Genomic DNA, 56146 nt, shown 5'->3' on the forward strand with positions numbered 1-56146 from the left:
CTCCGCTGGACTCCAGAACTCATCGGCACCTACCGGCTCCCGGCTATGACGGGTGCTCGGTGGGGTCGGAGAAACGCGGCGTGTAGTCGACCCCGGGATGACTCATCACGGGTTGCTGGTCGATCGTCACCACGATGTTGGTGCCGGCCGCCCGCAACAGCTCGACCAGCTTGTCGTTGACCACCGCCGGTTGACGGATGCCGAGCTCGTCCTGCTTCTGCTCCAGGCGGTCGATGGCCTCGTCGGGGGTCAGCCCACCGCAGAGTGCGGCCAGCTCCAGCAAGAAGCGGGAATACTCCGCGGTCGCCTGGGCACCAATACGCTCCGTCAAACTGGCGTTGAGGGGGATCTCGGTGGGTTCGGCCGACTGGTCCTGCGGATCCCGTGAACCAGCCGGATTCTTCTGCCCTTCAAGCGGATTCGCCATAGTCACACGTCTCCTTCCGTCATCCTCAGAGGTGAGGTGCGGCGCGTCGCCCTCGACATACCCGGGGTCCGCGGTGGCCAAACCACCGTTCGTGACGTCAGGACTCGTGGGCACCGACAACTGCCCGGCCACTCGTGGTGAAAGCGGTAGTAGCATCCCCCTTCGTCAGGTCACAGATCTGCCGACGGCAGCTCCGGCGCATGCCGATCCATTCCACCGCTGCCCGGGTGGGAGCAGTGCCCAACCGACGCGAGGAGACGATGTTGTCCGAGTTGTCCGAGATCAGCGACGAGGACTTCCAGCCAATCCTGGCGCAGGTGCGGCAGTGGATCCGGACCCGGGTTGTGCCGCGGGAGAACGAGATTGCCGATGCCGACGCCATCCCGGACGACCTGCGTGCGCAGGCCAAGGAGATGGGCTTGTTCGGATATGCCATCCCCCAGCAGTGGGGTGGCCTCGGGCTGGACCTGACCCAGGACGTCGAGTTCGCACTCGAGTTCGGCTACACCAGCCTCGCCCTGCGCTCGATGTTCGGCACAAACAACGGCATCGCCGGGCAGGTGCTCGTCGGCTTCGGCACCGACGAGCAGAAGCAGGAATGGCTGGAGCGGCTCGCCTCCGGAGAGGTGGTCGCGTCGTTCGCGCTCACCGAGCCTGGTGCTGGGTCCAACCCAGCCGGATTGCGCACCAAGGCAATTCGGGACGGTGACGACTGGGTCATCGACGGCGAGAAGTGCTTCATCACCAACGCTCCCTTGGCCGATCTGTTCGTCACCTTCGCGCGCACCCGGCCCGCCGACGAGTCCGGACCGGGCATCGCGGTCTTCCTCGTCCCGGCCGGCACACCGGGTGTCGAGGTCGCGCCGAAGGACAAGAAGATGGGCCAGGAGGGCGCCTGGACGGCGAACGTGCGCTTCGACGGCGTCCGGGTGCCCGCGGCGGCACTGGTCGGCGAGGACGTCGATGCCGGCTACCGAGCCGCGATGGCATCGCTCGCGCGGGGCCGGGTGCACATCGCGGCGCTGGCGGTGGGTACGGCGCAGCGCGCGCTCGACGAGTCGCTCGCGCACGCCGCGGTCGCGACGCAGGGCGGCACGCCGATCGGCGACTTCCAGCTCGTCCAGGCGATGCTCGCCGATCAGCAGACCGGGGTCCTTGCCGGTCGGGCGCTCGTGCGCGACACCGCGGCCAAGTACGTCTCCGGCGAGGACCGCCGCATCGGCCCCTCGGTCGCGAAACTTTTCTGCACCGAAATGGCAGGAAAGACAGCCGATCTCGCGGTGCAGATCCACGGCGGCTCCGGCTACATGCGCGACCTCGCCGTCGAGCGGATCTACCGCGACGTGCGCCTGTTGCGCCTCTACGAGGGCACCAGTGAGATCCAGCGGCTGATCATCGGCGGCGGCCTGGTCCGTCAGGCGAAGGCGCGCTGACGGATGCCCTTCCCGGACGGGGAGTTCGCGCGGCGGGTGATCGTCGCGCCATACAACGTCGGCTGGGCGGCCGAAGGGACCGATCTCGCCGCCCGACTGCGCGGACCCGCTGCTGGTGCTCATCGAGGACGGCAAGCCGGTCGACCGGCAGGTCGGCGCTGTCCCCGAGTCGCAGCTCGTGGCGTGGATCAAACCCCGGCTCGGTGCCGAAGCGGCGGCCGACTGACCGCGCAACCGCAACCCTGACGGCGGGATTCACGTTTGACGGTCGAATTCGACCGTCAAACGTGAATTGGACCGTCAGGGTTGGCGCGAACGGGACCGGCATACTCGCCCGAAGCGGACCGAGCGCGCCGATTTGCCGCACCGCGCGCCCGCGTGCGAGCCTCGGAGCAGGCCGCCCTCATGGGCCGGCCCCGGACGAGCGGCGTCGTACCCGGACAGCGACAAGACGACTCCTTGGAGGAGTGCTGTCATGTCCTGGATCGTTGTCGTCGCCGCCGGAGCCCTCGAAGCCGTCTGGGCCACGGCCCTCGGCAGGTCGGAGGGCTTCACCCGCCTCTGGCCGTCGGCCGTCTTCGTCGTCGCGGTCGTGCTCAGCATGGGCGGTCTCGCCTACGCCATGCGCGACCTGCCGACCGGCACGGCATACGCGGTCTGGACCGGCATCGGCGCCTCGCTCACCGTCATCTACGCGATGGCGACCGGCGAGGAACCCGCGACGCTGGTGCGCATCCTGCTGATCGGGGGCATCGTCGCGTGCGTCGCGGGACTGAAATTCCTGCACTGAGGCGGCGCCTCAGGGCGCCCGGCTCGCCAGCCGCATGACGCCCGCCGACCCTGCTCGCGCCAGCTGCGTCGCAGGCAGGCGACGCGCCTCCCACCGCCGCAGGTCGTGGCCGAGATTGAGCGTGGCGGCCAGGGTGCCCGCGTCGACGATCGCCGTGCACGCGCCACGCCCCAGGTTGGGCAGCATCGCGTGCGCGGCATCCCCGATCACCAGATGACGATCGCGCACGTAGCGATGCATCGGTGGCGTCACCCAGAGCCGCGTGGCGAGCGTCTCCGGGCCGGCTTCCTCCAGCAAACGCCGTATGACGGGAGCCGCGTCCGCGAAGCGCTCCCGCGTCTCGTCCACTGCGTCGGCCGCGAGCAGCGGCTCGGTCAACTCGCTGCGGTGCGCGGTGAACCAGTATGTCCGCTCCCCCCGGATCGCGGCGACTCCGGCGAGCAGGCCTCGCCCCCAATATTCGCCAATGTCAGTGGTTTTCGGTGCGCCAGGTGCAATCCCTCGCAGCGTCAGGTAGCCGGTGTCGATCCGCCCCGCGGCCGACGCTTGCACCAGGCCACGCACCCGGCTGCGCACGCCATCGGCGCCGACCACCAGGTCCCCGTCCAGCGCGGTCGGGTCGGTGACTTCCTCGGTGATGCGCCGCACGCTCGCCGGCACCGCCGCATCAAGAGCGGCGAGCAGCGCCGGCCGGTCCACCAGCGCCGGTCCGGCCGCCCGCAGCCGCGCCCGGCGCCGCCCGTCGACGGCGAAGAGACTCCCCTGGGTCGCGCGATCCACCGGCGACGGCAACGCGCCGATCCGGCGCAACACCCGCCGGGCGCCCGACCACAGCCCGAGTGCGCTGCCGACGCCGGCCCGGGACGGCTCGGCCTCGTGCACCACGACCTCGAACCGCCGCGGATCGAGCGCGGCCGCGAGCGTCAGCCCGGCGATGCCGCCGCCGACGATCGCGATCCGTGTGGTCACTGTCGTCACCCTAGTGCTTTGCCCATTCCGCACCTGTTCTATTTCTGACTCAAGGCACTAGTGCGGGCCGGAACCGTAGACTGGCCACGCCTTGAGTAGTCACCGAGATCCCAACCTCACCAGCGCGATTCGCAATCGACGGTCGCTGCTGCGACGCTTCCTGGACCAGCACTTCGGCGACGTCCGGCCGCTGCAGGCCGACTATCGCCGCCGCGCCAGCACCCTGCTCGTCCCCGGTGGCTCGGCCGACCCGGCGGCCATCGGCGCCGCCTTCGACTTCGGGGTGCGCTTCGCGCTCGACGCCGACTACGTCCCGGAGATCGCCTACTACGGGTTTGCCGGGCTGCCACCCTGTCTCGACGCGATCGCGCGGGTGGTCGAGGTCGCGCAGCAGGCACCGCCCGCATCGGCCGAATTCGCCTCTGCCTGTTGGGCGCTCGCCCTCACCACCAGCGTCTACCGCGAAGGCGGGGTGCCGCCGGACTCACCGCTGGTGCCCCTGCTGCGCACCCAACGCTTCACCGCCGACACCCTGCTCCGGCTCGCCTCACCCGACGCGCGACGCCAGCTGCAGAAGCTGGCCGCGATCGCCGGCGAGCGACTGCTGCCTGAGCTGCTCCCGCCATACGACCTTGGGACCACGTTCGCGACGTCGCGCCTCATGCCGGCCGACGCCGACCTCATCGCGGGCGGTCTCCTGCTCGACCTGAAAACCCGTCTGGGACGGCGTGATCCGCGCACGCACGCCCGCACCGACAGCCTGCCGCGCACCGACATCTACCAGCTCGTGGCCTATGCGCTGTTCGACCGCACCGACGACCACCACATCGACGCCATCGGCATCTACTCGGCCCGCTATGGGTCGCTGGTCCGCTGGCCGCTCGCCGACGCACTCGCCACGCTCGCCGGCGAGCCGGTCGACCTACCCGCGGCGCGGGACGCCGTCTGGCGGCTGCTCAGCACCTAGCCGAGCTCACGCACCCGCGCGATCACCTCGTCGAGCATCTGCTCGGTCAGCTTGCCGGTGAAGGTGTTCTGCTGACTGACGTGATAGCTGCCGACCAGCTGCACCGCCCGCCCGTCGGCGGTGGTGAGCGTCGCCGTCGCGGCGTGCCCGAACTTCGGTTTCGGGCGCGGCACCTGCCACCCGGCGGCACGGGCCGCAGCCAGCGCCGCGTCCCAACCGAACGACCCGAGCGCCAGTATGACGCGCAGCCGCTCCTGCGACAGGTGCAGCTCGCGCACCAGCCACTGCCCGCAGGTGTCGCGCTCGGTCGTCGTCGGCTTGTTCGCCGGTGGCGCACAGTGCACGGCCGCCGCGATGCGAATCCCCTTCAGTGCCAGTCCATCTCCCGCAGCCTCCGAGGTCGACTGGGTGGCGAAACCGCCGCGATGGAGCGCGGCGTAGATCCAGTCACCGGACCGGTCGCCGGTGAACATCCGGCCGGTCCGGTTGGCGCCGTTGGCAGCCGGTGCGAGACCGACGATCAGCCGCGTCGCGTCGGGGTCGCCGAAGTCGGGAGTGGGCCGGCCCCAGTAGGGCTGGCCGGCGAACGACCTGCGCCGCCCGGTCGTGGCCACCTCCTCCCGCCACGCGACGAGACGCGGGCAGGCCCGGCATACCGAGATGAGCGTGCCGAGCTCCGGCACCGAGTCGGCCGTGCGGGCAAGCCGGGCGACATCTCGGGCGTTCCGGGCGACCGGCGTGTCGGCGTCGGCGGTGTCGCCGGGCCAGCCGGTGCCGGGAGGCACCGGGGACGCGAACGGTTGCCCGGTGAGGGGATGCGGGTCCGGCATACCTCGGCCTCCTCGGTGTCGGTCGTCGCTGTCAGGATGTGCGGGTGTCGACCATTGTGTTCTTCCACGCCCACCCGGACGACGAAGCATCCCAGACCGCCGGCGCGATGGCGAAGGCCAGCGACGAGGGCCACCGCGTGGTCGTCGTCTACGCCACCGGCGGGGAGTATGGCGAGGTGCCCGACGACCTCGCGCCCGGCGAGACCCTCCGCGACCGACGTCGCGCCGAGGCGGAGCAGTCCGCGCGGGCCACCGGCACCGCGCGGGTCGCCTGGCTCGGCTACCACGACTCCGGAATGACCGGTTGGGAGCAGAACGACGCGCCCGAGTCCTTCCACAGCGCACCCGTCGACGAGGCCGCGACCCGTCTCGCCGCGATCCTCGACGAGGAGCACGCCGACGTGCTCGTCGGCTACGACTGGCACGGCAACTACGGCCACCCCGACCACGTGAAGGTGCACGCGGTGACCTACCGCGCCGCGGAGCTCGCCGCGCGGTCACCGCGCGTGCTGGAGGAGACCGCCAACCGCGATGCGCTGCGTGCCGGTGTGCAGGCCGCCAAGGCGGCCGGGATCGACCTTCCCTTCGACCCGGACGGCCCGATGGACGACGGCAACCCGATGGGCACTCCGGAAGCCGAAATACATTGGGCTGTCGACGTTTCCGACTACCTCGATCGCATCCGCGCGTCGATGGAGGCGCACCGCAGCCAGGTCTCCGACATCGGCGGCTTCATGCGTATGCCGCAGGAGGTCTTCGACGGCAGCTTCGGCACCGAATACTTCGTCGAGCGCGGTCGTCCGGCCGGCATGGTGCACGGCTGGTTCCTGGACGACGCTAACGCGTGAGGTCCCACGTCGCGACGTGGTAGCGCACCCCGAACGGCGCGTCGCTGTAGAGCAGGTCCGCCGTCACCCGGGCTCCGTCGACCGCGCCCGCGAGCACCTGCCACGGCGCGCGACCACCGGCGTGCACGCCGGCGCACTCGGTCGCGTCCAGCGCGCAGAGTGGTGCGGTGTCTCCGCCGGCAAGGGCGCGCCGCACCGCGGTGTCGACCGGATGGTCGGAGTGGTCGGTGCCGTCGCCCGGCTCCCACGTGAAGCTGCCGCTGCCGAGCACCAGCAGCGTGTCGGTGTCCGCGGCGAGTTGCTTGCCGAGCACGGCGCACTCCTCCGCCGACGCGTCGGGGCCGACGAGTTGCACCGTCATACCCGGCAGGCGGGCGGTCTCGCGCAGCCACGCGGCGACCAACAGGGTCGGCTCCGGGTTGTCCTCGTGCGCGCTCGGCGCCTCCGACAGACCGAGCTCCCCCTCCCGTCCGTATGCCGTGAGCCGCGCACCGGTGCCGGCGTCGATCAGCCGGGTGCGCTCCCCCGGGCCAACCGCGGTCCAGCGGCCGCCGGGGTCTCCGGGATCGCCGACCGCACGGATCATCGCGTCGCGCACCGCCTGCAGCGTGGGTGAACCGGCGCCACCCAGGGCAGGCACGAGCGCCGGGGCGTCGGGGACGATGACGGCACGGCGCAGCACGTCAGCAAGGGTAAGCGGTGCCGGTGATTACGCTGCGCACATGCCGATCAGCTTCCGCGGGCGCCCGACCCGGACCGACCGCGCCCTGATCATGGCGATCGTGAACCGCACGCCCGACTCGTTCTACGACCAGGGGGCGACCTTCGCCGACGACGCTGCTCTGCGGGCCGCGGAGGCCGCAGTGCGCGACGGCGCGGACATCCTCGACATCGGTGGGGTCAAGGCCGGCGTCGGCGACGACGTCGATGTCGCCGAGGAGACGCAGCGGGTGGTGCCGTTCGTGGCGTCGCTGCGCGAGCGCTTCCCCGACGTCGTGATCAGCGTCGACACCTGGCGGCACGAGGTCGGGGCCGCGGCATGCGCGGCGGGCGCCGATCTGCTCAACGACACCTGGGCCGGCCACGACCCCGAACTCGCAGACGTGGCAATCGAATTCGGAGCCGGTTACGTCTGCTCGCACACCGGCGGAGCGACGCCGCGGTCGCGTCCTTACCGGGTCCGGTATGACGACGTCGTGGCCGACGTCATCGCCGACACCACGGCCCGCGCCGAGGCGCTCGTCGCGCGCGGGCTGCCGAGGGACGGCATCCTGCTCGACCCGACGCACGACTTCGGCAAGAACACCTGGCACTCGCTGACCCTCACCCGGCGGCTCGACGAACTCGTCGCGACCGGTTGGCCGGTGCTGGTGGCGCTGTCCAACAAGGACTTCGTCGGTGAGGCGCTCGGCGGTCTGCCGCCCGGTGAGCGGCTGGTCGGCACCCTCGCCGCGACCGCGCTGTCGGCCTGGCACGGCGCCTCGGTCTTCCGGGCGCACAACGTCGCCGAGACCCGGCAGGCGCTCGAGATGGTCGCGGCGATCCAGGGGCGGCGCACTCCCCCTCAGGTCACCCGCGGCCTGGCGTGATCTCCGCGCCCGCAGACCACCCCGCCGACTGACTGCGGGCCGCCCCATCGAGTGACGGCCATCCACCGCCCCGAGTGACGGCTCCCTCGGCGAGTGACGGCGCGATGCGGGCGTCAGTCGCCGAGGGAGCCGTCAGTCGCGGATGTCCCGGGCGGGCTTGTGGGCGCGCACGAGCAGGCGTGTCGAGTGTGCGACGAACCGGCCGTCCCGCCGGATCAGCGCGTCCAGCTCGCGCAGAGTCGCGTCATACCGGGTGGAGGTGAAGTCGGGCACCCACCAGACGAGCTTGCGCAGCGTCCACACGACGGCGCCGATGTCGAAGAACTCCATCCGGCACGAAGCGCTGCGGATCTCGTCGACCACGAGCCCCGCAGCAGTGGCGCCCGCTCGGTCTCCGTCCGGGCTGCGGCCGTTGCGGACGTGCTCGGGCAGCGGGCCGAGGAAGCGCTCGATGAGATCGAAGCCGGATGCCGGCCCGACGTGCTGACCGAGGTAGCGGCCGCCAGGCACGAGCACTCGGCTGATCTCCGCCCAGTTGGACCACACCGGATGGCGCGCGCTCACCATCGCAAAGCTCGCGTCCGCGAAGGGCAGCGGCGCGTCCTGGTCGGCGTCCACCACCTCGACACCGCGCGGTCCCAGCAGGTTTCGCGCCTGCTCGACATTGGGCGGCCACCCCTCGGTGACGGCCATCCGGCGCGGCAGCTCGGGCGCTTCGCCGACGACCTCTCCGCCACCGGTCTGCAGATCCAGCGCCGACTCGACGCCCGCCAGCGCGTCGGCCAGCAAGCCCGCGTAGCCCCACGGCGGTCGCTCCTCGGTCGCCCGGCCGTCGAGCCAGTCGAAGCTCCAGCCGCTGACGTCGGCGGCATCGGCCTCGGCGACGAGCTGCTCAAAACTGCGCATCAGTCCATCGTGCGCATCGCGTCAACCGGATTTCACCACTGCGGTGGCTCGGCAACCGACAGGTGCGGGTCGTCCGCGGCGAACGTGCGCACCCTGCCGGGCCCGGTGCGCGGACCTTCGAAGCGCACCGTCACCCGGCGCAGACCGCTGCCCCACACCCAGCCGGCGCCGTGCTCGGTGTGGGCGACGTCCTGGCCCGGCCACCAGGAGGGCGGGCCGCCGCCGACGTAGGCAGCCGGGCCCGGTGTGCGCCGCACGTCCCCCGCGGGCGTGGCCGGCACCTCGGCGTCGTCGTCGATGCCGAGCGGAAGGGGCGCGGCGACCTCCTGCTGGTCGTCGAAGCGCAACCGTTCCTGCGAGTGTGTGCTCAACCCGGAGACGCCAACTCCCAGCAACCGCAGGCCGTTCGAGACGTCGACGCCGTCGAGGAGTCGGCGTGCGACGTCGAGGATCACGCCGGCGTCGCCGGTCGGGTGCAGCAGCGTCTCCGACCTGGTCTGGGTGGAGAAGTCGTGCTGGCGCGCCTTGATGGTGATCGTCCGGGCGAAGGCGGCCGACTGGGCGAGGCGCGCTGCGGTGCGACGCGCGAGGCTGGTCAGCTCGGCATCGAGCACCGACCGGTCCACCACGTCGGTCTGGAAGGTCTCCTCGGCCGAGACGCTCTTGGCCTCGCGCTCGACGACCACCTCGCGGTCGTCCTGGGCGCGGGCGAGCTCGTGCAGGCTGCCGCCGTGTGCGGACCCGAAGATGCTCACCAGGTCGGTGCGCTCCATGCGCTGCAGGTCGGCGACCGTCTCGACGCCGAACGTGCGCAGCCGGGCCGCCGTCATGGGGCCGATGCCGGCGATCACCCGCACCGACAGCGGGGCGAGCATCTCCAGCTCACGCCCCGGGGGTATGACGACCAGGCCCTGCGGCTTCTCGAGGTCGGAGCCGATCTTGGCCAGCATCTTGGAGGAGGCGATGCCTGCGGAAGCGGTCAATCCGCCTGTCGCACCGCGGATTTCGTCGATCAATTGCTGTGCGGCCGCGCGCACACCGTCCGGTGACAGATCGGTGAGGTCACCGGCGGCGAGATCGACATACGCCTCGTCCACGCTGACCTGTTCCACGACCGGGGACAGCTCGTGCAGCAGCTCCATGACGATCCGGCTCGACTTGCGGTAGGCGTCACCGCGTGGATGCAGGAAGGCCGTGCCCGCCGGGCAACGCCGTCGCGCCTCGGCGGTGGGCATCGCCGAGCGCGCACCGAAGACCCGCGCCTCGTAGGACGCGGTCGCGACCACTCCGCGCGGGCCGATGCCGCCCACACAGACCGGCTTGCCCCGCAGCGACGGCTTGTCCCGCTGCTCGACGGCGGCGAAGAATGCGTCGAGATCCAGATGCAGGATGCTCGCCGCAGAACGCACCGCACCATTGTCACCGACGGCACTGACAGTGCTGACGCGGCAGATAGTGCTGACGTGGCTGACGGCACCGACCGCAGTGCGCCGCCGTCCCTCAGGCGAGCGTGATCACGACCTTCACGTCGCCGGGCTGCTTGGTGAACGCCTCGGCATACTGCTCCAGCGGCACCCGGCGGGTGATGAGGCTCTCGAGCCAACCGCGGTCGGCCTCGGTCAGCGCCTTGGCGGCCTGCTCGTAGTGCCGCAGGTTGGCGTTGACCGAGCCCACCACGGCAGCGTTACCGAGCACCGCGTCCCTGTTGATCGCGCCCAGGTCGAGGTCGACCGTGTCGCCCGGGTTGGAGATGCCGGTGAGCACCGTGACGACATACGGCTTGGCGGCGGCCAGCACGGCGCCGATGATCGAGGTGACGCCGGTGCCCTCGATGACCACGTCCGGTTGGACCGCTTGCAGCACCTGGTCGATGGGCTCGGTGTGGTAGGTCGCGCCGAGTTCGGCGACCAGCTTCGGCTTCGGGCCCGTGGTGTTGTGGTCGAGCACGTGCACGTCCAGGCCCCGCTGGACACCGATCATCGCGGCGAGCAGGCCGATGGGGCCGGCGCCGGTGATCAGCACCGACTTCGGGTCGAACCACGCGCGCCCACCGACCCGGTCGACCTGCTCCCACGCCTTGGCGACGATCGTGGTCGGTTCCATCAGCACGCCGACCGACTCCAGCGACGCGTCGAGCTTGACTGCGTGCTCGCTCCTGACCCGCCATTGCTGCGCGGCGAAGCCGGCGAGCTCCTTGATGCCGTGCTCGGTGTATTCGCCGTTGCGGCACATGTCCCACTCGCCGTGTGCGCAGGCTCCACAGGGCACGGGGTCGGGCATCCGGACGACGCCCACGATCAGGTCGCCGGGCGCGAAGCCGCTGCCCTCAGGAGCCTCCCGCACCCGGCCGAGTGACTCGTGTCCGATGATCAGTCGCTCGGAGCCGGGCGGTGCCCAGCCGTAGAGACCGTCGGCGAGTTCGTGGTCGGTGCCGCAAACACCGACCTGGAGGCCGTCGACGAGGACGTCGCCGAGAGCTTCGTCGGGGTCGGGCATGTCCTGCACCGACAGCGAGTTCTTCTGTTGCGGGATGACCGTGAGAGCGCGCATGCGCCGACGGTATCGACTCGGGACGCCCGCTCGGGCTGGAGGAGGGCGAAATCAGCCGACGGTCCGGTGGAGCAGGAGGGGCAGGACCGCGCGTGCGCCGGCCTCGCGCAGTGTCGCGGCGGCAACGGTGACCGCCCAGCCGGAGGACGATTCATCGACGACCAGGAGCACAGCCTTGCCGGCGACGTCGGGAGCAGCGTTCTCCCCCAACGTCTTTCGCCAGAAGGCCGCCTCGTCCGGCGAGGTGAGGTCGTCCGGCACGCGTGCCTCGACCGCCCAGCCGGCAGTCGGCAGACGACCGACGGTGCCGAGGTGTTCGACCACGCCGGCGACCAGCTGCGGGTGGCCGGTGGCGGCCAGCCCGACGATTACGTCGGGTCGGGTGCTCCACTGGTTGCGCCAGCGACTGAGCGTCTGCACCGCCGCGTCGAGCAGGTCCTGCGGTGGCGCCGCGTCGGCTCGCAGGGCACCGGTGAGCAGGTCACCCCACTCGGCGGCGTCGGCGTGCACGATCACCCGGCCCTCGTCGGCGGCCAGCGCGGCGGGGATCTTGCCCCGCGCGCCGAAGGATCCGCCGGGCCACATCTTGCGCGGCTCCAGCAGGTGTTCCTCGCCGCGCAGCACCTCGCGCACCGCGGCGACCGTCTGCGGGTCGGGCGCGGCTCCGAGCGGGGCGGGGAGTGCGCCGAGACACACCGAGCACCGACCGCACGGCTCGGCCTCCGGGTCGTCCAGCGACTGTTGCAGCAGCTGCATGAGGCACTGCTCGCCACGCAGGTAGCTGCGCATGATGTCGGCCTCGCGGCGGCGCACGGCGAGCACGCTGTCGTAGTGCGCCTGGTCGAACTCCCAGGTCGTGCCGGTGACCCGCCAGCCGTCGGGGAGCCGCTCGGTCACCCCGTCCACCGCGAGTTGCTTGAGCAGCAGCTCCACCTTGCTGCGTCGCAGACCGGTCTCGGCCTCCAGTGCCGGCACCGACATCGGCGCCTCCGCCGCGCTGAGCACCTCGAGCAGCCGGCGCACCTGCGGCTCCTTCGGGATCGTCGCGGTGGCGAAGTAGTCCCACACGGCGTCGTCCCCGGCGGACGGCAGCAGCGCGACCAGTGCGTGGTCGATGGCCCGCCCGGCACGACCCACCTGCTGGTAGTAGGAGACCGGTGACGGCGGTGCGCCGACGTGCACCACGAAGCCGAGATCCGGCTTGTCGTAGCCCATGCCGAGTGCGGAGGTCGCGACCAGCGCCTTGACGCGGTTGGCGCGCAGGTCCTCCTCGAGGCGTTCGCGTTGCGCACTGTCGAGGCCGCCGGTGTATGCCGCCACCGTCATACCCGGCGTGTCGGCGTAGCGCCGCTGCAACGCCTCGGTGAGGCGCTCGGCGTCGGCGACCGTGAGCGTGTAGACGATGCCCGACCCGGGCAGCTCGGGCAGGTGATCGACCACCCACGCGTAGCGCTGCAGCGGATCCATCAGCGGCAGCACGGCGAGTTGCAGGCTCGACCTGGCGAGCGGCCCGCGCAGCACGACCGTGTCGTCGCCGAACTGCTCGGCGACGTCGGCGACCACCCGGGAGTTGGCGGTCGCGGTCGTGGCGAGCACCGGAGTCTGCGGGTTGAGCCGCCGCAGCACGTCGGTCACCCGCCGGTAGTCGGGCCGGAAGTCGTGGCCCCAGTCGGACACCGAGTGCGCCTCGTCGATCACCACGAGTCCGAGGGAGCCGGCGAGCGACTCCAGCACCCGGGCTCCGAAACCGGGGTTGGCGAGCCGCTCCGGCGAGACCAGCAGGACGTCGATCTCGCCGGCCGCGAGGTCATCCTCGATCTGTTGCCAGGCATCGAAATTGGAGCTGTTGAGGGTCGCAGCGCGCAGGCCGGCCCGCTCGGCAGCAGCCACCTGGTCACGCATCAGTGAGAGCAGCGGCGACACCACCAGGGTCGGACCGCCGCCGGCGCGGCGGATCCACGAGGTGGCGATCCAGTAGACCGCCGACTTGCCCCACCCGGTCGCCTGCACGACCAGCACCCGCGCTCCGGGCCGGCGCAGCGCGTGGAGCGCCTCCATCTGCCCGGGCCGCAACTGCGCGTCCGGGCCGGCGAGCACGCCGAGCACGTCGGCGGCGGTGTCCTCGATCGTCGGTGCATCCACGATGGCCATGCTCGCAGTCTGCGCGCCGCCACCGACAAGGCCCGTCAGCCGGCGGCCTTCTTGGCCGCTTTCCGCTCCGCCTCGACCCGCTCGAGCTCGGCCGCCTGCTCCGGCGTCGGCGCCGTGCCGCCGAGCCGCGCGGGCAGATACTTCAGATCGTCGCCGGTGAGCGGCTCGTAGGAGTCCTGTGCCTCGTGCAGCATGCCCTCCATCACCGTCCGCAGCCGCGCGGTCTCGGTGTCCACGTCCGCGTCCGCCGGGATGTCGATCGGCGCACCGGTGGTGATCGTCACCGGCACCTTCGGCCGGAGCAGGGTCTTGTCGTGGTCCTTGGTCCAGACCCGCTGGGACCCCCAGATGATCATCGGTATGACGGGCACCCCCGCTTCCTGCGCCATCCGCACCGCACCGCTCTTGAAGTCGCGCAGCTCGAACGACCGGGAGATGGTGGTCTCGGGGAACACCCCGATGAGTTCGCCGCGCCGCAACGCCGCCACCGCTTCCTGGTAGGCGCCGGCACCGGCCGCCCGGTCCACCGGGATGTGCTTCATCCCCCGCATCAGCGGACCCATCACCCGGTGGTCGAAGACCTCCTTCTTGGCCATGAAGCGCACGATGCGTCCGACGTCGTGGGCCGGGTAGCCGCCGTAGGCGAAGTCGAAGTAGCCCACGTGGTTCATCGCGATGACCGCGCCGCCGGTGCGTGGGATGTTCTCCGAGCCGGTGCGCTCGAACTTCAGTCCCTGCGCGGCGAAGACGCCCAGCGCGAAGTTGATTACTCCCGAGTAGAGGGGTTCCATGCCGCGCACTGTAGTGCGTCGCGCCGGAAATGGAGCAGCTCCGGAGCCGGGATGGAGAAGGTACTCAGCAAGTACGGAGCGGGTGCGCATCGGGTGTGGAGCAGGTGCGGAATGCCGCGGCGCCCCGCGTGTTGCACCTGAGGTGACTGACGCGCTCCACCTCCCCCTGTCCGTGCTCGACCTGTCCCCGATCTCGGCGGGCCGCACCGCCTCCGACGCGCTGCACGAGTCGATCGAGTTGGCTCGGCATACCGAATCCCTTGGCTACGAACGCTATTGGGTCGCCGAGCACCACAACATCCCGAGTGTCGCGAGCACGTCCCCGACGGTGATGATCGCGTCGATCGCGGCCGCCACCGAGACGATCCGGGTCGGCGCCGGCGGCATCATGCTGCCCAACCACGCGCCGCTGCAGGTCGCCGAGACGTTCCGCGTGCTGGAAGCCCTGCACCCGGGCCGGATCGACCTCGGCATCGGGCGCGCGCCCGGCACCGACCAGCTCACCGCGTTTGCCCTGCGCCGCAGCCGGGAGGCGCTGACCGCCGACGACTTCCCGCAGCAGTTCGCCGAATTGCGCGCATACGTCGACGGATTCCCAGACGATCACCCGTTCGCACCGATCAGCGCGCAGCCGGCGGACGTGCCGCTGCCGCCGATCTGGATCCTCGGCTCGAGTCTGTATGGCGCGCAGGCGGCCGGCCTGCTGGGCACCCCGTTCGCCTTCGCGGGTCACTTCGGCGACGCCGACCCGGGAGAGGCGTTCGACATGTACCGGCAGTCGTTCCGGCCGAACGGCAGCGACGGGGGTCTCACCGAGCCGCACAGCATGCTCGCCGTCGCCGCGATCGCAGCCGAATCCACTGAGCGCGCAGCCGAACTCGAGCGCGCCGCCGCTCTGTCGACCGTGCGACTGCGGCAGAACCGGCCCGGCCCGCTGCCGACCCCGGAGGAGGCCGCGGCCCACGAATGGACACCGCAGGAGGAGGCGATCGTCGGCAAACTCGGCCGCTTCGTGACCAGCGGCACCGGGCCCGAGGTCGCCGCCGGCATCCTGCGGCGTGCGCAGGCGTGCGGCGCCGACGAACTCATGGTCACCACCAACGTGCACGACCCGGAGGAGCGCCGGGCGTCATACACGCTGTTGATGGAGGCGATGCGCGAGCGTGTGTCCGGTGAGTAGCGTGGGCTCCATGGATCTCGAACGCCCCGAAGCACCCGACCCCTACACCCTTCTGCCGCAGGTGCCGTCGCTCGCGGTGACCAGTGAGTCGTTCGCCGACGGCGACACGCTGCCTGACGAACAGGTCTACAACGACTGGGGATTCAGCGGCGAGAACAAATCCCCGCAGCTGTCCTGGAGCGGCGCGCCGGAAGGCACCACCGGCTACGTCGTGACCTGTTTCGACCCGGACGCACCGACGCCGTCCGGCTTCTGGCACTGGCTGCTGCTCGGCATCCCGGCCGACGTCACGTCGCTCGACGCGGGCGCGGGCAGCGGCGAGAACCTGCCGGAGGGCGCGTTCCACGTGCGCAACGACTTCGGCACCAAGGACTACGGCGGTGCCGCGCCGCCGGCGGACGTGCGGCCGCACCGATACATGTTCGCGGTGCACGCCGTCGGTGGCGATCTCGGCCTGGACGAGAACGCGACTCCGGCGGTCGCCGCGTTCACCACGGGCGGCAACCTGCTGGCCCGCGGCGTGATCACCGCGACCTACAACGCGAAGTAGCACGGGCAATCGAGGAAGGGCCCTGCGGCGATGCCGCAGGGCCCTTCTTCTCGTTGCTGCCGGTCAGCGACCGTCGTTGCGGCGGTCCTGCAGATCGTCGCGGACGCCCTTGAGCCGGTCGACCAGGCCCGGGCGGCGCTTGCCGTCGCCCTGCTGTGCGTCGTCCCCGCCGTCCTCGGGCGCGGCGTAGCCGTTGTCGGCCAGGTCGCGCTCGGACGTCACGTGCCGGTCACCACGCAGGCCGTCGGCCTGCGAGCGCACGCCGCCGTCCTCGGCGGCGGAGGTGTCGCCGCGGTCGCTCCAGCCGCTGCCAGCGGCGTCGCCGGTCGTCGTGTGCTGCCCGGAGGTCTGGTCGTAGACCGGTGTACCGGCCGTGCCCGATGCCGGCTGCCCGGGCGCCTGCGCCTGCTGGTCGTAGGTCGAACCGCCCTGTGCCTGCTGGTCATACACGCCCTGGTCACCCGAGCGGGTCTGGTCGTATGACGAACCCTGGTCGTGGGAGGTGTAACCCTGCTGACCGGTGGCCGAGCCCTGGTCGTACGTCGAACCCTGGTCGTACGTCGAACCCTGGTCGTATGACGAGCTCTGGTCGTGCGAGGTGTAACCCTGCGGGCCGGTGGCTGCAGTCTGGTCGTACGTCGAGCCCTGGTCGTATGACGAGCTCTGGTCGTGGGAGGTGTAACCCTGCTGACCGGTGGCCGAGCCCTGGTCGTACGTCGAACCCTGGTCATACGTCGAGCCCTGGGCAGTGGTCGAACCCTGCTCGTAGGCCGACCCGGTGGTCGACTGCGCGTCGTACGGCTGGTCGTCCGCACGCCGGTTGTGCGTGTCCCGGCCGGCGTCGGTCGCCGCGTAACCGGCCCCGCTCGTCTCGTAGCCGGTCCCGGCGGACTCGCGGTTGTATTCCGCGCCGGTGCTCTCGCGGTCGTAACCACTGCCGGTCGCCTCCCGGTCGTAACCGCTGCCGGTCGCCTCCCGCTCGTAACCGCTCTGCGCGGACGTGCTGCGGTAGTCGGTGCCGGACCGGCCGGACTCGTCGGCCCGCGCACCCTCGGCATAGGTGTCGTCGGCGGTCGACCGCTGCCCGGTCACACCGCGCTCGTCGGCGATCTCGTCCCGGGCCGGGTCGTTGGCCCCGGCTGCCGTCGCTCCGCCGGCCGTCGCCGCGGCCGCCGGCGCCGCCTCGTCGCGGTAGCGCTCCTGCTTGGCGTCGTCACGGGTGCCCTCGACCCGGTTGCCGTGCCGGTCGGTGGGGGTGTCCGGGTCGAGTTCGTCGGCGCGACGCAGGGTGTCGGCGTGGTCACGGCGGACGGCGGCGGCGGTGTCCTGCTCGTACTTCGCCTCCTGCTCCAGCTGCTGCGCCTGCTCCTCCTTGGCGTCGGCCTCCGCGCGAGCCTGGTCGGCCCGTTCCGTCGCGGTCTCGGCGCGCTGCTGCGCCTCCACCACCGTGGGCTCGCCCTTGCGCGCCTCCTGCCGTAGCTGTTGTGCCTCCTCGCGGTGTGCGGCAGCGCGCCGCTTGTTCATCATCATCGCGATGAGCACCAGGATCGCGATGACGACCACGATGCCGATGATGATCCACCAGGTTGTTGCGTCCATGATCGTGCGCCTTTCGACGTGTGGACAGTCGTTCTACAGAACCTACTGCGATCGGCGTGCTCCTGGCTCACCCCGATGGGTGGCCGGGCGTGTCGCCCACGCCACCACCGCGCTCGCGGCGGCGACGTTGAGCGAGTCGACGTCACCGGCCATCGGGATGCGCACCACCCGGTCGCTCATCTCCAACGTATGACGGGACAACCCGTCGCCCTCGGCCCCCAGCACCAGTGCGAGCCGATCCGGCAGGTCGGCAATCAACTCGTCGAGCGTCACCGCATCGTCCGAGAGCGCGAGCGCCGCGACCGAAAACCCTTGCTCTTGCAGAGTTTTCGCCCCTTCGGGCCAGGGCTCGATGCGCGTCCAGGGCACCTGGAAGACGGTGCCCATCGAGACGCGCACGCTGCGCCGGTAGAGCGGGTCGGCGCACCGCGGGGTGATGAGCACCGCGTCGACGCCGAGCGCGGCCGCGGAGCGGAAGATCGCGCCGACGTTGGTGTGGTCGACGATGTCCTCCAGCACCAGGACCCGTTGCGCGGCGGCGACCAGGTCGGCATACGGCTGCAGGACGGGACGGTGCATCGAGGCGAGCGCGCCACGATGCAGGTGGAAGCCGGTCATCGTCTCGATGACGTCGGCATCGCCGACATACACCGGCACCCCGTCGTGGTCGGCCTGCTCGACCAGGTCCGCCAGGTCGGTCAGCCAGCGCCGCCCCATCAGATAGGACCGCGGGCGGTGTCCCGCAGCCAGCGCCCGCCGGATCACCTTCTCGCTCTCGGCGAGATAGAGACCGTTCTCCGGCTCGAGGCGCCGCCGCAGCGCGACGTCGGTGAGTCCGAAGTAGTCCTTGACCCGTTCGTCGGCGGGATCGGTGATTTCGATGACCGGCACGTCGGCCAACCCTAGATGTCGGCCAACCCCAGGTCGCGCTACAACCTCGCGAAGAACGCCCGGTCGACCCGCTGCACGACGACCCGCAGCTCGGGCGCGAGTCCGAGGTCGTGCTGCAGCATCAGCTCGATGAGCCGCGGGCCGTCGATGACGCTGATGCCGGCGCCGAGTTGCGCGACTGCCGACTGCGCCTCGGCGGTCAGCACGGCCGTGGAGATCAGCAGCCCGTGCTCCTGGCCGGCCATCCGCGCCGCGTCGACGAAGCCCTGCAGGTGCGACCGGTCGATCACCCAGCGCGGCGGCAGTTGCACGGCGCGCAGCCACAGCCGGTCGATGCCGAGCGGGTCCCGGGAGATCAGCCCCTCCGATGCGGAGCCGCTGCCCGAGGTGGTCGTGGTCAGCGCGGTGAGCACCGTGAAACCGGTGCGGCGCAACAACTCGGCGACGAGGGCGCCGAATGCCGCACCGGGCAGGGTGCCGACCACGTCGGCGAGGTTGTTGCCGAGGGCGACCCGATGCTGGCGCAGGCTGTGCCGCACCCGCTCGAGCTCCTCACTGTCCGCCGGCGGCGGCACCGACGCGCGCACCGCCTCCGCGGTCACGGTGGTGACGGTCGCCGGCTGCGCGCGCAGGGGTGGCGGGGCCGGTGCGGGCGCAGCGCGCACCGCCTCGACCGTCGCCGGTTGCGCGCGCACCTGAGGGGCTGCAGCGGGCTGCCGCGCAGCGTGCGACATGGCCAGGCCCGCGCGCGGCACGGTGGAGATCCCGTGCGCGCGCATCAACTCATCGAAAATCATCGGACATCACCGCAAGATCACCCCGACCGGCGTTGGTTGAGCACGACGGGAGAATATCCGAACAGCTGACAAGTTTGCGGGATCCCGCGTCACCCGGCGAGCAGTTGCCAGATCGCGACCAGCCCGACCACCACGATGAAGGCGCGCAGCGCCCAAGGCGGCAACCGCCGTCCGACGCCGGCGCCGGTCAGCCCGCCGATCAGCGAGCCCAGCGCGATCAGCCCGGCGACATCCCAGTGCACCTTGTCGAACGCCACGACCAGGAACGTCAGGGCGGCGACCGCGTTGACGACCGTGCCGAGGACGTTCTTGATGCCGTTGATGCGCTGCAACGGGTCGGTCATGAGCGCGCTCATCAGCCCCATCAGCAGCACGCCCTGCGCGGCGCCGAAGTAGCCGCCGTAGACGCCGGCGCCGAACACTCCCAACGAGAGCAGCAGCCTGCCCCGGCCGGCGTGTTCACCGGGCTCGTCGTGATGGGCGGCGGCGGCCCGGCGTTGCAGCCACGGGCCGATCAGCACCAGCACGATGCCGACCAGGATGAGCACCGGCACGATCGCCTTGAACGCCGATGCCGGCAGCCAAATCAGCAGCAGGGCGCCGGCGACCGCCCCGAGGAAGGACATCGGCGCCAGCTGCCGGAGGCGCTGTCTGGCGTCGGAGACCTCCGAGCGGTAGCCCCACGACCCCGACACTCCCCCGGCCACCAGTCCGAGGGAGTTGGAGATGTTGGCGCCCACCGGCGGGTAGCCGAACGTCAGGAGCGTCGGGAAGGTGACCAGCGTGCCCGAACCGACGATCGTGTTGATCGTGCCGGCGGCGACCCCGGCGAGCATGATCAGCAGCGCCTGCGTCAGCGACAACGCTGCCGCCCTAGTGCGCCGCGTGCCGGGCGGTCGGAGCGGCGACGGCGCGGGCGGTCCACCGGTCGTCGTGCCGGTCGAGGGTCAGCGGCATACCGAACGTCGCCGAGAGGTTGTCCGCGGTCAAGGTCGCCTCGATCGGCCCCTGCGCCACGACCTTGCCGTCGCGGAGCATGAGCACGTCGGTGAAGCCGGCCGGGATCTCCTCCACGTGATGCGTCACCAGCACCAGGGCGGGAGCCTCCACGTCCTGCGCGATCTCGCCCAGGCGCGCGACCAGGTCCTCCCGGCCACCGAGGTCGAGCCCCGCGGCGGGCTCGTCGAGGAGCATGAGCTCCGGGTCGGTCATGAGCGCGCGGGCGATCTGGACGCGCTTGCGTTCGCCCTCGCTGAGCGTGCCGAAGCGGCGGTCGATCAGCGGGCCCGCCCCGAGCGCGTCGAGGAGTTCGGCGGCGCGACCGTGGTCGAAGTCGTCATACTTCTCGCGCCAGCGCCCGACCATGCCGTATGCCGCCGTCACGACCACGTCGCCCACGCGTTCGGCGTTCGGGATGCGTTCGGCGATGCTGGCCGACGCCAGCCCGATGCGCGGGCGGAGTTCGAAGACGTCGACCGCGCCGAGCACTTCTTCCAGGATGCCGACGACGCCGGACGTCGGGTGCAGGCGCCCAGCGGCCAGCTGCAGCAAGGTGGTCTTGCCGGCGCCGTTGGGGCCGAGCACCACCCAGCGCTCGCCCTCCTCGACCTCCCAGTCGACACCGTCGAGCAGGCGCTTGCCGCCGCGCACGACGCTGACATCGGCGAGAGCCAGCACATCGCTCATGGCTCGAACCCTATTGCCTGCGCGGCACTGCCCGTGCGACAGGGGCGGGCCCGCGCGTCGGCCCGGCACTACCTCTTTACAGTGACGGGGATGTCGACGCTGCCTGCCTCCGTGCGCCTCAGCCTCTGGGTGACCGCTGCCTGGGCGGGCCACGTCGACCTGGAGGAAGCCGTGCGCCGCGCGCTGCCCGACATCGACCATCTCACCGGCGACACCGAATACCTGCGCACCTGGCAGGACTTCGGCGAGCGGGTGCTCGCGTGCGCACTCCCCCGCTCCGGCGACCTGACCGGTATGCCGAGGGGCAACCCCGACCTGATGGCCGCGGCGACCGAGGCCGGCGAATGCGTGTTCGTGCCCGCGCTCGGCGGCGCGCTGGTGCCGACGGTGGAGATCTTCGGCCCGGAGGGCGACGAGGGCACCGCGGTGCGGCTCACCGCCTTCGACTGCGCGCCGACCCCGGCACATCAGCTCGAGGCGTTGCACGAGTCGCAGATCGAGCGCGAGCTGCGTGGCCGGCTGGCGCGCTCGACCGAGGCGCTCGAGCAGCTGGACGTGCAGCCCTTCGTCGGTTCGCCGCTTCGCGCGACCGCCGACGATGTCGTGGCGCTGCGCGAGTGGGGGCTGCCGCCGGGACTACCCGGACGGGCGATCAGGGTCCTGCAGACCGCCGGAACCGTCGGCGCCGCAGTCGATTTCGCGCTGACGCACTCACATGCCGTCGACGCCGCTTCCGACGCGGGCCGCCAGCGGGCCCTGCTCGATCTGCAAGCCGCCGCCGACACCGCCATGGCACAGGCGACCACCGCCGCGGCGCTCAACCTGGCCGGCATGCGGGCCGGCGACTGATCTCGATATGCCCTCCCCCGCTCCGCTCCTCCGGGCTACTCGATCAGCACAAAGCTCCCGCTCCGGGGCAAAACCGCTGGTCGAGTAGCCGAGCCGCCAGGCGAGGCGTATCGAGACCACCCGTCGGATCGGCCGGCGACTGATCTCGATATGCCCTCCCCCGCTTCGCTCCTCCGGGCTACTCGATCAGCACAAAGCTCCCGCTCCGGGGCAAAACCGCTGGTCGAGTAGCCGAGCCGCCAGGTGAGGAACCCCCGCTGGTCGAGTAGCCGAGCCGCTAGGCGAGGAACCCCCGCTGGTCGAGTAGCCGAGCCGCTAGGCGAGGCGTATCGAGACCAGCACCCGTCAGGCGCGCAGCACCGCGTCATACACCTCCTGGGTGCGCGAAGCGACTGTGTCCCAACCGAATTCGCGGACCGCGCGCTCCCGGCCGGCCTCGCCCCGCCGCCGCGCCTCAGCAGGGTCGCTCACCGCGGTCGTCAGCGTGTCGGCGAGATCTCGCACGAAGCGGTCTGGGTCCTTCGGGGTGCCCGTGCCGTCGCTGACCTGGTCGATCGGCACCAGCCAGCCGGTCTCACCGTCGGCGACCACCTCCGGGATGCCGCCGGTCGCCGTGCCGACCACCGGAGCGCCGCACGCCATGGCCTCGAGGTTGACGATGCCGAGCGGTTCGTAGACCGACGGGCAGACGAAAACCGTTGCGGCCGAAAGCAATGCGATCACCTCGGCACGCGGCAGCATGTCCGGGATCCAGACGACGCCGGTGCGGTGCTTGCGCAGACCGTCGACGAGGCCTTCGACCTCGGCGAGAATCTCCGGCGTGTCCGGTGCGCCGGCGCACAGCACGAGTTGCACGTCCGGCGGCAGCTCGGCGGCCGCGCGCAGGAGATAGGGCAACCCCTTCTGCCGGGTGATCCGGCCGACGAAGATCACGCTCGGCCGCTCCGGATCGACGCCGTGCCGGCGCACGATCTCGGTCGCCTCCGGCGAGGTATTGCGTTGCCACAGCTGCGCATCGATCCCGTTGTGCACCACGTGCACCTTGGCCGGGTCGAGATCGGGATAGCTGGCCAGCACGTCGGCCCGCATCCCGTGGCTGACCGCGATCACCGCCGCGGCCGCCTCGTAGGCGGACTTCTCGACATACGACGAGAGCCGGTAGCCGCCGCCGAGCTGCTCGGCCTTCCAGGGCCGCAGCGGCTCGAGGCTGTGCGCGGTCACCACGTGCGGCACGCCGTGCAGCATCGAGGCCAGCTGACCGGCGAAATTGGCATACCAGGTGTGCGAATGCACCAGATCGGCACCGGCGCAGTCCTGGGCGATCTGCAGGTCGACACCCATGGTGCGCAAGGCGGCATTGGCCTCGGCGAGCTCGGGCAGATCGGCATAGCCGGTCGTGTCCGGTTCGTCCACCGGCTCGCCGAACGCCCGGACCTGCACGGTGTCGCCGCGCTCGCGCAGCGCCCGCACCAACTCCGCGACGTGCACCCCCGCGCCGCCATAGATGTTGGGCGGATATTCCTTGGTCAGCAGATCGACTCGCACAACACCAGACGCTAGCGCTCCGTGGGTCCTAAGTTATCCGTATGGCGCGACGTGGTGAACCTTCCGTTCTAGCGATCGTCCTCGCCGGCGGCGAGGGCAAACGACTGATGCCGCTCACGGCCGACCGGGCGAAACCGGCGGTGCCGTTCGGCGGCATCTACCGGCTGATCGACTTCGCGCTGTCCAACCTGGCCAACAGCGGCTTCCTGAAGATGGTCGTGCTGACGCAGTACAAATCGCACAGTCTCGACCGGCACGTGACCAAGACCTGGCGGATGTCGACGATGCTCGGCAACTATGTCGCGCCGGTGCCCGCGCAGCAGCGGATGGGCAAGCAGTGGTTCGCCGGGTCCGCGGACGCGATCTACCAGAGTCTCAACCTGATTCACGACGAGCGGCCGGACTACGTGGTGGTGGTCGGCGCCGACCACGTCTACCGGATGGACTTCGCCCAGATGCTCGACCAGCACATCGAGAGCGGCGCTCGGGCGAGCGTCGCCGCCATCCGGCAACCGATCGAGCTGGCCGACCAGTTCGGTGTCATCGAGCTGGGCGCCGGCGGTGACCGCAAGATCGCCGCCTTCCGCGAAAAGCCTTCCGACCCGGTGGGTTTGGCCGACGCCCCGCACGAAGTGCTCGCGTCGATGGGCAATTACGTCTTCGACACCGACGCGCTCGTCGAGGCGGTCACCGCAGACGCCGAGCACGACGGCAGCAAGCACGACATGGGCGGTGACATCATCCCCGCGTTCGTGCAGAGCGGGGACGCATACGCCTACGACTTCCGCGACAACGACATCCCCGGAGTCACCGAGCGCGACTTCGGCTACTGGCGCGACGTCGGCACCATCGACTCCTTCTACGACGCCCACATGGACCTGGTGTCGATCCACCCGATCTTCAACCTCTACAACTACGACTGGCCGATCCTGACCGACGCCAGCTCCTACCCGCCGGCGAAATTCGTGCACGGCGCCTCCGCCCGGCAGGGCATGGCGACCGGCTCGATGATCTCCTCCGGCACGATCGTCAGCGGGTCGGTGATCGCAGGCTCGGTCCTCGGGCCCAACGTGCGGGTGCACTCCTTCGCCCAGGTCGACGACTCGGTGCTGATGGACAACGTCGACATCGGCCGGCACTGCCGCATCCGCCGGGCGATCATCGACAAGGATGTGCACGTCCCGGCCGGTGCGAGCATCGGCCTGGACCCCGAGGAGGACCGGGCTCGCGGCTTCACCGTGACCGACTCCGGCATCACCGTCATCGGCAAGGGAACGGTCATCGAGGCGTGAATCACCCCGCACCACAGGCAATTTCACACAACGACACACTGCTGGTCACCCTGACCGGCGAGGACCGTCCGGGGGTCGCCGGCGCACTCCTCGCCGCCGCGGCGCAGACCGGCGCCGTCGTGCTGGACCTGGAGCAGGCGGTGGTCCGCGGGCGGCTGCTGCTCACCGCGCTGTTGCAGCCGTCCGCCGGCGCCGCCGACCGGCTGGCGGCCGACCTCGACGCGGTGGCGGAGGCTCACGGGCTGACGATCAGCCGGGATGCCGGCCAGGGTGACAACCCGGCCCGGCGCACCGGCCGCGCGTCGGTCGTCGTGATCGGCGCTCCGTTGCCGGCCACCGGCCTGGCGGCGCTCACCGCGGCGATCGGCGACCAGGGCGCCAACATCGACCGGGTACGACGACTCTCGCGCGACCCGGTCACCACCTTGGAGCTCGACCTGTCCGGGGCCGATGTGACGTCCCTGCGCCGGGAGCTGGCCCTGGTCGCGGCTGCCCACAATCTGGACGTCGCGGTCGCGCCCGGCGGCCTCGCCCGCCGCGGACGGCGGCTGCTCGTCATGGACGTCGACAGCACGCTGATCCAGGACGAGGTCATCGAGCTCCTGGCGGCGCACGCCGGACGCGAGGCCGAGGTGGCCGCGGTGACCGAACGGGCGATGCGTGGCGAGCTGGACTTCACCGAGAGCCTGCACGAACGCGTGCGGGCGCTCGCCGGCCTGGACGAGTCGGTCTTCGAGCACGTGCGCTCCGCCATACGCCTCACGCCGGGAGCACGCACCCTGGTGCGCACGGTCAAGCGGCTGGGCTTCACCGTCGCCGTGGTCTCCGGCGGCTTCCTCGAGATCGTCGGCCCGCTGGCCGCCGAACTCGGCATCGACCACGCCCACGCCAACCAGCTCGAGGTGCGGGACGGCAAGCTCACCGGGCGCGTCTCCGGCACCGTGGTCGATCGCGCCGAAAAGGCCCGCGCACTGCGCAAATTCGCCGAAGCCGAAGCGCTTCCGCTGTCCCGCACGGTGGCCGTGGGCGACGGCGCGAACGACCTCGACATGCTCGCCGCGGCCGGGCTCGGCGTGGCGTTCAACGCCAAGCCGGTCGTGCGCCAGCAGGCGGACGCCACCGTCAACGTGCCCTACCTCGACGCGGTGCTCTTCATGCTCGGCATCTCCCGCGACGAGGTCGAGGACGCCGACGATGCCGACGATGCGGCGGGCGCGCGGGACGGCTCACTAGACTCCTCCCATGTCTGAGGCGTCGCACCGGTCCCTGCTCGTCATCGGTGGGGCCGAGGACAAGGTCGGCCGGGTCACCATCCTGCGCCGCTTCGTCCGGCTCGCGGGCGGCCGCAAGGCGCGCATCGTCGTGATCCCGACCGCGTCGTCGGTCCCGGACGAGGTAGTGGACGTCTACTCCACGGTCTTCTCCCGGCTCGGCGCGCCGCAGATCGACGCGGTCAACCCGCGCACCCGGGTCGCGAGCAGCGATCAGGAGCTGCGGGACCTGGTCGACAACGCGACGGGCATCTTCCTCTCCGGCGGCAACCAGCTGAAGCTCAGTCAGCTGATCGTCGGCACGCCGCTCGGCGAGTCGATCCTCAAGGCCTACGAACGCGGCGCGGTGGTGGCCGGCACCTCGGCCGGCGCGTCGATCATGAGCCAGTTCATGATCTCGATGGGCGACGAGGGCGTGACGCCCCGACAGCGTTCGAGCCAGCTCACCGCCGGACTAGGTCTGCTGCCCGGCGTCATCGTCGATCAGCACTTCGACCAGCGGGCCCGCTACGGGCGGCTGCTGTCGCTGGTCGCGACCTCGCCGAGCCTGCTCGGGATGGGCATCGACGAGGACACCGCCGCCGAGATCACCGACGGCACCGAGCTGACCGTCGTCGGCTCCGGAGCGGTGTTCGTGGTGGACGCGCGCAACGCGGTCACCGACGCGCACGAAGCCCGCCGGGACGCGCCGCTGCTCGTGACCGGCGCCGTCGTACACACCCTGCCGTTCGGGGCGACCTTCGACCTGCCCACGGCGACCCTCACCGACTTCTCCGAGAAGTATGCCGATCTGGCCGTCTCGACCAGTCGGGACCGGCACGACGCGGCCACCGCCGCCGCGGCGTTGCGCCGTTGAGCCGGCGGCACCAGACTCGGGGGCTCCACCCACATTCCCTCTCCGCGAAGGACTGACGACCATTTCGACCAACTCCCCCACGCCGCCGGCTGACGCGCACCTGAAGGTGCTCCAGACCCGGGTCTACCGCGGCCCCAACGTGTGGTCCTACGACCAGGCCGTGCACCTGGTCGTCGACCTCGGTGCGCTCGAGGCGTTCCCGACCGACACGCTGCCCGGTTTCACCGACCGGCTGATCGAGTTGCTGCCGCGCATCGAGGAGCACACCTGCTCGCGCGGACACCGCGGCGGCTTCGTCGAGCGCATGCGGGAGGGAACCTGGCTGGGACACGTCGCCGAGCACGTGGCGCTGGAGCTGCAGCAGGAGGCCGGTCACGACCTGCGCCGCGGCAAGACCCGCGAGGACAAGAACCGGCCCGGCGTCTACAACGTCATCTTCGGCTTCTACGACGAGCGCGTCGGTCTCGCTGCAGGTGAGCTGGCAGTCCGCCTGGTCAACGAATTGGTCCACCCCACAGCCGATTTCGACTTCGACGCCGAGCGTGAGCGCTTCCTGCGACTGGCGGCGCGCACCGCGTTCGGGCCGTCGACCGCGGCGATCATCGAGGAGGCGGTGAGCCGCGACATACCCTGGACACGACTCAACCAGCACTCGCTAGTGCAGCTCGGGCAGGGCGTCCACGCACAGCGGATCCGGGCGACGATGACGTCCAACACCTCGGCCCTCGCGGTCGACATCGCCGGCGACAAGCACCTCACCGGCAACCTGCTCGGCTCGGCCGGGCTCCCGGTGCCGAAGGCCGAGACCGTGCGCACCGCGGACGACGCGGTCGCGGCTGCCCGGCGCATCGGCTACCCGGTCGTCGTCAAGCCGCTGGACGGCAATCACGGCCGAGGCGTGATCCTCGACCTGAAGTCGGATGACGAGGTGCGCGAGGCCTTCCCGCTGGCCGAGGAGCAGAGCCGCCGTGGGGTCGTGCAGGTCGAGTCCTTCATCACCGGCAAGGACTACCGGTGCCTCATCATCGGTGGGCGCATGGCGGCCATCGCCGAGCGGGTGCCGGCGCACGTGGTCGGCGACGGCGAGCACACCGTCGCCGAGCTGGTCGAGATCACCAACGCAGACCCCCGGCGCGGGGTCGGGCACGAGAAGGTGCTCACCCGCATCACCGTCGACGACGCCGCGATCGAGCTGGTCCGCGAGCAGGGTTATGCGATGGACGACGTGCCCGCCACGGGCGACATGGTGAAGCTGGCACTCACCGGCAACATGTCGACCGGCGGCATCTCGGTCGACCGCACCTTCGACGCACACCCGGACAACGTCGAAATCGCCGAAGAGGCAGCACAACTCATCGGTCTCGACATCGCCGGCATCGACTTCATCTGCCCCGACATCACCGCACCGGTCCGCGAGACCGGCGGCGCGATCTGCGAGGTCAACGCCGCACCCGGTTTCCGCATGCACACCCACCCGACGGTGGGCGAGCCGCAGTTCATCGCCAAGCCGGTGGTGGACCTGCTCTTTCCGCCCGGTTCGCCGTCGCGCGTGCCGATCGTCGCGGTGACCGGCACCAACGGCAAGACCACGACGTCGCGGATGCTCGCGCACATCATGAAGGGCCTCGGCCGCAAGGTCGGTATGACGTCCACCGACGGCATCGTCATCGACGAGCGCCTGGTGATCCGCGCCGACGCCTCGGGGCCGCGCTCGGCACGGATGGTTCTGCAGAACCCGCGGGTCGACTTCGCGGTGATGGAGGTCGCCCGCGGTGGCATCCTGCGCGAGGGCCTCGGCTACGACCGCAACGACATCGCCGTCGTCACCAACATCCAGACCGACCACCTCGGAATGCGCGGCATCGACACGCTCGAACAGCTGGCGGACGTCAAATCCGTTGTCGTCGAAGCGGTTCCGCGTGACGGCTTCGCAGTGCTCAACGCCGACGACCGGCTGGTGCGAGCCATGCGGCGCCGCTGCCGCGGCACGATCGTGTGGTTCTCCATGGAACCGCCGGGCAGCCCGGTGCGCGACTTCATCGAGGAGCGATGCCGTCGAGGAGCGCGTGCCGTCGTACTCGAACCGTCCGATCGCGGCGAGATGATCGTGCTCAAGCAGGGTCGGCGGTCGATGCCGCTCGCGTGGACCCACCTGCTGCCGTCGACGTTCGGCGGTGCCGCCCGGATGAACGTCGCCAACGCGCTGGCCGCCGCGGGCGCGGCGTTTGCGGCGGGTGCGCCGCTGCACGACATCCGGCAGGGTTTGCGCACCTTCGACACCACCTACTACCTGTCCCCCGGCCGGCTCAACCGGGTCGAGGTCAACCACGCCGAGGTGTTCGTCGACTACTGCCACAACCCGCCCGGCATGCGGATGCTCGGCGACTTCGTCGAGTCCTACGTCAAGGCCCGGCAGGGCGCGGCCGAGCACCGCATCTCCCGCATCGGCATGGTCGGCGCCGCGGGCGACCGGCGCGACGACGACATCCGCGAACTCGGAGCGATCGCGGCGCACCACTTCGACGTGCTCGTGCTGCGCGAGGACGCCAATCTGCGGCGCCGTGCCCCGGGCGAGTCGGCGAAGCTGCTCGAGGAGGGCGTGCGGGCGGCCATGGCCGACGGAGCGCGCTGCCGGCAGGTCGTCACCGTGCTCGACGAACTCGACGCGACACGGCACTCGGTGCGCATCGCCAACCCCGGCGACCTGGTGATGCTCTGCGTCGACCAGCACGCGGCGGTGCTCGCCGAGCTGGAGAGCTTCACGCATCAGGCCGCTGCCGGCGCGCGCACCGACGAGGACTGTCCGGGTGACCCCGACCTCGACCCGCAGCAGCTCACCTCCGAGGCCGCCGAGTCGTCGGCCGCCGAGGACGGCGAGTTGCGCGAGGTGCTCGACAGTCAGGAGGGCTGACCCGCGTGCGCGCCCCGCGACCGTTGCGACTTGTGCGCGCCCCGGCCGTCTTTCGCGTGCACAACCCGCGACTGTTGCGACTTCTGCACGCCCAGCCGCCCGCGCCCGCCCGCGCGACTCAGTCGATCGCGGCGGTGAAGCGAGTCAGCGAGTTGTGATAGCGCTGCACGTCGGCGTCGGTGCTGGTGGCCGCCAGATGCGTGGCGGCTGCGCGCAGTGCGTCGACGTCCCGCCCGAGGTCGTGCAGGGTGAGAGCACGGAAGAGCACGATCGCGGCGTTATCGGGATAGTCACTCACGAGCTCGTCGAGTATGGCGAGGGATTCGTCCAGCCGGCCCAGGTGCCTCAGGGTCGAGGCCTTCTGGATCAGCGCCCGGTGCCGGAACGGCTCGCGCAACCCCGCGGCCAGCGCCTCGTCATACCAGTCGAGCGCCGCGTCCTCCTCGCCCGCCGAGTCGTAGGTGCCGGCGAGTTCGTAGAGCACCCGGCCGTCGCCCGGGAAGCGCTCGTGCAACGCCTGTGCGGTGCGGATCCGCCGCTGCGCGTCGTCGTCCTGCCAGAGCTCGGTGAGCTCCTGCTCCGCCTCGTGCTCGCCACGCGCCCCGACCACCTTGCGCCGGATCGTCGCGGCGTCGTCGGCGGTCGCGCCGTGCTCGATCAGCCAGTCGTGCAGCATCGCCCGGTCGGAGTGCGTCATCAGCGCGACGACGTCGCCGTCGTGCGCGGTCTGCAACAGCTCCCGCAACCCGCTCGACTCGTCCGGCCACGACCCGAGCGGGGTCACGCCGACTCTCGAAAGGCCTTCTCGCAGAAACGATTCGAGGTTTTCCATCGTGCGCCCGCGCAGGTAGTGCTCCTTGTGCACGACGTGCACCCGGTCGGCCGCCAGCCCCGCCTGCTCCCCCATCGCGACGAGGATCTCGTCGGTGCGGTCGCCGCCGGTGCCGAGTCCGAGCAGCAGGGACGACCCTGGCTGACACAGCCCGCGCGCAACCCGCAGCAGAGCGTCGAGGCCGGCCTCGTTGTGCGCCATGTCCAGCACGACGGTGACCGACCCACCGGGGACCGGCACAGTGTAGATGTTCATCCGGCCGGGGTTGTGCCGGTGGTCGGGTGCGAAGGTGCGCAGGCCCTCGATCACCGACTCACGGGACAGCCCGGCACCGAGTCCGGCCGCCGCGCCGGCCAGCGCGTTGGCGATGTTGTGCTCCGAGAGCCCAGCGAGCGTCATCGGCACGTCGAGCAGGCTGACCAGCCGGTCCGGGGACTCCCCCGGACGCAGCACGGTGATGTCGCCGTCCAGCACGGTGATGCCGCGGCCGTGCGCGTCCAGCGACTCGCGCAGCGCCGGCGCATCGGCGAAAAGGCTGAAACACCAAGGCTTGGCGCTGGCCGACGTGCGCATGGCCCAGACCCGGGGGTCGTCGCCGTTGAGCACGGTCCAGCCACCCGGCTTGGTGACCTTGGTGATGATCGCCTTCACCTCGGCGAGCTGGTCGACGGTGTCGATGCCGTTCATCCCGAGGTGGTCGGCGCTGACGTTGGTCACCACGCTGACGTCGTTGACCGCGACGCCCAGGCCGCGCAGCAGCATGCCGCCGCGGGCGGTCTCGAGCACCCCGAACTCCACGCCGTCGGCGTCGAGGACGGTGCGCGCGCCGGCCGGTCCGGAGTAGTCGCCGCGCTCGATCAGATCGCCCTGCACCAGCACCCCGTCGGTCGAGCTCCAGCCGGTGCGCCGCCCGGCGGTCATCGCCAGGTGCGCGATGAGCCGCGTGGTCGTCGTCTTGCCGTTGGTGCCGGTCACCGCCACCACCGGGATGCGTGGCCGCACGGGTCGCAGCGCCTCGCCGGCCGGCTGCTCCAGCACAGCCGCCGCTGCGGCGCCCACCCGGTCGGTCGAGGGCTTCCCGGCGATGAGGTCGCAGAGCAGAGGTTCGAGCACGGCGCCGACGGCTTCGGCACGCCCGCGGTTGTTCAGCGCGAAGGCGACGACGATCTCGTCCGGGGCGCCTCCGGGACGCACCCGCACCCCCAGGCGCAACGCACCCGTCTCGCGCACCAGGAGCCGCACCGCCCGCTCCACCAGCCGCAGCACGAACCGGCGCCGGGCCTCCGTCCCGGCGTCGCCCGGGTCGCTGCGCCGCACGCCGAGCGAGCGGCCGAGGGCACGCAGTCGCTCACTGTCGCCGGACAGATAACCCGGGACCTCGACGGTGATCTTCGCCGCGGGACGGGTGAAGTAGAGATTGGGGCCTTCGAGGACCCGCACCTCGGTGACCGAGGCTGCGTTGCTGGCCATAGTCCAGATCGTAAGGGGCAGCTACTGACCCATCGCGTGCACGCCGCCGTCGACGTGGACGATCTCGCCCGTGGTCGCCGGGAACCAGTCGGACATGAGGGCCACACACGCCTGCGCGGCCGGCGTCGGGTCGGTGATGTCCCAGCCGAGCGGTGCCCGCTCGCCCCAGACCTCCTCGAACCGCTCGAAGCCGGGGATCGACTTGGCGGCCGTCGTGCGAATCGGGCCCGCAGCAACGAGATTGGAGCGGACGCCGTGCTCGCCGAGGTCGCGCGCGAGGTAGCGGTTGGTCGACTCGAACGCCGCCTTCGCCACCCCCATCCAGTCGTAGACCGGCCACGCAAACTTTGCGTCGAAGGTGAGACCGACCAGCGACGACCCCTTGGTCATGAGCGGAAGCGCAGCAACCGCAAGCGATTTCAGCGAGTATGCCGAAGCGTGCAGCGCGACCGCCGCATCCTCCCAACTGCCCTCCATGAAGTTGAAGGCACCGGGCGGCGCGAAACCGATCGAGTGCAGCACGCCGTCGAGCGAGTCGATGCCGGCGGCGCGCAGCCGGTCGGCGAGGCTGCCCAGGTGCTCGTCCTCGGTGACGTCGAGCTCGAAGAGCTCCGGGGTCTTCGGCAGTCGCTTGCTGATCGTCTGGGTGATCCGCATGACCCTGCCGAAGGACGTGATGACGACCTCGGCCCCCTGCTCCTGCGCGATCCGCGCGACATGGAAAGCGATGGACGACTCCATCGTGATGCCGGTGATCAACAGTCGTTTGCCCTCGACGATGCCTGCCACGTCGCCGTCTCCTCGTGTCGTTGTGCGGATGAAACGTATTGTGCTGCAGCGAATTTCAGTGACCCATGCCCAGGCCGCCGTCGACCGGGATCACCGCTCCACTGATGTATGACGCAGCGTCACTCGCGATGAAGTGCACGACCTGCGCGACCTCCGCCGCCTCTGCCATGCGGCCGGCCGGGACCGAGTCGACATAGGCCTTGCGCTGCTCCTCGGGAAGCTCCCGCGTCATGTCGGTGTCGATGAAGCCGGGCGCGACCACGTTGGCCGTGATCGAGCGCTTGCCCAGCTCGCGGGTGATCGAGCGCGCGAGGCCGACGAGACCGGCCTTCGACGCGCCGTAGTTTGCCTGCCCGGGCGCGCCCATCAGCCCGACAACGCTGGAAACAAAGATGATTCGTCCGCGCTTGAGGCGGATCATGCCCTTCGTGGCGCGGCGGGCGCAGCGGAACGCGCCCGTCAGGTTGGTCTCGACGACCGCGTCGAAGTCGTCGTCGGTCATCCGCATGAGCAGCGTGTCGTGGGTGATGCCGGCGTTGGCGACGACCACCTCGACCGGTCGTCCGAACTTCTCCTCGGCGGCCGCGAACGCCGCATCGACCGACGCGGTGTCGGTGACGTCGCACGCGACGACCGTGGCGCCCTCGGGGCCGCCTGATCCGCTCCGGGAGGTGACGACGACGTCGTCGCCCCCGGCCACGAACGCCTCCGCGATCGCTTTGCCGATGCCTCGGTTTCCTCCGGTCACCAGCACGGTGCGTGGCTGCGGCATGAAGACTTGTCTCCTTCGGTGAGGCGTGATCGGTCCGGCCTCAGAACCCTAGAGGACTACTACGCGGTAGCGCTCATGGGCGCCCGGCGCCGAGAGCCTAAGCTGGAGGGGTGGCCCGCCCCTCCGAGCAGCATCCCATCCAGTCGGCAACCAACCTGCCGCTGCCGGCCAAGCACGACCAGGACGTGCGGATGCGCAACTACGCGATCGCCATGGGCATCCGCACCCTGGCCTTCGTGCTGGCGTTCGTGCTCGACGGCTGGATCCGCTGGGTGCTGGTCGCGATGGCGGCCCTGCTGCCGGAGATCGCGGTGATCGGCGCCAACGCCGCCAACCAGAAGCGCAAGGTGGTGCGCGGCCGGCAGACGCCGAGCGACGCGCGCCGGCAGCTGCACGGCCCCGGCCCGCGGTGAGCCATCGATCAGCACCCGGTGATGCCCCGATGAGCCTGCCGCTGCCCGGCGCGCAGCCGGCCGCCCGGCAGTGCAGCGCCAAGGGGTGCCGTCGCGACGCGGCATACGCGATCCTCTGGCGCAACCCCAAGATCCACGACGAGGACCGCCGGAAGACCTGGCTCGCCTGCGAGGAGCACCGCGCGTCGCTGAGTGACTTCCTCAGCCTGCGCGCCTTCCCGATGGAGGTCGTGCCGATCGCGGAGGTGACCGGCGACTGACACGGGGATCGCCCGGGTGGTCCTACCCGCCGATCGACGACATCGGGCGGTCCGGCTGCCGGAACGTCGGCTCGCCGATCCCGTGCCCGCGCCGCTTGGCCAGCATCGTGCCGCGTATGACGGCAGCCAGCTCCTCGTCGCTCGCGCCGTCGCGCAACGGCGTCCGCAGGTCGCCCTCGTCGCGCGCGAAGAGGCAATTGCGCACCTGACCGTCGGCGGTGAGCCGCACCCGGTCGCACGCGGCGCAGAACGGCGCAGTGACGCTCGCGATGACGCCGACCGTGGCCGGTCCGCCGTCGACCAGGAACAACTCGGCGGGCGCGCTCCCCCGCGCCTCGTCGGGCAGCGGCGTCAGGGTGAAGCGTTCGCCGAGCCGCTCGTGCAGCTGCGCAGAGGTCAGCATCCGGTCGCGGTCCCAGGCGTGCTGGGCATCGAGCGGCATCTGCTCGATGAAACGCAGCTCGAGGCCGCGGTCCAGGCACCACTGCAGCAGGTCGGCCGGGTTGTCGCGGCCGGACTCGTCGTGCATCGCGACCGCGTTGATCTTGACCGGCGCGAGCCCCGCGTCCTGTGCCGCCTTGATGCCGCGCTCCACGTCGTGGAAACGGTCGCGCCGGGTGAGCTCGGCGAAGCGTGCCGGGTCGACGGTGTCGAGCGACACGTTGACCCGGGCCAGGCCTGCGTCGGCCAGGGGTGCGGCGAGCCGGTCCAGGCCGATGCCGTTAGTGGTCATCGCCATACGTGGCGCGTCGGGCAGTGCGGCGAGGCGGCGGACGACGTCGACCACGCCGCGTCGCAGCAGCGGCTCACCGCCGGTCAGCCGCACCGAACGCACGCCGAGCTCGGTGAAGATGCCGACCACCCGGACGAGTTCGTCGTCGGTCAGCATCTCCGGGCGCGGCATCCAGTCCAGGCCCTCCGCGGGCATGCAGTAGGTGCACCGCAGGTTGCAGCGGTCGGTCACCGACACCCGCAGGTCGGTCGCGACCCGGCCGAAGCTGTCCGGCAGGCCGGGTCCCGCTGCAGGTCCGGTTGCAGGTTCGGTTGCAGATCCGGATCGGTCGAGGTGGGTCATAGGGCTCCAGCCTACGGCGGGTAACGTCCTGGCGTGCTTCGTGTGCTGCTCACCCGCCGTTGGCTGACCTGGCTGCTGGTCGCGGTGGTCTGGGCGATCGCCTGCGTCTTCCTCGGCCGATGGCAATGGCACCGCTACGAGTCCAAGTCGCTGGCGCAGCATCAGGTGTCCGACAACTACAACGGCACACCCGTGTCGGTCGACTCGGTGCTGAAGACGCCGGACGCCACGCTGACGCAGGACGACAAGTGGACGCAGGTGCGCCTCGTCGGGCGGTATGACGACGGCAAGCGTCTCCTCGCGCGCAACCGGCCCAACAACAGCTACTACGGCTACGAGGTGCTGATCCCGTTCCGGCAGAACGACGGCAGCACCGTGCTGGTCGACCGCGGCTGGATCGACAACGGCCCGACGGCCGCGGCGCCGGCTTCGGTGCCCGCGACCCCGGGCGGCGAGGTCACGATCACCGGCTGGCTGCTGCCGGGCGAGAAGGCCGCCGCCAAACAGAGCGTGACCGGGCAGGTCTCGTCGATCAACCTGCCCGAGATCCGGCGCGTCACCGGCGACCCGATCCACACCGGCGGCTACGTGCTTATGCGCTCCGAAAAGACGGCCAACGGGGCGGTGCCGGCCAAACCCGCACCGCTGCCCAAACCCGACCCGGGCTCGTATGCCGGCATCAACCTCAGCTACGCGATCCAGTGGTGGGCCGCGGCGGTCTGCGGGTTCGGCTTCCTCTTCTACCGGATCCGGCGGGAGCACCTCGACGCCACCCGCGGCCCGCGGCCGCGCAAGCCGAAGAAGGTGCGCATCTGGGACGAGGAAGACGAGTAGGCCGGGTAGGACGAGCGGACCCGCGCGCGGCGGCCGCTACTTCTTCTTCTTCCGGTTGAGGAAGGCGATCATCGCCTCGCGCGCCTCGTCGGAGTTGAACAGGCTCGCCGACAGCTGCGCGAGGTCGTCGCCGCGTTCGTCGATGCCGGCGATCAGCGGCGCGTTGACCAGCTTCTTGCTCTCCCGCAGGCCCTGCGGGCTGCCCTTCAGCAGCTCCGCGGTGACGGTCTCCACCGTCGCGTCGAGCTGGTCGGCGGGCACCGCCTGGGAGATCAGCCCCATGGCCTCGGCGGCGGCCGCGTCGAAGGTCTCGGCGGTCAGGAAGGTGCGGGCGGCGGCCCGGCTGGTGAGGCGCGGCAGCGTGGTGAGCGAGATCGCCGCGGGCGCCAGCCCGAGCCGCGCCTCGGTGAAGGCGAACGTCACGGTGTCGGCGGAGATCACGATGTCGGCGGCGCCGACGATGCCGAGTCCGCCGGCGCGGACCGGGCCCTGAAGACGGACGACGACCGGGGTCGCGGCGGTAAGGATCATCCGCTGCAGGTCGATCAGCCCGCGCGCGCCGGTCGTCATACCGCCGGAGCTGGCCTCGGAGAGGTCGGCGCCGGAGCAGAAGACCGGGCCGGCCGCGGCCAGCACGATGGCGCGCACGGACTCGTCGCCGTCGGCCTGCTGGAAGGCGGCGACCAGCTCGGTCACCAGCTGGCTGCTGAGTGCGTTGCGGTTGTGCGGGCTGTCGAGGGTGATGGTGGCGATGCCGTCGCCGACCTGCAGGTGCACGAGTTCGGTCGTCATGTGAGCAAGGTAACGCCCGCCCGCGGTCAGCGCCCGACCGGTGCGTCCCGGAACTGCGTGCGGTAGAGGTCGGCGTAGAGGCCGCCCGCGGCGAGGAGTTCGTCGTGCGTGCCGCGCTGCACGATCCGGCCGCGGTCGACGACCAGGATCTGGTCGGCGTCGCGCACCGTCGACAGGCGGTGCGCGATGACGATCGAGGTGCGTCCGGCGAGCGCGCCGTCGAGGGCGCGTTGCACGGCGACCTCGGACTCGCTGTCGAGGTGGGCGGTGGCCTCGTCGAGGACGACCACCGACGGGGCCTTGAGCAGCAGCCGCGCGATGGCGAGGCGCTGCTTCTCACCTCCGGAGAGCCGGTGGCCACGGTCCCCGACCATCGTGTCCAACCCGTGCGGCAGTCGCTGGACCAGCTCCCAGACGTGCGCGTCGCGCAGCGCTTGCTCGAGCTGTGCGTCGGTCGCGTCCGGCGCGGCATACAGCAGGTTGGCGCGGATGGTGTCGTGGAAGAGATGCGCCTCCTGGGTGACGACGCCGATGCGGTCGCGCACCGAGTCGAGCGTCGCGTCCCGCAGGTCGAGACCACCGACCCGGACCGCGCCGCTGGTCGGGTCGTAGAGCCGCGAGACCAGCCCGATCGTGGTGGTCTTGCCGGCTCCGGACGGTCCGACGAGCGCGATCAGCTGGCCCGGGTGCGCCTCGAACGACACGTCGTGCAGCACGGTCTGCCCGTCTCCCCGGTCGGCGCTCAGCACGGTCTGCAACGAGTCGATCGAGACCTGATCGGCCGTGGGATAACGGAAGGTGACGTCGTCGAAGCTGACGCCGAGCGGGCCGGCCGGCAGCGGCCGCGCATCGGGGGCCTGCGCGATCAGCGGCTGCAGGTCGAGGATCTCGAAGACCCGCTCGAAGCTGACCAGGGCGGTCATCACGTCGACGCGCACGCTCGACAGCTGGGTGAGCGGGGCGTAGAGCCGGCCGAGCAGCGCGGCGAGCGCGAGCAGCGTGCCGACGGTCAGCGCGCCATGCACCGCCATGACGCCGCCGATGCCGTAGACGACCGCGGTCGCCAGTGACGCGAGCAGGGTGAGGCCGACCAGGAAGATCGCCCGCTGGACGGCGATGCTGATGCCGAAATCCCTTACCTTCGAGGCACGTTCGGCATACTCGCGGTCTTCTTGGTCGGGGCGCCCGAAGAGCTTGACGAGCAGGGCGCCGGCGACGTTGAAGCGCTCCGTCATACGTGCACCGAGGTCGGCGTTCTCGATCATCTGCCCACGGCTGAGGCCGGCGAGCCGCCGGCCGAGGATGCGCGTCGGGATGAGGAAGAGCGGCACGAGCAGCAACGCCGCCAGGGTGATCGGCCACGAGAGCGCGAGCATCGCGACGACGATGACCAGCACGCTCACCAGGTTGGAGACCACGTTGGACATCACCGAGGTGAACGCCTGCTGCGCTCCGATCACGTCGGAGTTGAGGCGGGTCACCAGCGCGCCGGTCTGCGCCCGGGTGAAGAACGCGATCGGCTGGCGCAGCACGTGCCCGAACACCTCGCGGCGCAGGTCGTAGATCAGCCCCTCGCCGATCGTTGCCGACAGCCAGCGCTCGACGACGCCGAGACCCGCGTCGATCACCGCGACCACCCCGGCGAGCACCGCGAGCCACACCACCAGGCGGGTGTCCTTGTCACCGACACCCCGGTCGACGATCTCCTTGAGGATCAACGGAGTTGCGATCACCAGCAGCGCGTCGAAGACGACCATCGCGAGGAAGACCCCGATCGGCTTGCGGTAGGGACGCGCATAACGCAGCACGCGCTTGGTGGTGCCGGGCTTCAGCTTCGCCGACGCGTCGGACTCCTGGCTGAGTGACCGCAGCATCTGCCAGCCCTGCATGCTCATCGTGCGGTGACGCTCCTTCTCGGTGGGGACCCTGGTCAGGCGTCAGCAGCAACAACGCTGCTGCCGGTTGTATGCCGGGAGCCGCGCACCACCCGCGTCACCCGAAACTGGACGCCGGCGAGCGCGAGGCTCACCACAGCCGCGCCGAGCCAGAGGACTCGCCCGTCGTGCCAGCTCAGGGTGGCACCGATGACCAGCGGCGCGACGGTGGTGGCGACTCCCCAGCTGAGCCCGAAGACGGCCAGGTAACGGCCCGATCCGCCGGGTGGCGCGAGGGCCGACACGGTCGCATAGAGGTGGCCCATCAGCAAGACGTCGGCAACTGCGGAAACTGCCGCAGCGCTCAAGAAGAGCATCGGCTGCTGTGCGAAACCCACCAGGATCAGCGCACCTGCGAGGAGCAGGTAACCGAGCACCAAGGCACGAACTCCGTTGTCGGCGTTCAGTTTCGGGCGCCTCAGAAGCGGTTGCGCGAGCACTGCCGCCACGGCGCCGACGACCGTGCCGGCACCGATCACCCAGAGCCCTACCTGTCGCGAAGCGATCGTGAGCGGCTGGCCGAAGATCGCGGTCATGTAGACGGTGGTGAACACCGTGCCTGTCAGTGACACGATCATGAGCCGCCGGTCTCGCCAGGGCGCAAGCCGGACTGCCACATCGGCAGGGCGACGGTGACCCGACGGCAGGAAAGCTCGCACCACGACCGCGCACGCGACACAGGTGATCGCGTCGATCGCGAACAACACCCGCAGGTCCCAGCCGGCGACGAGCGCCGCCATACCTCCGGCGAGGACTGCGGCGAGCGTCATCGAGACGAAGAGCAGACCGAAGACGGCGGGCCGGGTGCGGTCGTCGCTCACGTCGGCGACCATGGCCTGGGTCGCCGGTTCGATGAGTTCGTAGGCCAGTCCGAGACCGACTGCGGCGACCGCGGCCACCGGCACCGTGCCAGCGGCGACGAGGACCGTTTGCGCCGCGGCACAACCGATCAGCCCGAGCAGGATCGTCGGACGTGCGCCGATGCGGTCCAGCAGCCAGCCGCCGAGCAGTCGCGACGGGATCGTCGCCAGGCCGAACGCGGCGACCACGACCCCGGCCGTGCGCACCGATGCGTGCAACGACTCGGTGAGCAGGACCGCCAGGAAGGCCATCGAGAAGCCGCCGACCCGGTTGACCATCCGCGCGATCAGCAGGGCGCGCAGCGGCGTCGGCAACATCCGCCACGTGGCTGCCAGGCCTCCGGCGTAACTGTCGTCTACACTCTTGCCAGTCACAATCGGGACGCTAGCGAGGGTGGAGGTGACTGGTCAAGTGCTATTCGACAGTCATGTCGAGCGGCTTCTCACAGCGGGGGTCCGACTGACGAACACGCTCACGCCCGGGTTGGACGGGGGTCGGGAGGTGGTGGTGCCGTCTGGCCGCGCGCGGTCGGACGCGGTCGCGCAGGCGCTCACCTTCGATCGCCGACCCACCGTGTCCAGCGCCGACGCGACATTGCTGCTCGAGGTGACGCCGTCGGTACGAGCGGTCTTCGAGGCCGCCGACGCGGGTGACTTCGCGCGAGCCGCTCGTCATACCAACGCGTTGCTCAGGTCCACCGGCGCCAGGCCGCAACTGAACGAGAGCGCCGACGGCACGTGGCACCTGCACTTCCACGGCCCCGACGACCGCTTCGGGCCGGGCTGGGCGGCTGGACTCGCCGCCGGGCTCACGATGGCGCTCGGCGTCGACGAGATCGGCCGACTCGGCGTGTGCGCCGCCGACCGGTGCGACCGGGTGTATGTCGACACCTCCCGCAACGGCGGCCGGCAGTTCTGCTCCACGCGCTGCCAGAACCGGATGAAGGCCGCCGCGCACCGTGCGCGACGGGCGGGGTCGGGCCGCAGCGAATAGCCGGCGCGACCGCCGCGTGCGCACCCCGCGACCGTCGCGACTTCTGCACGCCCAACGCCGGTTCCGCGTGCACACCCCGCAACCGTCGCGACTTGTGCACGCCTTCGCCCAGATTCGGGCGACACCCACCCGCACTCAGGCGAGCTCGACCAGGTCGGCGTAGTCCGGACCCCAGAGGTCCTCGACGCCGTCGGGCAGCAGCAGCACCCGCTCCGGCTCGAGCGCGTCCACCGCGCCGGCGTCGTGGGTGACGAGGACCACGGCGCCCTCGAAGCCGCGCAGCGCCGCGAGGATCTCCTCGCGCGACGCCGGGTCGAGGTTGTTGGTCGGCTCGTCGAGCAGGAGCACATTCGCCGCCGAAACCACAAGCAGCGCAAGGGAAAGCCGGGTTTTCTCCCCGCCCGACAGCACCCGGGCGGGCTTGTCCACGTCGTCCCCGCTGAAGAGGAACGACCCCAGCACCTTGCGAGTGTCGGTCTCCCCCAGGTCCGGCGCCGCCGACTTCATGTTGTCCAGCACGGACCGGTCCAGGTCGAGGTTCTCGTGCTCCTGTGCGTAGTAGCCGAGCTTCAGTCCATGACCGGGTATGACGGCGCCGGTGTCCGGGTCGTCGATCCCGGCAAGGATGCGCAGCAGCGTCGTCTTGCCGGCGCCGTTGAGGCCGAGCACGACGACCTTGGAGCCGCGGTCGATCGCCAGGTCGACGTCGGTGAAGATCTCGAGCGACCCGTAGGACCGCGACAGCCCCTCGGCGGTGAGCGGGGTCTTGCCCGAGGCGGCCGGCGTCGGGAAGCGCAGCTTGGCCACCCGGTCCTGCTGGCGACCGCCCTCGGCACCGTCGAGCATGCGCTCGGCGCGGCGGATCATGTTCTGGGCGGCGGTGGCCTTGGTCGCCTTGTAGCGCATCTTCTCGGCCTGGGCGAGCAGCGCGGATGCCTTCTTCTCGGCGTTCTGCCGCTCCCGGCGCCGGCGCCGCTCGTCGGTCTCGCGCTGCTGCAGGTAGGCCTTCCAGCCGACGTTGTAGAGGTCGAGTTCGCCGCGGTTGGCGTCGAGGTGGAACACCCGGGTGACGACGGTGTCCAGCATCTCCACGTCGTGGCTGATGATGATCAGCCCACCGGAATAGGTCTTGAGGTAGTCGCGCAACCAGACGATCGAGTCGGCGTCCAGGTGGTTGGTCGGCTCGTCGAGCAGCAGGGTCTCGGCGCCGGAGAAGAGGATGCGGGCCAGCTCGACCCGCCGGCGCTGACCACCGGAGAGGGTCTGCAGCGGCTGGTCGAGGATGCGTGCCGGCAGGCCGAGCGAGGACGCGAGCGAGGCTGCCTCGGACTCTGCGGCATACCCGCCCTTGCCGAGGAACTCCGCGTCCAGCCGGGCGTAACGGCGCATCGCGCGCTCCCGGCGCTCGTCGTCCTCGTCCGCCATCGCGGTCTCGGCGGCGCGCAGGTCGCGGATCACGACGTCGAGTCCACGAGCCGACAGGATCCGGTCCCGCGCGATCATCGACAGGTCCCCGGTGCGCGGGTCCTGCGGCAGGTAGCCGACCTCGCCCGACGCGGTCACCGTGCCCGCGGCCGGTTGTCCCTCACCGGCGAGCACCTTGGTGAGCGTGGTCTTGCCCGCTCCGTTGCGTCCGACCAGTCCGACCCGGTCCCCGGGCGCCACCCGGAAGGTCGCGTTCTCCAGCAGGATGCGTGACCCCGCGCGCAGTTCGATCCCCTGTGCGGTGATCACTACCTCATCCTTCCCGACGGTGTCCCGGCGCGTCCGGGCATGCAACGGCGCCCGCCGCTGCCGTCATACGACACGCGGATCAGGCGCCTCAGGCTCTCGACTCGCTAGTCTACGCGCGACAGGTGCATGACCTCGACCGGTTATCCGCGCCATGGCCGCTGACGGAAGGAACATCTCGTGACGTTCAACGACAACGCCAACATCGGTGGCGGGAACGTCGGCAGCGGGGGCAGCGGCGGCGGCGGAGGTGGTCTCGGCGGCGGCATGATGCCGGGCGGCATCGCGGTCGGCGGTGTCGGCGGCGTGATCCTGATGATCCTGATGGTGCTGTTCGGCGGCAACATCACCGGTGGCGGCTCCGGCGGCACGACCGGCGGCGGTAACGCCGGCCAGATCAACTCCGACCCGAACAACCCCTACGGCGGCGGCCAGATCGACCCGGGCAACGACTCGATCCAGCAGCAGCTCGACCAGTGCACCACCGGCAAGCAGGCCAACGAGAACGACACCTGTCTCATCAAGGCGACCGTCGCGAGCGTCGAAGGCTTCTGGAAGGTCTACCTGCCGGCGGCGACGCGACAGCAGTACTCGCCGGCCAAGACCATCGTCTACTCCGGCTCCACCACCTCCGGCTGCGGGCAGGCGAGCAGTGCGATGGGCCCGTTCTACTGCCCCGTCGACAAGCAGGTGTATGTCGACGCCGGCTTCTTCCAGGAGTTGCAGAGCCAGTACGGCTCCGACGGCGGCCAGCTCGCCAAGGAGTACGTCCTCGCCCACGAGTACGGCCACCACATCCAGGACATCCTCGGACTGCTCGGCCGCGCCCAGCAAGACCCGCAGGGCGAGCAGTCCGGCTCGGTGCGCACCGAACTGCAGGCCGACTGCTTCGGCGGCATCTGGGCGGCGTATGCCGACGGCTCGCGCAACGGCAAGAACGGCGTGACGATCGACCCGCTGCTCAAGCCGCTTACCTCCAAGGACATCGACTCCGCGCTGTCGGCCGCGGCGGCCGTCGGCGACGACCGCATCCAGCAGAAGGCCCAGGGCCGGGTGACGCCGGAGAGCTGGACGCACGGTTCGTCGGCGGCGCGGCAGAAGTGGTTCAAGACCGGTTACGAGACCGGCGACATCAACCAGTGCAACACCTTCGACGCGCCGAGCGTGGAGTGACGAAGGCGCAGGCGGTCCGCCCGATCCGGGCGTAAGCTAAAGGGCACACCACAAGGTTGCCCGACCGCTCGTGTCCACCAGGGGGCTGGTTCGACGAGGCGCGGCGGCGGGTTTTCTCTACGGAGGGGGATCCGTCATGTCGCACACCATCCAGCGCCGCCCGCGTCTGCGCGCGGCCGCAGTCAGTGCCGTCCTCGCCGCCGGCGCACTCCTGCCGCTCAGCACCGCGGCCCCGGCCGACGCAGCGCCCTACTGCGGCATCACCTGGGGCTCGGGCGACAAGACCGCCGCCCCGATGTCGACCGACACCGTCCGCAACGTGCGCGCCGGCCGGCAGCCCTGCTTCGACCGCCTGGTCGTCGACCTCTCCGGCTACGACCGCAGCGTCGGCTACTCCGTGCGCTACGTCGGCGCGGTGACCGGCACGTCCGGGGTGCCGGTGCCCCTGGCCGGGGCGACCGACCTGCAGATCAACCTCTGGGCCCCGGCCTACGACAGCACCGGACGCGCCACCTACCGCCCGGCCGACCCGATGCACGCGGTGAACGTGTCCGGCTTCGAGACCTTCCGGCAGGTGGCGTATGTCGACTCGTTCGAGGGCGAGACCACTCTCGGCCTCGGCGTCCGCGGCCGGCTGCCCATGCGGGCGTTCGTGATCCAGGATCCGGCCGGTCAGCGGCTGGTCATCGACGTCGCGCATCGTTGGTGACGGGCTGCGTCATACCGGACTGACTTGTCACGCCCAGGCGGACTTGTCGCGTCCGGGCTCGCTTGTCACGTACGAAGGGGACTTGTCACGTGCTAGAACACGTGACAAGTCCCCTCGCGACGTGACAAGTCCCTGAATGACGGGACAAGTCCCCCTTGCGTGGACGAGTGGCCGCCCCGGGCGCCCGCCCGCTCTTTAGATGTTGAAACCGAGCGCCCGCAGCTGCTCGCGGCCGTCGTCGGTGATCTTGTCCGGACCCCACGGCGGCATCCAGACCCAGTTGATCCGGTGCGACTCGACCAGGCCCTCGAGGGCGGCGGCCGTCTGGTCCTCGATGACGTCGGTCAGCGGGCAGGCCGCCGACGTCAGGGTCATGTCGAGCACCGCGTGGTTGTCGGTATCGACGGTGATGCCGTAGACCAGTCCGAGGTCGACGACGTTGATGCCGAGCTCGGGGTCGACGACGTCGCGCATGGCTTCCTCGACGTCCGCCACGTTCGGCGGGGTGGACACGTCAGTCATCTCTACACTCCTGACTTCGTTGCGGATGCGTTGGCGATGTCGACGCCGGCGCGGGCGAGCGCGTCGGTGTATGCCGTCCACGGCAGCAGGGCGCACTTGACCCGTGCCGGATACTTCGACACTCCGGCGAACGCCACGGCGTCGCCGATCATGTCCTCGTCGCCGGGGTCCTCGCCCTTCGAGGTGAGCATCGAGCGGATCGCGTCGTAGGTCCGCAGGCCCTCGGCCACCGTGTGGCCGATGACCTCCTCGGCGAGCACCGACGCCGATGCGACCGAGATCGAGCAACCGACCGCGTCGTAGGACACGTCCTCGACGCGGGCGTCGGGGCCGTCTCCGGACAGGTGCACGCGCAGCGTGATCTCGTCGCCGCAGGTGGTGTTGACGTGATGGGTCTGCGCGTCGTACGGCTCGCGCAGGCCGGCGTGCTGTGGCCGCTTGGAGTGCTCGAGGATCAGCTCCTGGTAGAGGTCCATGTCAGACCGCCACCCCGAAGATGTCCGGCACCCGGTCGAGCGCGTCGAGGAATGCCTGCACCTCGTCGCGGGTGGTGTAGGGGCCGAAGCTCGCGCGCGTGCTCGCCGGCACCTTGAGCGCGCGGTGCAGCGGCCAGGCGCAGTGGTGGCCGGTGCGGACGGCGACTCCGGAGTCGTCCAGCACCTGGCCCACGTCATGCGGGTGCACGCCGTCGACCACGAACGCCACACTGCCCGTGCGCTTTTCAGCGTCGAGCGGCCCGAGCACGCGCACCCACGGCCGCTCGGCGAGACCGTCGAGCACCGCCTGGGTGATCTCCCGGTCGTGCGCCGCGACGGCATCCATGCCGACCTGCGACAGGTAGTCGCACGCGGCGGCCAGGCCGACGGCCTGGGACTGGTTGGGGATGCCCGCCTCGAACCGCTGCGGCGGAGCCGCGTAGGTCGAGTGGTCCATCAGCACCGTCTCGATCATCGACCCGCCACCGAGGAACGGCGGCATCGCCACGAGCAGGTCGGCCCGGCCGACCAGCACGCCCACGCCGTAGGGGCCGAGCATCTTGTGCGCACTGAACGCCATGAAGTCGACGCCGAGGTCGTCGAAGTCGACCGGCAGGTGCGGCACCGACTGGCAGGCGTCGAGCACGGTGATCGCACCGACCGAACGGGCCTTGTCGGCCAGCCGGCGGACCGGGTTGATCGTGCCCACGACATTCGAAACATGAGCAAACGCAAGCACTTTGGTGCGCTCGGTGACGATCTCGTCGAGGTTGCCGAGGTCGAGCTCTCCCCCGCCGGTCACGTCGAGCCAACGCAGGGTCGCCCCCGTGCGGCGCGCGAGCTCCTGCCACGGGACCAGGTTGGCGTGGTGCTCCATCTGGGTCACCACGATCTCGTCACCGGGGCCGATGCGGAAGCGGTCGGTCTCGGGCGTCTCGGGTATGCCGAGGTCGCCGCCCGCTGAGGCGTTGCTGAACGCGTAGGCGACCAGGTTGATCGCCTCCGTCGCGCTCTTGGTGAAGATCACCTCGTCGGGGCGGGCCCCGACGAAGTCGGCGACGGTGACCCGGGCGCCCTCGAACGCGTCGGTGGCCTCTTCGGCGAGCTGGTGCGCGCCGCGGTGGACCGCGGCGTTGTGCTGCTCGTAGAAGTCACGTTCGGCGTCGAGCACCTGGGTCGGCTTCTGCGACGTCGCCCCCGAGTCGAGGTAGACCAGGGGGCGACCGTCGCGCACCGTCCGCGACAGGATCGGGAAATCCTGCCGCAGCGTTTCGACGTCCAGGTCGGGCATTCGGATCAGGCCTTTGCCTTTGCCGGGAGGAAGCGGTCGTAACCCTCGGCCTCGAGCCGCTCGGCGAGCTCCGGGCCGCCCTCCTCGGCGACCTTGCCGTCGACGAAGACGTGCACGAAGTCGGGCTTGATGTAGCGCAGGATGCGCGTGTAGTGGGTGATCAGCAGCACGCCGGCGTCGGTCTCGTCCTTGGCGCGGTTGACGCCCTCGGAGACCACGCGCAGCGCGTCGACGTCGAGGCCGGAGTCGGTCTCGTCGAGGATGGCGATCTTCGGCTTCAGCAGCTCCAGCTGCAGGATCTCGTGACGCTTCTTCTCGCCACCGGAGAAGCCCTCGTTGACGCCGCGCTCGGCGAAACCCTCGTCCATGCGCAGGTCGTTCATCGACTTCTTGACGTCCTTGACCCAGGTGCGCAGCTTCGGCGCCTCACCGTCGACAGCGGTCTTGGCGGTGCGCAGGAAGTTGGAGACGGTCACGCCCGGCACCTCGACGGGATACTGCATGGCGAGGAAGAGCCCGGCGCGCGCCCGCTCGTCGACGCTCATCGACAGCACGTCTTCGCCGTCGAGGGTGACGGTGCCCGAGGTGACGGTGTACTTCGGGTGGCCGGCGATGCTGTAGGCCAGCGTGGACTTGCCGGACCCGTTGGGGCCCATGATCGCGTGGGTCTCCCCCGACTTCACCGTCAGGTTGACGCCCTTGAGGATCTCCTTGCTGCCCTGCTCGGTGTCGACGGACACGTGCAGGTCGCGAATCTCCAGCGTTGACATATGTTGTGGCTCTCTCTTCTTCAGCTCGCGGAAACGGAGACGTAGACGTCGCCGTCCTGGACGATGACGGGATAGACGGCGATCGGCTGGGTGGCGGGCAGCCCGGTCGGCTCGCCGGTGTCGAGGTTGAAACGGGAGCCGTGCAGCCAGCACTCGATCGTGCAGCCCTCGACGTCACCCTCGGCCAGCGACACCTGGCCGTGGCTGCAGATGTCGTTGACGGCGTGCACGACACCCTTGTCGTCGCGCACCATCGCCACCGGCACGCCGTTGATCTCGGCCAGTGCTGCGGTCTCGACCGGCAACTCCTCGACAGCGCAGACGCGCACGAAGTCGTCGGTCAGTTGGGTGGACTCGCTCATGCCTGCGGGCTCCCGGCGAGTTCGTCGTCGATGGCGGCCATCAGCGGGTCGACGACCTCGGGCACGCCGATCTTGTTGATCACGTCGGCGAAGAAGCCGCGCACGACCAGGCGCCGCGCCTCGGGCTCGGGGATGCCCCGGGCCTGCAGGTAGAACAGCTGCTCGTCGTCGAAGCGGCCGGTCGAACTGGCGTGACCGGCGCCGGCGATCTCGCCGGTCTCGATCTCCAGATTGGGCACCGAGTCGGCGCGCGCGCCGTCGGTGAGCACCAGGTTGCGGTTGAGCTCGTAGGTCTCGATGCCTTCGGCCTCGGCCCGGATGAGGACGTCGCCGACCCACACCGAGTGCGCCGAATCTCCTTGCAGCGCACCCTTGTACGTCACCAGGGACGTGCACTGCGGGGCGTTGTGGTCGACGAACGTGCGGTGCTCCAGGTGCTGACCGGCGTCGGCGAAGTAGACACCCAGCAGGGTGGCCTCGCCGCCGGATCCGGCGTACTTCACGTTGGAGTTGAGGCGCACGATCGCGCCACCCAGGGTGACCGCGATGTGCCGGTAGGTCGCGTCGCGACCGACCTGCGCCTCGTGCTGCGCCAGGTGGTGGGCGTCGTCGTCCCACTGCTGCAGGCTGACCACGGTGAGATTCGCGCCGTCGCCGACGACGATCTCCACGTTGGCGGTGTGCTCGCCCGAGCCGGTGTGCTCGATGATGACCAGGCCCTTGGCGTGGGTGCCGGCCTCGATGACGACGTGCCCGTTGGACCGCTTGCCGGCGGCGCCGTGCACGGCGACCCGGATCGGCGCGTCGTACTCGGTGTCGGCGGCGAGCTTGAGGTGCAGTGCCTTGCGGCTCTGCGCGCTGGCGACCACCGAGGCGCGGTCGCCCGGCACCAGCACGGTGCCGCGAGGCGCCTCGCCGGCGGCGAGCGGCTTGCCGACCACGGACGGGTCGGAGACCTCGACGGTCAGCGCGTCCGCGTCGCCGGGCTCGTCGGCGAGCACCGCGGTGAGCCGGTCGACCGGCGTGAACCGCCAGTCCTCCTCACGGCCGTGCGGCACCGGGAAGTCCGACACCTCGAACGAGGTGCGCCGCTCGGCGCGCGACTGCTCGGGAACGAGCCCGACCTGCGCGGCCGGGTCGGTGTGCGTCTGCGGACCAGACGTCAGCAGCGAGTTCAACTTTGTCCTTCCGATAGAGACTGCATAAGAAGAATTGGGGCACCCCACGAAGTATCGGAGCGAGGTACGAGCGGAGAACTTCGTGGGGATTAGCCGACTGCGCCTTCCATCTGCAGCTCGATGAGGCGGTTGAGTTCGAGGGCGTACTCCATGGGCAGCTCGCGCGCGATCGGCTCGACGAAGCCGCGCACGATCATCGCCATGGCCTCCTCCTCGGACAGACCGCGGGACATCAGATAGAACATCTGGTCCTCGCTGACCTTGGAAACCGTTGCCTCGTGGCCCATTTGGACGTCGTCCTCGCGAACGTCGACGTAGGGGTAGGTGTCCGAGCGGCTGATCTGGTCGACCAGGAGCGCGTCGCAGACGACCGAGCTCCTGGAGTGCTCGGCCCCCTCCAGGACCTGCACCAGACCGCGGTATGACGTGCGGCCCCCGCCCCGCGCCACCGACTTGCTGACGATGGTCGAGCTCGTGTTGGGCGCCGCGTGCACCATCTTGGCGCCGGCGTCCTGGTGCTGGCCCTCGCCGGCGAACGCGATCGAGAGGGTCTCGCCCTTGGCGTGCTCGCCGAGCAGGAAGACCGCCGGGTACTTCATCGTCACCTTGGAGCCGATGTTGCCGTCGATCCACTCCATGGTCGCGCCCTCGTCGCAGGTCGCGCGCTTGGTCACCAGGTTGTAGACGTTGTTCGACCAGTTCTGGATGGTCGTGTAGCGCACCCGGGCACCCTTCTTGACCACGATCTCGACGACCGCCGAGTGCAGCGAGTCGGACTTGTAGATCGGCGCGGTGCAGCCCTCCACGTAGTGCACGTAGGAGTCCTCGTCGGCGATGATCAGGGTGCGCTCGAACTGGCCCATGTTCTCGGTGTTGATCCGGAAGTAGGCCTGCAGCGGGATGTCGACGTGCACGCCCTTCGGCACGTAGATGAACGAGCCGCCGGACCACACCGCGGTGTTGAGCGCGGCGAACTTGTTGTCGCCGGCCGGGATCACCGAGCCGAAGTACTCCTTGAAGAGCTCCTCGTACTCACGCAGGCCGGTGTCGGTGTCGACGAAGATGACGCCCTTCTCCTCCAGGTCCTCGCGGATCTGGTGGTAGACGACCTCGGACTCGTACTGCGCGGCGACGCCCGCGACCAGGCGCTGCTTCTCCGCCTCCGGGATGCCGAGCTTGTCGTACGTGGCCTTGATGTCCTCGGGCAGGTCCTCCCAGCTGGCGGCCTGCTTCTCGGTGGACTTCACGAAGTACTTGATGTTCTGGAAGTCGATGCCGGTCAGGTCCGAGCCCCACGACGGCATGGGCTTCTTGTCGAAGAGGTTCAGCGCCTTCAGCCGGCGTTTGGTCATCCACTCCGGCTCGTTCTTGCGCTGCGAGATGTCCTGGACCACCTCGGGGCCCAGACCGCGCTTGGCGCTGGCACCGGCGACGTCACTGTCGGCCCAGCCGTACTCGTAGCGGCCGATGTCCTTCAGTCCTGGGTTGAGCTCTTCGATGGTGCTCATCGCGAATCCCTTTCAGTCGCTTGGGCGTTGGGCGTCGGAACGAATGTGGTGCACACGTGGTCACCATGTGCGAGGGAGGCGAGGCGCTGCACGTGAACGCCGAGCGTGACCGAGAAGACCTTGGCCTCTTCCTCGCAGAACTGCGGAAACTCCGCGGCGACGTGCTGCACGGGGCAGTGCCCCTGACACAGTTGAACGCCGGCCAGCGGGGTGCCATTCCCCACCGGACGGGTCGACGCGGCGTAGCCTTGCTCGGTCAGCGCCTCGGCGAGAGCCGCCGTGCGGTCGTCGGTCGACGGGCCGGCGGCCTCGACCGCCGGGGCGACCTGGCCGGCGAGCGCCTCGGCACGTTGCCGGGCAAACTCGGTGACCGCGGCCTCACCGGAGTGCTCGCGCATGAAGCGCAGCACCGACGTGGCCAGGGTGTCGTAGTCGCCGCGCAACTCGGCGTGGCCGGTCTCGGACAGCACGTAGGCGCGGGCCGGACGCCCCCGCTTGCGGCCGCCGGGCTGGGGTCGCTCGCGCTCCTCGATCAGCCCGTCGGCGTCGAGGCAGTCCAGGTGCCGTCGGACGGCCGCGCTGGTCAGGGCGAGACGTGCCGCGAGCTCCGCGGCCGTGATCGGGCCTTCCGCCGAGACGGTCCGCAGCACGCGTTCACGCGTGGGCGACTCCGTGTCCGGCCGGTCTGCACCGGTCGGGCAGCTGGTGCCGTCCGCGAAAATCACAACACCAGTGTGCGCTAATTCCCCCAGCGCCCACCAGGAAGGTCTACCTAACCCGCTCGGCGGGCCTGCTCAGCGCGCTCAGCAGGTGCCGAGCAGGCCGTGCTTCTGCTTGAGCGCGAGCACCTTGCCCGCGGAGGCCCGGACCCGGCCCTGGAACCACGCGTCGGTCTTGGCGCGGGCGAGCACCGCGTCATACATCTGCCCCACCAGGCTCGGGTTGACCGTCAGCATCAGGTCGACGCCGGAGACGACCGCCTTGATCGCGCGGAAGGCCGGTGAGTACGGCGAGACGGCCTTGGCGTTGCCGATGTCGTCGGTCATCACCACGCCGGTGAAGCCGAGCGACCGCAGCCAGGAGATGATCGCCGGCGAGAAGACCGCCAACTGACTGTTGTCGATCTTGGCGTAGCGCGCTGACGACATCATGATCGCCTGCACACCCTGCGCCGACGCGTTGGTGAAGGGGTTGATGAACGACGACGTCTTGGTCGTGACGTTGTCCACCACGTTGACCGTGGTGTCGGTGTTGGCGGACACGACGCCGAGGCCCGGGAAATGCTTCGCGGTGGTCGCCACCCCCTGGCCCTGCATGCCGCGTATGACGGCGCCGGTGGCCGCCTTGACCGGGTCGGTGGAGCGCGCGTACTCCCGGTCGTAGGCGCCGATCGGCGGGTTGACCCCGGTGCCGGGCGGGACCGTGTCGGCGACCGGCGCGAGGTTCATGTTGACGCCCGACGCCTTCAGTTGGCCGGCCCAGCGGGCCGCACTGCTCTGCAACGTCGCTGTCGCCCAGGTGCCCTGCACCAGCGCCGTCGGCATCCGGTCGATGCCGCTGCCCTGCAGCACCTGGACGTAACCGCCCTCCTGGTCGGTCGACATCAGCAGCCCCACTCCCGCGGTGCTGGAGGCGTTGACCTGCCCGCGGAACCGGGCCGCGGTCGCCGCCGGCACGGAGGTGCCGCCGTAGCTGCGGCCGGTCAGCATCACGTTGCCGATGTGGCGCTGCCCGATGGACGCCAGGGCGGTCGCGTCCGCGCCGGTCGCCGGCGTGCCCACCATGAACAGTTGGCCGACTATCTGTGGCAACGACATCTTCTGCAGCACTTGCGCGGGCGTGCACGCCGCGGCCGTCTGGAGTCCGGCGGTCTTTACTCCGGCCGGCGCCGCCCCGGCGCTCCCGACCGGTATGGCGACCGCGCAGCCGACCCCCAACACGGTGACTGCCGCCAGCGAGCGACGGCGGGTGCTTCGAACCAATTGCGTTGTCATGTCTCTCCCCTTGTGACATGTGGGTGGTTCGGCAGTGAGCCACCCTCGTCATCGTATGCCGGGATCGGCGACCCGTCACCGGGTCGGCCGGGGGCCACCACTTAGACTTTCCCTTCGTGAAAGCCGCGGTCCCGCCTGTCGTCGTTGACGGCGTGACCCACCGCTACGGCAACCGCATCGCGCTCGACGCGATGACGTGGTCGGCCCCCGACGCCGCCATCACCTGCGTGCTGGGGCCCAACGGCGCCGGTAAGACGACCGTGATGGAGATGGCCGAGGGGCTGCGCCGGCCTGACTCCGGCACCGTCCGGGTGCTCGGCGTGAACCCCTGGGACGCCGACGCCGCGCACCGCCGCCGCGTCGGGGTCATGCTGCAGGACGGCGGCCTGCCCGGCTCCGTGAAACCGATGCGCCTGTTGCAGCACGTCGCGGCCCTCTATGGCACGACCGACGAATTGCCCTCTCTCGTCGACCGATTGGGCATCGAGGAGTTTCGTCATACGTCGTTGCGAAGACTGTCGGGCGGGCAACGGCAGCGGGTGGCACTCGCCGCCGCCCTGGTCGGCCGGCCCGACGTGGTCTTCCTCGACGAGCCGAGCGCCGGGCTCGACCCGCACGCCCGCCTCGACGTCTGGGACCTGGTGCGCGCCACCCGCGACCGCGGCTGCTGCGTCGTGGTCACCACGCACTCCTTCGACGAGGCGCAACGTCTCGCCGACCACGTGATCATCGTCGCCGCGGGCGGGGTCGTCGCGGACGGCACGGTCGACCAGGTCGGCGGCGCGGCCGGACTCGAGGACACCTACTTCGCGCTCACCCGCTCACCGAAGGCAAGCACATGACCACCCCTGCGCTCCGCGTCCGCGCCCAGGCCGCCTTCGAGACGCGCACCCTGCTCGGCAACGGCGAGCAGCTGCTGGTCTCGCTGATCCTGCCGGCGATGGCGCTGGTCGGGCTCGCGGTCAGCGCCACCCCCGACCTCGGCCCCGGCCGCCGCATCGACATCGTCGTGCCGAGCGTGCTCGCGCTCGCCGTGGTGTCGACCGCGTTCACCGGCCAGGCGATCGCCACCGGCTTCGATCGGCGGTATGGCGTGCTGCGCCTCCTCGGCGTCACTCCCCTCGGCCGGTCGGGCCTACTCGCCGGCAAGGCCCTCGCGGTGCTGGTCGTGGTCGCGCTGCAGACGATCGTGCTCAGCGTGATCGGAGTCTGCTTCAGCTGGCAACCGCACCTCGGCGGCCTGCTCGTCGGCGCCCTGCTGATGCTGCTCGGCACCTGGACCTGGGTGGCGGTGGCGCTGCTGCTGGCCGGCACGCTGCGTGCCGAGGCGGTGCTCGCGGTCGCCAACCTGCTCTGGGTGATCTTCGCCGCCGTCGGCGGCCTGCTCTACCCGACCGCCAAGATGCCGGCCGGCGTCGGCGACGTCGTGCGGCTGCTGCCGTCCGGCGCGCTCGGCGACGGCCTGCGCGACGCACTCACCGGGCACGACGGGTCGTTGCTGCGGCCGGTGCTGGTGCTGCTGGTCTGGGGGCTGGCCGCCACCGCTCTCTCCGCCAAGCTCTTCCGATGGGACGACAAATAGTGTCCGACGCCCCTGCCCCGGCCCGCGGGATCCTGCCCCCGGTCGCACGCACCACCGGCTTCGCGGTGTGGCTGCGCCGGCTGTTCTGGCTCAACCTGTTCGTCGAAATCCTGATCGTCGCGACCGGCGGCCTCGTCCGGCTCACGGCGAGCGGTCTCGGCTGTCCCGACTGGCCGCAGTGCGTGCCCGGCTCCATCACGCCGACCAGGCAGCAGGAGCAGTCGTGGCACAAGTACATCGAGTTCGGCAACCGCTCGCTGACCAGCGTGGTGAGCATCGTGGCGCTCGCCCTGCTCGTCGCGGTGATCGTCGACCAGCGCAAGGGCTCGGGCCGGCGCGGGCTGTGGCCGCCGGTGGTGGGTGTGTTGTTCGGCATCGCGGTGCAGGCCGTGGTCGGCGGCATCTCCGTGCGCACCGGTCTCAACCCGGCGATCGTCGCCACCCACTTCCTCACCTCGATGGTGCTGGTGGCCGCGTCCGCCTGGCTGGTGTGGCGTGCGCGGGAGGGCGACGGCGCGCCGAAACCGTTGGTGCCGCGCGAGGTTCGCTGGCTGGCCGCGGTGACCGGCGTGGTGCTCGTCGTGGTGCTCTTCCTCGGCACGATGGTCACCGGGTCGGGCCCGCACTCCGGTGACGACGCCGAAAATCCCGCTCGCCTGTCGTTCGACCTGCGGACCGTCACCTGGCTGCACGCCGACACCGTGATGCTGCTGACCGGTCTGGTCGTCGCCACGCTGATCGCGACGCTCCTGGTGGCCCGCCACACCCGTGCCCCGCGCGCGTGGGCCCTGGTGCTCGGGGTGATCGTGCTCCAGGGGATCGTCGGTTACACGCAGTACTTCCTGGAGGTGCCGGCCGGCCTGGTTGAGATCCACATGATCCTCGCCTGCCTGCTGGTCACCGCGACCACGTGGGCGGTGCTCAGCCTGCGCGAGCGTCCGGTCACGGACACGGCCGCCGCCCAGGGCGTCGATCAGTCCAGTCGGTCCGGTCAGTCCGATCAGACGGGTCAGCGACGGCCGAGCGTCAGCCACCGCTGACGCCGCGGCGCCTCGGCTTCGGCCGCGACCACCTCGACGTCGCCCGGGTGCCGGTCGCGGATCGCCGCTGCGATGCGGTGCTGCAGGGTGAAACCGGCGGCCGGGCAGTGCGAGCAGGTGCCGGCGAAGCCGACCTCGACCAGACCGTCGCGCGCCGACACCAGCCACACGCGACCGCCGTGGGACCGCACGTAGTCGCCGGCCGGGCCGTCGATCACCTCGCGGGCGGCCGCTTCGAGGCGCGCGTCGTCACCCCATTGAGCCGGCGAATCAGCCTGCCAATGCTGGGGATCGGCCAGGGCCTCACGCAGGCTCGACCGGACCGAGGCTCCCGCCGTACGCCAGTCGAGACCGTCGGCGAGGCGGACGACCACGGCGTCGCTCTCGCAGCGCAGCGACTCCACGGTGCCGTCCTGCAGCAGCGCCTCCAGAGGCTCCGCGGCGTGCTGCACGGGGCCCACGAAGGGCGTCACGTCGGCGCCGGTCACCCATCGCACCGACCTGGGATCGGCGGCGACCGGCTCCGGGTGCAGGGCGACCATCAGGCGACCGCCGCGACGACCGAGTGCACGACGAAGGCCATCGTCCAGGCGAGCACGAACATGTAGCCGAACGCGATCGCCGGCCAGCGCCAGGTGCCGGTCTCGCGGCGCATCACCCCGATCGTCGACATGCACTGCAGCGCGAAGAGGAAGAAGGTGAGCAGTGCGGCCGTCGTCGGGGCGTCGAAGAGTTTGCGCTCTCCCCCGTGCCCGTCCGACGTCTGCATCTGCTGCAGGGCGGTCGTGGGCGAGTCGGGGTTGTCGGCGGCCGCGACCTGACCGAGCGTCGCCACGAAGACCTCGCGCGCCGAGAGCGACGCCAGCACACCGACATTGACGCGCCAGTCGAAACCGAGCGGCTCGAAGACCGGCTCGACGGCCCGGCCGGCGTCGGCGGCGAAGCTGTGGTCCAGCACGTATGACGAGGTGGCCGCGGTGTCGTCGGGGTTGATCCCGGCGGCCCGGAAGTCGCTCGTGCCCCGCGCCGGCAGGTTGAGCAGCAGCCAGAGCACGACGGTCACCACCAGGATGATCCGGCCGACCTTGTGCAGGAAGCCCTTGGCGG

56 protein-coding genes and 1 riboswitch (2 of these 57 only partly in view) are annotated in these 56146 nt (G+C 70.6%); of the genes, 21 read left to right on the top strand and 35 right to left on the bottom strand.

Annotated elements, in window-relative coordinates; genetic code table 11:
- Both HJ588_RS17445 and HJ588_RS17450 read right to left on the bottom strand, forming a co-directional pair.
- Positions 1–23, bottom strand: the 5' end (the start) of a protein-coding gene (locus tag HJ588_RS17445; protein WP_171157987.1) for a phytoene desaturase family protein. It extends 1591 nt beyond the left edge of the window; 23 of the gene's 1614 nt are visible here — the first part of the coding sequence; its start codon is at positions 21–23; its stop codon lies off the left edge, out of view.
- 20 nt (positions 24–43) lie between these two features.
- The gene (locus HJ588_RS17450; RefSeq protein WP_171157988.1) at positions 44–427 is read right to left on the bottom strand and encodes a hypothetical protein; all 384 of its coding nucleotides are present in this window, start codon (positions 425–427) and stop codon (positions 44–46) included.
- A 200-nt stretch (positions 428–627) separates the two neighbouring features.
- On the opposite strand from HJ588_RS17450, the gene HJ588_RS17455 reads away from it, so the two are divergent.
- Positions 628–1860, top strand: coding sequence for an acyl-CoA dehydrogenase family protein (locus HJ588_RS17455; protein WP_246242750.1), 1233 nt, complete (start codon positions 628–630; stop codon positions 1858–1860).
- 392 nt (positions 1861–2252) lie between these two features.
- A riboswitch (guanidine-III (ykkC-III) riboswitch) is annotated at positions 2253–2321 on the top strand.
- Positions 2322–2335: 14 nt separating this feature from the next.
- The gene (locus HJ588_RS17460; protein ID WP_171157990.1) at positions 2336–2650 is read left to right on the top strand and encodes a DMT family transporter; all 315 of its coding nucleotides are present in this window, start codon (positions 2336–2338) and stop codon (positions 2648–2650) included.
- Between the two features lie 9 nt (positions 2651–2659).
- Here the strand turns inward: HJ588_RS17460 and HJ588_RS17465 are convergent, their stop codons facing one another.
- Positions 2660–3619, bottom strand: coding sequence for an FAD-dependent monooxygenase (locus HJ588_RS17465; protein WP_171157992.1), 960 nt, complete (start codon positions 3617–3619; stop codon positions 2660–2662).
- Between the two features lie 91 nt (positions 3620–3710).
- Between HJ588_RS17465 and HJ588_RS17470 the strand changes: the two genes are divergently transcribed.
- On the top strand, positions 3711–4586 hold the full coding sequence (locus HJ588_RS17470) for a hypothetical protein (protein WP_171157994.1): 876 nt from the start codon (positions 3711–3713) through the stop codon (positions 4584–4586).
- On the opposite strand, the gene HJ588_RS17475 is transcribed toward HJ588_RS17470, so the two are convergent.
- Entirely contained in the window at positions 4583–5416 is an 834-nt protein-coding gene (locus tag HJ588_RS17475; protein WP_171157996.1) for a uracil-DNA glycosylase, read from the bottom strand. The two genes, HJ588_RS17470 and HJ588_RS17475, sit on opposite strands and share 4 nt — an antisense overlap.
- 44 nt (positions 5417–5460) lie before the next feature.
- Between HJ588_RS17475 and HJ588_RS17480 the strand changes: the two genes are divergently transcribed.
- Positions 5461–6264: a PIG-L family deacetylase gene (locus tag HJ588_RS17480; protein WP_171157998.1), complete on the top strand. Its 804-nt coding sequence runs from the start codon at positions 5461–5463 to the stop codon at positions 6262–6264.
- Here the strand turns inward: HJ588_RS17480 and HJ588_RS17485 are convergent.
- Positions 6254–6946, bottom strand: coding sequence for a class III extradiol ring-cleavage dioxygenase family protein (locus tag HJ588_RS17485; protein WP_171158000.1), 693 nt, complete (start codon positions 6944–6946; stop codon positions 6254–6256). The two genes, HJ588_RS17480 and HJ588_RS17485, sit on opposite strands and share 11 nt — an antisense overlap.
- Positions 6947–6986: 40 nt before the next feature.
- Here HJ588_RS17485 and folP point away from each other — a divergent pair, with 40 nt between their 5' ends.
- A complete protein-coding gene (folP, locus tag HJ588_RS17490; RefSeq protein WP_171158002.1) occupies positions 6987–7853 on the top strand; it encodes a dihydropteroate synthase in 867 nt (288 codons plus the stop codon).
- Positions 7854–7985: 132 nt separating this feature from the next.
- Here folP and HJ588_RS17495 read toward each other — a convergent pair whose 3' ends face one another.
- The 5 genes from HJ588_RS17495 to HJ588_RS17515 all read right to left on the bottom strand — a co-directional run bounded on the left by HJ588_RS17495 (position 7986) and on the right by HJ588_RS17515 (position 14251).
- The gene (locus tag HJ588_RS17495) at positions 7986–8759 is read right to left on the bottom strand and encodes a methyltransferase domain-containing protein (RefSeq protein ID WP_171158004.1); all 774 of its coding nucleotides are present in this window, start codon (positions 8757–8759) and stop codon (positions 7986–7988) included.
- Positions 8760–8791: 32 nt separating this feature from the next.
- Positions 8792–10168: a DNA polymerase IV gene (locus HJ588_RS17500; protein WP_171158006.1), complete on the bottom strand. Its 1377-nt coding sequence runs from the start codon at positions 10166–10168 to the stop codon at positions 8792–8794.
- Positions 10169–10259: 91 nt separating this feature from the next.
- On the bottom strand, positions 10260–11309 hold the full coding sequence (locus HJ588_RS17505; RefSeq protein WP_171158008.1) for a glucose 1-dehydrogenase: 1050 nt from the start codon (positions 11307–11309) through the stop codon (positions 10260–10262).
- 51 nt (positions 11310–11360) lie between these two features.
- Positions 11361–13460, bottom strand: a complete 2100-nt coding sequence (locus HJ588_RS17510) for a RecQ family ATP-dependent DNA helicase (protein WP_171158010.1) — start codon at positions 13458–13460, stop codon at positions 11361–11363.
- 35 nt (positions 13461–13495) lie between these two features.
- Entirely contained in the window at positions 13496–14251 is a 756-nt protein-coding gene (locus tag HJ588_RS17515; protein ID WP_171158012.1) for a lysophospholipid acyltransferase family protein, read from the bottom strand.
- 142 nt (positions 14252–14393) lie between these two features.
- Here HJ588_RS17515 and HJ588_RS17520 point away from each other — a divergent pair, with 142 nt between their 5' ends.
- Together HJ588_RS17520 and HJ588_RS17525 are read left to right on the top strand one after the other, a co-directional pair.
- Positions 14394–15431, top strand: a complete 1038-nt coding sequence (locus tag HJ588_RS17520) for an LLM class flavin-dependent oxidoreductase (RefSeq protein ID WP_212756124.1) — start codon at positions 14394–14396, stop codon at positions 15429–15431.
- Between the two features lie 10 nt (positions 15432–15441).
- Positions 15442–15981 (top strand): YbhB/YbcL family Raf kinase inhibitor-like protein, encoded by a 540-nt coding sequence (locus HJ588_RS17525; protein ID WP_171158016.1) that lies wholly within the window; start codon positions 15442–15444, stop codon positions 15979–15981.
- A gap of 63 nt (positions 15982–16044) precedes the next feature.
- Here the strand turns inward: HJ588_RS17525 and HJ588_RS17530 are convergent, their stop codons facing one another.
- The 5 genes from HJ588_RS17530 to HJ588_RS17550 all read right to left on the bottom strand — a co-directional run bounded on the left by HJ588_RS17530 (position 16045) and on the right by HJ588_RS17550 (position 20954).
- Complete coding sequence (locus tag HJ588_RS17530; RefSeq protein WP_171158018.1) at positions 16045–17580, bottom strand: hypothetical protein; 1536 nt, start codon at positions 17578–17580, stop codon at positions 16045–16047.
- A gap of 42 nt (positions 17581–17622) precedes the next feature.
- Positions 17623–18471: a TrmH family RNA methyltransferase gene (locus HJ588_RS17535; protein WP_171158020.1), complete on the bottom strand. Its 849-nt coding sequence runs from the start codon at positions 18469–18471 to the stop codon at positions 17623–17625.
- Positions 18472–18509: 38 nt separating this feature from the next.
- Positions 18510–19268 (bottom strand): restriction endonuclease, encoded by a 759-nt coding sequence (locus HJ588_RS17540; RefSeq protein ID WP_171158022.1) that lies wholly within the window; start codon positions 19266–19268, stop codon positions 18510–18512.
- Positions 19269–19357: 89 nt separating this feature from the next.
- Positions 19358–20131, bottom strand: coding sequence for a sulfite exporter TauE/SafE family protein (locus HJ588_RS17545; protein ID WP_171158025.1), 774 nt, complete (start codon positions 20129–20131; stop codon positions 19358–19360).
- Positions 20132–20141: 10 nt separating this feature from the next.
- The gene (locus HJ588_RS17550; RefSeq protein ID WP_171158027.1) at positions 20142–20954 is read right to left on the bottom strand and encodes an ABC transporter ATP-binding protein; all 813 of its coding nucleotides are present in this window, start codon (positions 20952–20954) and stop codon (positions 20142–20144) included.
- A gap of 90 nt (positions 20955–21044) precedes the next feature.
- Between HJ588_RS17550 and HJ588_RS17555 the strand changes: the two genes are divergently transcribed.
- On the top strand, positions 21045–21803 hold the full coding sequence (locus tag HJ588_RS17555; protein ID WP_171158029.1) for a hypothetical protein: 759 nt from the start codon (positions 21045–21047) through the stop codon (positions 21801–21803).
- Between the two features lie 345 nt (positions 21804–22148).
- Here the strand turns inward: HJ588_RS17555 and glgA are convergent, their stop codons facing one another.
- Positions 22149–23348, bottom strand: coding sequence for a glycogen synthase (gene glgA / locus HJ588_RS17560; RefSeq protein ID WP_171158030.1), 1200 nt, complete (start codon positions 23346–23348; stop codon positions 22149–22151).
- Between the two features lie 41 nt (positions 23349–23389).
- On the opposite strand from glgA, the gene glgC reads away from it, so the two are divergent.
- The 4 genes from glgC to cphA all read left to right on the top strand — a co-directional run bounded on the left by glgC (position 23390) and on the right by cphA (position 29678).
- Positions 23390–24640, top strand: a complete 1251-nt coding sequence (glgC, locus tag HJ588_RS17565) for a glucose-1-phosphate adenylyltransferase (protein ID WP_171158032.1) — start codon at positions 23390–23392, stop codon at positions 24638–24640.
- Positions 24637–25890, top strand: coding sequence for a phosphoserine phosphatase SerB (gene serB / locus HJ588_RS17570; protein WP_343036782.1), 1254 nt, complete (start codon positions 24637–24639; stop codon positions 25888–25890). Before glgC ends, serB begins: the two co-directional genes overlap by 4 nt.
- Entirely contained in the window at positions 25883–26767 is an 885-nt protein-coding gene (locus HJ588_RS17575; protein WP_171158035.1) for a cyanophycinase, read from the top strand. The genes serB and HJ588_RS17575 overlap by 8 nt, the downstream gene beginning before the upstream one ends.
- A gap of 106 nt (positions 26768–26873) precedes the next feature.
- Entirely contained in the window at positions 26874–29678 is a 2805-nt protein-coding gene (gene cphA, locus HJ588_RS17580) for a cyanophycin synthetase (protein ID WP_425483562.1), read from the top strand.
- A 118-nt stretch (positions 29679–29796) separates the two neighbouring features.
- On the opposite strand, the gene HJ588_RS17585 is transcribed toward cphA, so the two are convergent.
- From HJ588_RS17585 to fabG, 3 genes are read right to left on the bottom strand one after another with little or no spacing between them, the layout of a single operon-like run.
- Positions 29797–31980, bottom strand: coding sequence for a tetratricopeptide repeat protein (locus HJ588_RS17585; RefSeq protein ID WP_171158038.1), 2184 nt, complete (start codon positions 31978–31980; stop codon positions 29797–29799).
- Between the two features lie 21 nt (positions 31981–32001).
- Positions 32002–32769: an enoyl-ACP reductase FabI gene (gene fabI, locus HJ588_RS17590; RefSeq protein WP_343036783.1), complete on the bottom strand. Its 768-nt coding sequence runs from the start codon at positions 32767–32769 to the stop codon at positions 32002–32004.
- A 55-nt stretch (positions 32770–32824) separates the two neighbouring features.
- Positions 32825–33541, bottom strand: a complete 717-nt coding sequence (gene fabG / locus HJ588_RS17595; RefSeq protein WP_171158041.1) for a 3-oxoacyl-ACP reductase FabG — start codon at positions 33539–33541, stop codon at positions 32825–32827.
- A 110-nt stretch (positions 33542–33651) separates the two neighbouring features.
- Here fabG and HJ588_RS17600 point away from each other — a divergent pair, with 110 nt between their 5' ends.
- Entirely contained in the window at positions 33652–33954 is a 303-nt protein-coding gene (locus tag HJ588_RS17600; protein WP_343036784.1) for a DUF3099 domain-containing protein, read from the top strand.
- 29 nt (positions 33955–33983) lie between these two features.
- Positions 33984–34214, top strand: a complete 231-nt coding sequence (locus HJ588_RS17605; protein ID WP_171158043.1) for a hypothetical protein — start codon at positions 33984–33986, stop codon at positions 34212–34214.
- A 22-nt stretch (positions 34215–34236) separates the two neighbouring features.
- Here HJ588_RS17605 and moaA read toward each other — a convergent pair whose 3' ends face one another.
- Entirely contained in the window at positions 34237–35289 is a 1053-nt protein-coding gene (moaA, locus tag HJ588_RS17610) for a GTP 3',8-cyclase MoaA (RefSeq protein ID WP_171158063.1), read from the bottom strand.
- A 33-nt stretch (positions 35290–35322) separates the two neighbouring features.
- Here moaA and HJ588_RS17615 point away from each other — a divergent pair, with 33 nt between their 5' ends.
- The gene (locus HJ588_RS17615; RefSeq protein ID WP_171158065.1) at positions 35323–36123 is read left to right on the top strand and encodes an SURF1 family cytochrome oxidase biogenesis protein; all 801 of its coding nucleotides are present in this window, start codon (positions 35323–35325) and stop codon (positions 36121–36123) included.
- Positions 36124–36159: 36 nt separating this feature from the next.
- Here the strand turns inward: HJ588_RS17615 and HJ588_RS17620 are convergent, their stop codons facing one another.
- From HJ588_RS17620 to HJ588_RS17630, 3 genes are read right to left on the bottom strand one after another with little or no spacing between them, the layout of a single operon-like run.
- On the bottom strand, positions 36160–36915 hold the full coding sequence (locus tag HJ588_RS17620) for an enoyl-CoA hydratase family protein (RefSeq protein WP_171158067.1): 756 nt from the start codon (positions 36913–36915) through the stop codon (positions 36160–36162).
- A 26-nt stretch (positions 36916–36941) separates the two neighbouring features.
- Positions 36942–38810: an ABC transporter ATP-binding protein gene (locus HJ588_RS17625; protein ID WP_171158068.1), complete on the bottom strand. Its 1869-nt coding sequence runs from the start codon at positions 38808–38810 to the stop codon at positions 36942–36944.
- A 35-nt stretch (positions 38811–38845) separates the two neighbouring features.
- Positions 38846–40084, bottom strand: a complete 1239-nt coding sequence (locus HJ588_RS17630; protein WP_171158070.1) for an MFS transporter — start codon at positions 40082–40084, stop codon at positions 38846–38848.
- A gap of 133 nt (positions 40085–40217) precedes the next feature.
- Between HJ588_RS17630 and HJ588_RS17635 the strand changes: the two genes are divergently transcribed.
- A complete protein-coding gene (locus tag HJ588_RS17635) occupies positions 40218–40703 on the top strand; it encodes a CGNR zinc finger domain-containing protein (RefSeq protein ID WP_343036785.1) in 486 nt (161 codons plus the stop codon).
- A gap of 135 nt (positions 40704–40838) precedes the next feature.
- Here the strand turns inward: HJ588_RS17635 and HJ588_RS17640 are convergent, their stop codons facing one another.
- Positions 40839–42437, bottom strand: coding sequence for an ATP-binding cassette domain-containing protein (locus HJ588_RS17640; RefSeq protein WP_171158074.1), 1599 nt, complete (start codon positions 42435–42437; stop codon positions 40839–40841).
- Between the two features lie 177 nt (positions 42438–42614).
- Here HJ588_RS17640 and ypfJ point away from each other — a divergent pair, with 177 nt between their 5' ends.
- On the top strand, positions 42615–43607 hold the full coding sequence (ypfJ, locus tag HJ588_RS17645; RefSeq protein ID WP_171158076.1) for a KPN_02809 family neutral zinc metallopeptidase: 993 nt from the start codon (positions 42615–42617) through the stop codon (positions 43605–43607).
- A gap of 136 nt (positions 43608–43743) precedes the next feature.
- The gene (locus tag HJ588_RS17650; protein WP_171158078.1) at positions 43744–44316 is read left to right on the top strand and encodes an AMIN-like domain-containing (lipo)protein; all 573 of its coding nucleotides are present in this window, start codon (positions 43744–43746) and stop codon (positions 44314–44316) included.
- Positions 44317–44511: 195 nt separating this feature from the next.
- Here the strand turns inward: HJ588_RS17650 and HJ588_RS17655 are convergent, their stop codons facing one another.
- The 9 genes from HJ588_RS17655 to HJ588_RS17695 all read right to left on the bottom strand — a co-directional run bounded on the left by HJ588_RS17655 (position 44512) and on the right by HJ588_RS17695 (position 52417).
- Positions 44512–44838, bottom strand: a complete 327-nt coding sequence (locus HJ588_RS17655) for a metal-sulfur cluster assembly factor (RefSeq protein ID WP_171158087.1) — start codon at positions 44836–44838, stop codon at positions 44512–44514.
- Positions 44839–44840: 2 nt separating this feature from the next.
- Positions 44841–45314 carry a Fe-S cluster assembly sulfur transfer protein SufU gene (sufU, locus tag HJ588_RS17660; protein ID WP_171158089.1) on the bottom strand — a complete coding sequence of 158 codons (474 nt, stop codon included), beginning with the start codon at positions 45312–45314 and terminating at the stop codon, positions 44841–44843.
- 1 nt (position 45315) lies between these two features.
- Positions 45316–46605 (bottom strand): aminotransferase class V-fold PLP-dependent enzyme, encoded by a 1290-nt coding sequence (locus HJ588_RS17665; protein ID WP_171158091.1) that lies wholly within the window; start codon positions 46603–46605, stop codon positions 45316–45318.
- Between the two features lie 5 nt (positions 46606–46610).
- A complete protein-coding gene (gene sufC, locus HJ588_RS17670; RefSeq protein ID WP_171158093.1) occupies positions 46611–47375 on the bottom strand; it encodes a Fe-S cluster assembly ATPase SufC in 765 nt (254 codons plus the stop codon).
- 20 nt (positions 47376–47395) lie between these two features.
- On the bottom strand, positions 47396–47737 hold the full coding sequence (locus HJ588_RS17675; RefSeq protein WP_171158095.1) for a non-heme iron oxygenase ferredoxin subunit: 342 nt from the start codon (positions 47735–47737) through the stop codon (positions 47396–47398).
- The gene (gene sufD, locus HJ588_RS17680; RefSeq protein ID WP_171158097.1) at positions 47734–48915 is read right to left on the bottom strand and encodes a Fe-S cluster assembly protein SufD; all 1182 of its coding nucleotides are present in this window, start codon (positions 48913–48915) and stop codon (positions 47734–47736) included. Before sufD ends, HJ588_RS17675 begins: the two co-directional genes overlap by 4 nt.
- Before the next feature lie 89 nt (positions 48916–49004).
- The gene (gene sufB, locus HJ588_RS17685) at positions 49005–50423 is read right to left on the bottom strand and encodes a Fe-S cluster assembly protein SufB (protein ID WP_171158100.1); all 1419 of its coding nucleotides are present in this window, start codon (positions 50421–50423) and stop codon (positions 49005–49007) included.
- Positions 50420–51148, bottom strand: coding sequence for a helix-turn-helix domain-containing protein (locus HJ588_RS17690; protein WP_171158102.1), 729 nt, complete (start codon positions 51146–51148; stop codon positions 50420–50422). Before HJ588_RS17690 ends, sufB begins: the two co-directional genes overlap by 4 nt.
- Before the next feature lie 78 nt (positions 51149–51226).
- Positions 51227–52417, bottom strand: coding sequence for a glycoside hydrolase family 3 protein (locus HJ588_RS17695; RefSeq protein ID WP_171158105.1), 1191 nt, complete (start codon positions 52415–52417; stop codon positions 51227–51229).
- A 116-nt stretch (positions 52418–52533) separates the two neighbouring features.
- Here HJ588_RS17695 and HJ588_RS17700 point away from each other — a divergent pair, with 116 nt between their 5' ends.
- From HJ588_RS17700 to HJ588_RS17710, 3 genes are read left to right on the top strand one after another with little or no spacing between them, the layout of a single operon-like run.
- Entirely contained in the window at positions 52534–53259 is a 726-nt protein-coding gene (locus HJ588_RS17700; protein ID WP_425483563.1) for an ABC transporter ATP-binding protein, read from the top strand.
- The gene (locus tag HJ588_RS17705) at positions 53256–53999 is read left to right on the top strand and encodes an ABC transporter permease (protein WP_171158107.1); all 744 of its coding nucleotides are present in this window, start codon (positions 53256–53258) and stop codon (positions 53997–53999) included. Before HJ588_RS17700 ends, HJ588_RS17705 begins: the two co-directional genes overlap by 4 nt.
- Positions 53984–55039 (top strand): COX15/CtaA family protein, encoded by a 1056-nt coding sequence (locus HJ588_RS17710; protein WP_171158109.1) that lies wholly within the window; start codon positions 53984–53986, stop codon positions 55037–55039. The genes HJ588_RS17705 and HJ588_RS17710 overlap by 16 nt, the downstream gene beginning before the upstream one ends.
- Here HJ588_RS17710 and HJ588_RS17715 read toward each other — a convergent pair.
- Both HJ588_RS17715 and feoB read right to left on the bottom strand, forming a co-directional pair.
- The gene (locus HJ588_RS17715; RefSeq protein ID WP_171158111.1) at positions 55009–55581 is read right to left on the bottom strand and encodes a NifU family protein; all 573 of its coding nucleotides are present in this window, start codon (positions 55579–55581) and stop codon (positions 55009–55011) included. The genes HJ588_RS17710 and HJ588_RS17715 overlap by 31 nt on opposite strands.
- Positions 55581–56146, bottom strand: partial view of a ferrous iron transporter B gene (gene feoB, locus HJ588_RS17720; protein WP_171158114.1) — the 3' end only. 1372 nt of this gene lie beyond the right edge of the window; only the last 566 of its 1938 coding nucleotides appear in the window; its start codon lies beyond the right edge, outside the window; the stop codon is at positions 55581–55583. The genes HJ588_RS17715 and feoB overlap by 1 nt, the downstream gene beginning before the upstream one ends.

The organism is Flexivirga aerilata, assembly GCF_013002715.1.
GTDB lineage: Bacteria > Actinomycetota > Actinomycetes > Actinomycetales > Dermatophilaceae > Flexivirga > Flexivirga aerilata.

Bases quoted from the DNA above. Each gene is read 5' to 3' on its own strand.
- HJ588_RS17450 (WP_171157988.1), bottom strand. From the start codon at position 427: ATGGCGAATCCGCTTGAAGGGCAGAAGAATCCGGCTGGTTCACGGGAT.
- HJ588_RS17455 (WP_246242750.1), top strand. From the start codon at position 628: ATGCCGATCCATTCCACCGCTGCCCGGGTGGGAGCAGTGCCCAACCGA.
- HJ588_RS17460 (WP_171157990.1), top strand. From the start codon at position 2,336: ATGTCCTGGATCGTTGTCGTCGCCGCCGGAGCCCTCGAAGCCGTCTGG.
- HJ588_RS17475 (WP_171157996.1), bottom strand. From the start codon at position 5,416: ATGCCGGACCCGCATCCCCTCACCGGGCAACCGTTCGCGTCCCCGGTG.
- folP (WP_171158002.1), top strand. From the start codon at position 6,987: ATGCCGATCAGCTTCCGCGGGCGCCCGACCCGGACCGACCGCGCCCTG.
- HJ588_RS17495 (WP_171158004.1), bottom strand. From the start codon at position 8,759: ATGCGCAGTTTTGAGCAGCTCGTCGCCGAGGCCGATGCCGCCGACGTC.
- HJ588_RS17505 (WP_171158008.1), bottom strand. From the start codon at position 11,309: ATGCGCGCTCTCACGGTCATCCCGCAACAGAAGAACTCGCTGTCGGTG.
- HJ588_RS17510 (WP_171158010.1), bottom strand. From the start codon at position 13,460: ATGGCCATCGTGGATGCACCGACGATCGAGGACACCGCCGCCGACGTG.
- HJ588_RS17515 (WP_171158012.1), bottom strand. From the start codon at position 14,251: ATGGAACCCCTCTACTCGGGAGTAATCAACTTCGCGCTGGGCGTCTTC.
- HJ588_RS17525 (WP_171158016.1), top strand. From the start codon at position 15,442: ATGGATCTCGAACGCCCCGAAGCACCCGACCCCTACACCCTTCTGCCG.
- HJ588_RS17530 (WP_171158018.1), bottom strand. From the start codon at position 17,580: ATGGACGCAACAACCTGGTGGATCATCATCGGCATCGTGGTCGTCATC.
- HJ588_RS17540 (WP_171158022.1), bottom strand. From the start codon at position 19,268: ATGATTTTCGATGAGTTGATGCGCGCGCACGGGATCTCCACCGTGCCG.
- HJ588_RS17550 (WP_171158027.1), bottom strand. From the start codon at position 20,954: ATGAGCGATGTGCTGGCTCTCGCCGATGTCAGCGTCGTGCGCGGCGGC.
- HJ588_RS17555 (WP_171158029.1), top strand. From the start codon at position 21,045: ATGTCGACGCTGCCTGCCTCCGTGCGCCTCAGCCTCTGGGTGACCGCT.
- glgC (WP_171158032.1), top strand. From the start codon at position 23,390: ATGGCGCGACGTGGTGAACCTTCCGTTCTAGCGATCGTCCTCGCCGGC.
- HJ588_RS17575 (WP_171158035.1), top strand. From the start codon at position 25,883: ATGTCTGAGGCGTCGCACCGGTCCCTGCTCGTCATCGGTGGGGCCGAG.
- HJ588_RS17585 (WP_171158038.1), bottom strand. From the start codon at position 31,980: ATGGCCAGCAACGCAGCCTCGGTCACCGAGGTGCGGGTCCTCGAAGGC.
- fabG (WP_171158041.1), bottom strand. From the start codon at position 33,541: ATGCCGCAGCCACGCACCGTGCTGGTGACCGGAGGAAACCGAGGCATC.
- HJ588_RS17605 (WP_171158043.1), top strand. From the start codon at position 33,984: ATGAGCCTGCCGCTGCCCGGCGCGCAGCCGGCCGCCCGGCAGTGCAGC.
- moaA (WP_171158063.1), bottom strand. From the start codon at position 35,289: ATGACCCACCTCGACCGATCCGGATCTGCAACCGAACCTGCAACCGGA.
- HJ588_RS17620 (WP_171158067.1), bottom strand. From the start codon at position 36,915: ATGACGACCGAACTCGTGCACCTGCAGGTCGGCGACGGCATCGCCACC.
- HJ588_RS17625 (WP_171158068.1), bottom strand. From the start codon at position 38,810: ATGAGCATGCAGGGCTGGCAGATGCTGCGGTCACTCAGCCAGGAGTCC.
- HJ588_RS17650 (WP_171158078.1), top strand. From the start codon at position 43,744: ATGTCGCACACCATCCAGCGCCGCCCGCGTCTGCGCGCGGCCGCAGTC.
- HJ588_RS17655 (WP_171158087.1), bottom strand. From the start codon at position 44,838: ATGACTGACGTGTCCACCCCGCCGAACGTGGCGGACGTCGAGGAAGCC.
- sufU (WP_171158089.1), bottom strand. From the start codon at position 45,314: ATGGACCTCTACCAGGAGCTGATCCTCGAGCACTCCAAGCGGCCACAG.
- HJ588_RS17665 (WP_171158091.1), bottom strand. From the start codon at position 46,605: ATGCCCGACCTGGACGTCGAAACGCTGCGGCAGGATTTCCCGATCCTG.
- sufC (WP_171158093.1), bottom strand. From the start codon at position 47,375: ATGTCAACGCTGGAGATTCGCGACCTGCACGTGTCCGTCGACACCGAG.
- HJ588_RS17675 (WP_171158095.1), bottom strand. From the start codon at position 47,737: ATGAGCGAGTCCACCCAACTGACCGACGACTTCGTGCGCGTCTGCGCT.
- sufB (WP_171158100.1), bottom strand. From the start codon at position 50,423: ATGAGCACCATCGAAGAGCTCAACCCAGGACTGAAGGACATCGGCCGC.
- HJ588_RS17695 (WP_171158105.1), bottom strand. From the start codon at position 52,417: ATGACAACGCAATTGGTTCGAAGCACCCGCCGTCGCTCGCTGGCGGCA.
- HJ588_RS17705 (WP_171158107.1), top strand. From the start codon at position 53,256: ATGACCACCCCTGCGCTCCGCGTCCGCGCCCAGGCCGCCTTCGAGACG.
- HJ588_RS17710 (WP_171158109.1), top strand. From the start codon at position 53,984: ATGGGACGACAAATAGTGTCCGACGCCCCTGCCCCGGCCCGCGGGATC.
- HJ588_RS17715 (WP_171158111.1), bottom strand. From the start codon at position 55,581: ATGGTCGCCCTGCACCCGGAGCCGGTCGCCGCCGATCCCAGGTCGGTG.